The following is a 55454-nucleotide window of genomic DNA, read 5'->3' as shown; positions in this document are numbered from 1 at the left end:
TCGGGGACCAGCCCGTCCGCCGCCTCGCCGACCTCACGGCGGCCATGGCGGCGGCCGGCATCGATGCTACCGTAAACCTGACGGTGGTGCGGGACGGACGCACCCGTCGGGTCCGCGTGACCACGGCCGACGTCGCCGAGGTTCGGCGGTGAGCGGCCCGGACGGTCCCGGTTTCACCGATACGAAAGATCCACCGATGCGATCTGACCCGCGATCCCCGGCGATGCCCGTCGCCCCGCCGGACCGGCGCGGACGCGGCGCCCGCTCCGTTCCATGGGGGCGTGGACCGGCGCGTTTTCGCGGCGCATCCGGCCCGCGCCGGCGCATCGCGGACCGGGTGCGCGCCGGGTTTGGCGGCGCGCGATGACCCTGTTGCTGGCCGGTTTCGGGCTGCTGCTGCTGTGGTGGCTCGGCCGCAACGCCCTGCGCCGGTCGCCGGCCGGAGCGGCCCGGCTGCTGCGGCGGACCGGCGGTACCCTCGTCCTCGCGGCGGCCGGGCTGGTGCTGGTGCGGGGCCGCCCCGAGCTCGGGGTGATCCTGGTCCTCGCCGGCCTGTGGCTCCTCGAAGGCGAGGGCGGCCTGCGCCGCCGCTGGCGGGTCCTGTCGGACCGGGTCCGGGGGTGGACCCGCCTACAGGCGGATCTCCACCGCCGGAACCCCGGCGGGCGTGAACACGCTCAGGCTGATGCCGACCCGGGGACGCGCCGCCCGGCGGACCCAGGGGCGATGACGCAGGAGCAGGCTTATGAGATCCTGGGGCTTGAGCGCGGGGCGTCCCTGGTGGACGTCCGCCTCGCGCACCGAACGCTGATGAAGCGGCTCCACCCCGACCAGGGGGGGACGGCCGAGCAGGCGGCGCGCGTCAACGCGGCCCGGGACAGGCTGACGAACCGACATCGCTGAGACTCCACGCGCGTGCCAGGGGGATTTTTCGAGGGTTGTCCACCGGCAAGGGGCCGGTTTTGCGCACGCCGCTGTGATGCGCCGCACGGGGCGAGAACCGGTCCACGCGGGACCGGCCGTCCGAAGAAATCAGCTGCGGGTGGCGAAGCAGCTGAAGCCGCTGCGCTTCAGGGCGTTGCAGGCGTCCTGCGCCGTATCCTGCTCGGAGAAGCCGGAGAAGCGGGCGCGGTAGAGGGTGGCGCCGCCGTGCTCGACCTTCACCGTGTAGGGCGCGGCCCGCGACAGGGAGCCGCCGGCGCGGGTGCGGGCTTCGGCCAGCATGGACTTCGCCTTGTCCTCGTCGTCCATGGCGCCGAGCTGGATCACCCAGGCGGTGGGCGTCACCTTGGCGCCCGAGACCGTCTTGGGCGCGGATTCCGTGCGCGGCCCGTCGACGGAGGCGAGGCGGGCCGGGCTCTTGACGGCTGTGGGGAACGGGGAGGCGGGGGCGACCGGGGCATAGGCCTGCGCGGCGGCGGGCAGGCGCCCCCGGGCACCGGCGGAGCCGGGGGTCGTGGTCGCCCGGTTCGGAGAGATGTCGAGGGGCTCCCGGGCCGTGGACGCCGTGGTCTCGACGTCCTCGTCGTCGGCCGAGGCGACCTGGGTGCGGGTGCGGGACGCGCCGTCGGCGACCACGGCCGGCCGGGCGCGCTCGGCGACCTCGACGGTCGCGGGCGTCTGGCGGTTGCCGGCATAGGCCCGCGGCAGGTTGGCCCGCACGAGGTCGGCCATGATCTTGTCGCGGCTCGCCCCGGACTTGCCGCCGAGCACGATGGCGACGATCTGGCGGTCGTCGAGCTTGGCCGCGGTCATCAGGTTGAAGCCGGAATCGCGGGTGTAGCCGGTCTTGATCCCGTCGACGCCCTGGACGTTGCCGAGCAGGCGGTTGTGGTTGCCGATGACCCGGCCGCGGAACGCGAAGGAGCGGGTCTGGAAGTAGCGGTAGTAGCGCGGGAACCGGTCCTGGATGGCGCGGGCCAGCACCGTGAGGTCGCGGGCCGTGGTGATCTGATCGGAATCCGGCAGGCCCGACGCGTTGGCGTAGTTCGTCCGGCTCATGCCGAGGGCCTTCGCCTTCGCGGTCATCGCCTCGGCGAAGCGCGGCTCAGAGCCGGAGATGTTCTCGCCGATGGCGCAGGCGACGTCGTTGGCCGACTTCGTCACGATGGCCTTGATCGCATCCTCGACGGAGATGGTCGAACCCGGGCGCAGACCGAGCTTCGACGGCGATTGCGACGCGGCGAAGGAGGAGATGGTGAGGGGCGATTCGAGGGTGTAGCGGCCACGCTCGAGCTGCTCGAACAGCATGTAGAGCGTCATCACCTTGGTGATGGAGGCCGGGTGGCGCAGGGAGTCCTCGTTGACCGCGTGCAGAGTCTTGCCCGTCTTCACGTCGATGACCATCGCCGCGTAGGGCGGGCTGTAACCGCCGCCGCCGCGGCGGTGATGGCGCTTGGCCTCGGCGGGGGACGCCATGGCGGTGAGAACCACCGCCGCCGCGATCAGGGCCGGCAGGGAGCGCGTGGTCCCCGGGCGGGACAGTCGCGCGGGGCAGGCCATCGCAGGGTTGGGAACGCTACGCATCACGACTCACCGCCTCGGCAAGCACGGCGAAGGGCCGGCTTGCAACGCAACATCAGGACGGGGAGGCGTCAGCGCCGCCGTGACCCCGCAACATCTGTCAATCAGGCTAGGGGGGTGCAGTTACGGCGGGGTTAATGGGGTGCAGCGGATTTTGCCGATGATGTTGCGACGCATCATCGGACTTGACGTTCTATGTTGCATCGCACAAACGAGGGGGCCGGCGATCCGCGCACGGCGGGCCGCCCTCCGCGGCAGATCGATCTCGACGCCAGGGATGCCCGCAGGGGCAGAGCCGACGATGAACATGATGACGCAAGCCTTCGAGAAGACCTCCGCCCTCTACGAGGCGGGCACCCAGGGCCAGACCGGCCTCGGTACCGTGATGAAGGGCGTCACGGCCGTGGCGAAGACGAACCAGACCGCCGGGATCGAGTGGACGGATTTCGCCCGCCAGTCCTTCGCCGAGGGTACGGCTACCATGAAGAAGCTCGCCGCCGCGCGCACCCCGCAGGCGGCCTTCGAAATCCAGGCCGCCTATCTGAAGGGCTCCTACGAGCGCCTGGTCGCACAGACCCAGACCATGCGCGATCTCTACAGCGGCCTCGCCACCACGATGAAGCCCCAGGGCACCGGCGCGAAGCTGCCCGCCACCGTCTGATTCACCCGTCCCGACCCATCGGTTCGCAGCCCCGCGCGTCATCGACGTGCGGGGCTTCTTCGTTCGTGCGCGGCGGTCCGGCGGACAAGTGCGCGCAGCCGACTGGCGAAGTCGCCCCTCGCCCTATAGATTGCTCTCACGGCCCGCATGGTTCGCGACACAGGCCGTTTCGCGAGCACAGTGCCGCCTCATGGGGTCGATACGATTCAGATGTCCGACGTCCTGCTGAAGGGCACAGCCACGACACCCGCGCGGGACGCTTTCCGTGCCGCGAGCGGCGAACCGCATCGGGGGCCGCCCCGGGCGGCAGCGAACCCGGAGGATCCGGGTAACGGCGACGATGGCCGGTCCGGCACGGCGATCATCACCCGGACCAAGCCGAAGACCAAGCGCCCGAGCCTGTATCGCGTGCTGCTTCTCAATGACGACTACACGCCGATGGAATTCGTCGTTCACGTCGTGGAGAAGTTCTTCAACAAGTCCCAAGAAGACGCTTACCAGATCATGATGCACGTGCACCAGAACGGTGTCGGCGAATGCGGCATATTTACCTATGAAGTCGCCGAGACCAAGGTGACGCAGGTGATGGACTTCGCCCGCAAACACCAACATCCTCTCCAGTGCGTTATGGAAAAGAAATAGGCACCCCCACACAGAGGCCACGCTTTGCCCAGCTTCTCTCGCAGCCTAGAACAAGCTCTCCACCGCGCCCTGGCGCTCGCCGGTGAGCGGCGGCACGAATACGCGACGCTGGAGCATCTTCTCCTCGCCCTGGTGGACGATCAGGACGCCGCCGCGGTGATGCGGGCCTGCAACGTCGAGGTCGATACCCTCAAGCGCAGCCTCGTCGAGTACGTCGACACCGAACTCGCCAACCTCATCGGGGATGGCCGGCAGGATGCCAAGCCCACGGCCGGCTTCCAGCGGGTGATCCAGCGTGCGGTGATCCACGTGCAGTCCTCGGGCCGCGAGGAGGTGACGGGGGCGAACGTGCTCGTGGCGATCTTCGCCGAGCGCGAGAGCCACGCCGCCTACTTTCTGCAGGAGCAGGACATGACCCGCTACGACGCGGTCAATTACATCAGCCACGGCATCGCCAAACGGCCGGGTGCTTCGGAGCCGAAGCCCGTGCGCGGCGCCGAAGAGGAGTCCGCGGCCGAGCGGCCGAGCGGCGAGGACAACGACGCGCGGCCGAAGAAGAAGGGCGATGCCCTCGAGGCCTACTGCATCAACCTCAACAAGAAGGCCCGCGACGGCCGGATCGATCCGCTCATCGGCCGCGAGACCGAAGTGCAGCGCACGATCCAGATCCTGTGCCGGCGCCAGAAGAACAATCCCCTGCTGGTGGGCGATCCCGGCGTCGGCAAGACCGCCATCGCCGAGGGCCTGGCACGCAAGATCATCCACAAGGAGGTGCCGGAAGTCCTCATCGACGCCACGGTGTTCTCCCTCGACATGGGCACGCTGCTGGCCGGCACCCGCTATCGCGGCGACTTCGAGGAGCGCCTGAAGCAGGTGATGAAGGAGATCGAGGCGCACCCCAACGCGGTGCTGTTCATCGACGAGATCCACACGGTGATCGGCGCCGGCGCCACCTCGGGGGGAGCCATGGACGCCTCGAATCTGCTGAAGCCCGCGCTGGCCAACGGGTCGCTCCGCTGCATCGGCTCGACCACCTACAAGGAGTACCGGCAGTACTTCGAGAAGGACCGCGCCCTGGTGCGCCGGTTCCAGAAGATCGACGTCAACGAGCCGTCGATCCCCGATGCCATCGAGATCGTGAAGGGGCTCAAGCCCTACTTCGAGGAATTCCACAAGCTCAAGTACACCGTCGAGGCGGTGAAGGCGGCCGTCGAACTCTCGGCGCGCTACATCAACGACCGCAAGCTGCCCGACAAGGCCATCGACGTCATCGACGAGACCGGCGCTTCGCAGATGCTGGTGCCCGAGGCGCGCCGCAAGCGCACCATCGGCGTCAAGGAGATCGAGGCCACCATCGCGACCATGGCGCGCATTCCGCCGAAAACCGTCTCGAAGGACGACGCGGTGGTGTTGAGGAACCTCACCGACAGCCTCAAACGCGTCGTCTACGGCCAGCCCAACGCCATCGAGGCCCTGACGTCGGCGATCAAGCTCGCCCGCGCCGGTCTGCGCGATCCCGACAAGCCCATCGGCTCGTACCTGTTCGCCGGTCCGACCGGCGTCGGCAAGACCGAGGCGGCCAAGCAGCTCGCGGTTTCCCTCTGCGTCGAGATGCTGCGCTTCGACATGTCGGAATACATGGAGCGCCACACGGTGAGCCGCCTCATCGGCGCGCCTCCCGGCTATGTCGGCTTCGATCAGGGCGGCCTGCTGACCGACGGCATCGACCAGCATCCGCACTGCGTGCTGCTGCTGGACGAGATCGAGAAGGCCCACCCGGACCTGTTCAACATCCTGTTGCAGGTGATGGATCACGGCAAACTCACCGACCACAACGGCAAGCAGGTCGATTTCCGCAACGTGATCATCATCATGACGACGAATGCGGGCGCCTCCGATCTGGCGAAGTCGGCCTACGGTTTCACCCAGACCAAGCGCACGGGCGACGACGTCGAGGCGATCAACAAGCTGTTCGCGCCGGAATTCCGCAACCGGCTCGACGCGATCATCTCGTTCGGCCACCTGCCGAAAGAGGTCGTCGCCAAGGTGGTGGACAAGTTCGTCCTCCAGCTCGAGGCCCAGCTCGCCGATCGCAACGTCACCATCGAGCTCTCCGACGAGGCACGTGAATGGCTCGTGGAGCACGGCTACGACGATGCCATGGGCGCACGCCCGATGGCACGCCTGATCCAGTCCACCATCAAGACGCCGCTCGCCGACGAGGTGCTGTTCGGGCGCCTCAAGGACGGCGGCGCCGTGCGGGTGGTGGTGAAGGCTCCGGAGGAGGGCGAGAAGCAGGCCCTGGGGTTCGAGTTTCCGGCCGGGCCGGTGACGCCGAAGCCGGAGAAGGACGTGACCAACGCGGCGAAGAAGCACAAGCGCACCCGGGCCAAGGTGTCGCCGCGCAAGAAGGACGGCAAGGACGGTGGTTCGGGGAGCGGCGGATCGGGTGTCCGCACCGTGCCCAAGGTGCCCCTGGTGAAAGCCTGAGCCGAGGGTCGCCCGGTGGCGGGGTCGGCGCGCGAGGCGCCGATCCCGCCATTCGAAGGAAAGACATGAGGCCGAACCATCCGCCGACGCTCGACAGGCGGCCTCGCGATGGTTAGCAAGCGCCCCTTGGGGTTTCGGCCTCGCCGAAACGACGCACAGGTTGCGTCGGGCCAGTGACACGGGGGCATCCTGAATGAACGATCTGCATGAGGGCCCCCTCACGCCCGTCTCCCACCCGGTTCAACCAACCCCGACCCGTCGGGAGGAGCGACGGCTCCGCCGCCGTCGTCGCCACCGGGGAGAGGAACTCCTGGGCTGGGTCCTCGTGCCCATCATGGTGGTGGGTCTCTATTGGGGCATCAACGCCGGCTTCGAAGCCCTCGGCACCTCACCGGGCCTCGTCTGGGACCAGCTCATGCAGGTCAAGGCGATGATGGAGAAGCGCAGCTAGGACCCTCGGTTCGAAGCGATCTCGCCGGCGATCAGAAAGGCGGGCGGCCGGGCGTGCCTCAGGCGCGCGTCAGGGCGTGGATCGAGAACAGGCCGTCGGGATCGGTCCAGGCGGCCTTGGGCGTCCAGCCGGCTTCGCTCGACAGGGCCCGAAAACCGTCGAGGGTGTACTTGTAGCTGTTCTCGGTGTGGATGGTTTCGCCCTCGTTGAACGCGAAGGCGTGGCCCGCGAGGCGTATCGTCTGCGCGCGCAGGCTCACCAGGTGCATTTCGATGCGGGAGGCGTCCGCGTTGAAGAAAGCGCGATGTGCGAAACCGTCGACATCGAGGGCCGCGCCGAGTTCGCCCCTGATGCGGACCAGGAGATTAAGGTTGAACGCGGCTGTGACACCCGCCGCATCGTCGTAGGCGGCTTCCAGCACCGACCGGTCCTTCACGAGATCCACGCCGACGATGAGGCTGGCTCCGCGTCCGAGCACCCTGCCGAAATGCGCCAGCAGGTGCGTCGCCTGGGGCGGCTCGAAATTGCCGATGGTCGAGCCGGGAAAGAAGCCCGCGACGGCATCATGCGACAGGCCATCCGGCAGGGTGAAGGCGCGGGTGAAATCCGCCGCCACGGGGGCGATGGCGAGGTTGGGAAAGTCGGCGGCCAGGGCTTCGGCTTCGCTGTGCAGGAAGCTTTCCGAGACATCCACCGGGACATAGGCGGCGAGATCCGGCCGGTGCACGAGCAGACGACGCACTTTTACCGTCGAGCCGCTGCCGAGTTCGACTAGGTTGGCCCGTGCCGGCAGGTGGGCGGCGATCTCCGCACCCTTGGTATCGAGGATGCCGAGCTCCGTCCGGGTCGGGTAATATTCCGGCTGGCGGGTGATTCCCTCGAACAGGTCGGAGCCGGCCGCATCGTAGAAGTACTTCGCCGACAGGAATTTCTGCGGCGCCGACAGGCCCGCGACGACATCGTCCTCGAACTGCTGACGGGCATCCCGCGCGGCGAGGGGCTTCGCGTTGGTGAAGACGGGATTGATGGTCAACGCTGGAATCTCCGGGACGTCGGGTCTGGCTTAGGCGCGGGTGTCGGACAGGCGCAGGCCCGTGAACTGCCAACGCTGATGCGGATAGAAGAAGTTCCGGTAGCCGACGCGGGCATGGCCCTCGGGCGTCGCCACGGAGGAGCCGCGCAGGACGAACTGGTTCGACATGAACTTGCCGTTGTACTCGCCCAGCGCCCCGTCCACGGGCCGGTAGCCCGGATAGGCCGTGTAGGCGCTGCGGGTCCATTGCCAGACGGAGCCGAAGGCATCCGCCAGATGCCCGTCGCGGGCTGCGACCTCCCATTCGAATTCCGTCGGCAGATCGCGTCCCGCCCAACGCGCGTAGGCATCGGCCTCGTAGTAGCTCACGTGGGTAACGGGCAGGGACGGGTCGACGGTGCGGATGCCGGCGAGCGTCATCGTCGCCCAGTCACCGTCCTTCCGACACCAGTAGCCCGGTGCCTCCCAAGCCTCGGCTTGGGCGGCGAGCCAGCCGTCGGAGAGCCAGAGCTCGGGCCGGGTGTAGCCGCCGTCTGTCATGAAGGTCAGCCACTGGGCGTTGGTCACGAGGTCGCGGTCGAGGGTGCCGGCCTGGATCAGAACATCGTGGCGGGGTGATTCGTTGTCGAAGGAGAAGCCCTCGCCGCCATGCCCGATCTGGGTGATGGTCCGGGCGAGCTGCACCGTTCCGCTCGCGACCTGCGGTGACGGGAAGCGCCACCCTTCGTCGTAGGCCGGCCCGAGGGGGTTTTGCGCGAAGGCGTGCAGGATGTCGGTGATGAGCAATTCCTGATGCTGCTGCTCGTGGTAGAGCCCGATCTCGAGGATCGGCAGCAGCGTATCGAGGGACGTCGGCGAGGCCTGCGTTAAAAGCGCGTCGACGGCGCGATCGACATGCGCGCGGTAGCCGGCCACTTCCTCGGTCGTCGGTCGGGTGATGAGGCCGCGCAGGATGCGTGGTTGGCGCGGGCCGGCGGCGACGTAGTACGAATTGAACAGGTAGTGCAGGCGCTCGTCGTAGAGGGCGTAGCCCGGCAGATGCGCCCGCAGGAGAAACTGCTCGAAAAACCATGTCGTGTGGGCGCGGTGCCACTTCGTCGGGCTCGCATCCGCCATGGACTGAACCTGCTGATCCTCCGGCGACAGGGGGGCGGCCCGGCGCTCGGTCTCGTCGCGGACATGATGAAATGCCGCGATCCAGGCCGCGCGGTCGACCGGCCGGGCACCGAGGCTCGGCGGCGGGAAAGCCGGGCGCCTGGACAGCTCAGGGGCGGTGTCGCGAAACGCTGCGGTCGCTGCCATGCCGGCTTCTCCATGTGTTTGTGACGCTGGAAGATATGGCCGATGGGCCGTTCGGCAACGGGCACGCATCCGAACGGTTCGTCGCGCCCGCGGCGCCGATCCCCTCGGCGACGTTGCCCGGACCTCTCCCGATCCGGCCGCCTTTTTCGTGCCGCGGTCACACCCTCTTAACCGGCGCGACCCGACACTTGCTCCTCTCGCAGGGCGTCGGACCGGGTTGGGATGCGGAACAATCTCATGGCAGGCGCGGCCACGGTCGCTGCGGCGGCGGGTGTGAATCCGGCTCCGACGATCCTCGTCTTCGATTCCGGACTCGGCGGCCTCACGGTGCTGGAGCAGGTGCGCCGGGCCCGGCCGGACGCGGCCTACGTCTACGCAGCCGACGATGCCGCTTTCCCGTATGGCCGCCTTGCGGAAGCGACGCTCATCGACCGCGTGCTCGCCGTGATGGACCGCCTCGTCGCGGTCCACCGGCCGGACCTCGTGGTCATCGCCTGCAACACCGCCTCGACCCTGGTGCTGCCGGCCCTGCGCCAGCGCTTCGCGATTCCGTTCGTGGGTGTCGTGCCACCGATCAAGCCGGCGGCGGAGGCGACGCGCACGCGCCGGATCAGCCTGCTCGCCACGCCCGGCACCGTTGCGCGGGCCTACACGCACGAACTCATCGAGACCTATGCGGGTGCATGTGACGTGACCCTGGTGGGAGCGCCCAACCTCGCCGGCTTCGCCGAAGCGGAACTCGCCGGGGCGCCCGTGGACGATGCGCGCCTCGCCGCCGAGATCGCGCCGTGCTTCATCATTGGCGCGGAGGGGCGGCGGACGGATGTCGTCTGCCTCGCCTGCACGCATTATCCGCTGCTGCTGCCGCGCTTTCAGGCCCTCGCGCCGTGGCCGGTTCTCTGGATCGACCCCGCGCCCGCCATCGCCCGCCGGGTGACGCAGTTGCTCGGCACCGTCCAGCGCTCCGCCCAGGACGCGTCAGGCTCCGTGCTCGGCGCCTTCACCGGAGGCGCCGGCCTGACAAACGCCCTGCGGACCTCCCTTGCCGTGCGCGGCCTCACCGCAGTCGACGTCGAGGCGATGCCCCTCAGTGTCCAGTGAGGCCGCCTGCGGAGAGGTGAGCCGCCTCGGCATTGACGGGCGCGCCGCCCTGCTCTAGGGAAGCGCACGTGACGGGGCCCCGACGAGGGGCCCCGAAACGTTTTCAAGCGCACCCGTGAGTCGGCTTCGGCCGCTCTGTCGTTCCGGGTCAGGCCCTTGGGGCCGGTCCGGAAAGAGGAGGGCGCGTTCCTCGATAGATCTCCTTTGCGAGAGGAACCGCGATGTCAAAACGCATTCAGGCGAAGCACAAGCTCGATCGCCGCATGGGCCAGAACATCTGGGGCCGCCCGAAGAGCCCCGTCAATCGCCGCGAATACGGCCCCGGCCAGCACGGTCAGCGCCGCAAGGGCAAGATGTCCGACTTCGGCACGCAGCTGCGCGCCAAGCAGAAGCTCAAGGGCTACTACGCGAACATCACCGAGAAGCAGTTCCGCCGCTACTACGCCGAGGCGATCCGCCTCCGTGGCGATTCGGGCGAGAACCTGATCGGCCTGCTCGAGCGCCGCCTCGATGCCGTCGTCTACCGCGCCAAGTTCGTGCCGACCCCGTTCGCCGCGCGCCAGTTCGTCAACCACGGCCACGTCAAGGTCAACGGTCAGCGGGTCAACATCGCCAGCTACCTCGTGAAGACCGGCGACGTCATCGAGGTCAAGGATTCCTCCAAGCAGCTCGAGATCGTCGTCGTGGCGTCCCAGCTCGCCGAGCGTGACGTGCCGGACTACATTGAGGTGGATCACGCCAAGATGACGGCCCGCGTCACCCGCATTCCGAACCTCGGCGAGGTGCCCTACCCCGTCCAGATGGAACCGAACCTCGTGATCGAGTTCTACTCGCGCTGATCCCGATCGGATCGCTGTCGTGTCGAAAAGGGCCGCCCCATGGGGCGGCCCTTTTTGCTGATCGGGACGGGCCACCGCGGGTCACGCATCCCGCGGATCCGCCCCCGGTGTGTAACCGTTCTCTCTCATCGAAGAGGGGAGGGGCGGTCCCGCAGGTTCCGTGCCCGCAAAACCTCCGACGCCTGCCGCGCACTCGGGGGCATGTCGGACGTGCGGGGATCGTCCGGGGCGGGAAGGCCGAAGCCCGCTTTCGATTGGTCCTTGCCGGAAAAGCCATAGCCCGCATTCACGCCCGCATAGACACCGGTGAAGTCTTCGGGAAAGGCCGGACCGACGAAGGTCGCAAGCCAGATCAGGCTGAGCGATGCGAGCCGCATGGTTTCTCCGCACGGGATTCGAGGTCGAAACGCAAAACGGCGACCCCGGGAGGGCCGCCGTTCGCTCACCTTGAGTTCGAAACCGTGGCCGAAGGACGGCCAGAATTTCGAATCAATCGTCGACGTTGATGCTCTGGGCCTCGCGGCCCTTCTGGCCCTCGACGACGCCGAGAACGACCTGCTGACCCTCGGCGAGGGACTCGAGGCCGGCGCGCGACAGGGCGGAGCGATGCACGAACACGTCCTTGCCGCCGTCGTTGACGGAGACGAAGCCGAAGCCCTTGGCGGGATCGTACCACTTCACGGTGCCGCTCATCTCGGTCGAGGGGCCACTGGCGAAGCGTCCGCCGCCACGGTCGCCGCCGCCGGCGCTGCCGTAGCGATCGCCACCGCCGGCACCGGCGCCGTAGCCACCACGGTCGCCGCCGAAGCGGTCACCGCCAGCGAAACCGCCGGTGCGGGGCGGACGCGCATCGCGCATGGGGGCCGCCTCGGCCGTGGAAGTATCCACGCTGGTGACGTCCGTCACCTGCGGACCCTTCTGGCCCTGGGCCGTGTGAACCGTCAGGCGCGTGCCGGGCATGAGGTCGGCATGGCCAGCGGCTTCGACGGCGCGGATGTGGAGGAAGGCATCGCCCGAACCGTCAGCCAGCTCGACGAAACCGAAGCCCTTCTCCTTGTTGAACCACTTGACCGTCGCATCGCGCTCCGGTCCCGAGGGGGCTGCCGCCGCACGGGCCGGGGCACGGTCGAAGCCGCCGCCACCGCCGAAACCGCCGCCATAGCCACCGCCGCTCGGCGGAGCCTGATCGGGCCAACGCGGCTCGGCTCCACCCTCATCGAAGCCGCGCTTCTGCGGCCCCCTGAAATCACGACCACGTCCCATAGAAAGCTCGCAAAAACCGTCCGCCGACCATCATTTAAGAATACCGCGTGCGCGCCATCCCAGACAGCCCACGCTCCGCACTATCATTACCCCCGGCAGCGGTGACCAAGAATAACGCCTTAGTCCTGACTGAAACACAGCGCCATCGCAAGGTCCATTTCCGACCTTCGGCTCAGGTTCCATCATTTTTCTGCGACAAAATGCGTAGCCGGCATGGCGCCCTGCGGAAAGCTTCTCGCAAGGTTCGCTCCGGCGCGGGGCGGCGCCGGTCCGGAAACGCGGGATCGGCCCGCCCGTTAGGGAAACGAAAAGGCCGCCCCGTCTAGGGTTCGGGCTGGGCCGGTCCGAGCGAGCGGACCGGAGCCGAACGCCACCGCCATGATCGCCACCCCGACCTTTCCGGACCTGTCCGCCCTGGTGGTGGACGAAAGCCTGTATATCCGCCGCATCGTGCGTGACATGCTCATGCGCGTGGGCATTAAGCGCGTCCTCGAAGCGCCCGACGGCGCCGAGGCCCTCGGCGTCCTCGCCGAGAGCAAGCCGGACCTCACCATCATCGATTGGGACCTAGCGATCCTGTCCGGCGAAGAGTTCATCCGCCTCGCCCGCACGCCGACGACGTCCCCCTCACCGACGGTGCCGATCATCCTGATGCTGGCCCAGCCGCGCCGCAACGTCGTGGACCGGGCGATCTCCCTCGGCGTCAACGAGATCATCGCCAAGCCGTTCTCGCCAAAGACCCTGTGGTCGCGCCTCGACGAGGTCATCAACCGGCCCCGTCCGTTCTCCCAGGTGAAGAGTCTGCTTCGCCCGGTGCCGCGCCTCCTGGCCGCCGGCAAGGCGAACTGACCCGGTCAGCTGAACCGATCCGCCGAGCACCGTCCCGAACCCGTCCCCTCTCATGGCGCGGGACGATCCGCGTCAACGAATTCAGGGCTTTGCAGTTTGCCTGCGACACCTGTAGCTTGATGAGCGAATGATGGTCCGGCTCTCCGCCTGGGATCACGACGAGGGAATCCGGCGCAGCCGATGCGGGAAGAGAGTGCCGCGACCATGCCGGCCCGCCCCACGGCCGGCCCCGTTACGCCCACGGTGACGAACCCGGGGACGATGCCGGCACGATCCGAGACGCTGGCCGCCGCCCATCGGCCGGCGCGCCGGAACGCCTACGCCGCCCTCGATCTCGGCACCAACAATTGCCGCCTCCTCATCGCCGAGCCGGCCTCCCACGGTTTTCGCGTCATCGACGCGTTCTCGCGCATCGTCCGCCTCGGCGAGGGCCTCGGAAACGCCGATCGCCTGAGCGAACCCGCCATCGAACGCACCATCGATGCCCTGCGGGTGTGCCGGGCCAAGATGCAGACGCGCGGCGTGGTGCGCGCCAAGATCATCGCCACGGAAGCCTGCCGGCTGGCCGTCAACGGCGCGGCCTTCGTCGAGCGTGTCCGCGATGAGGTCGGCCTCGACCTCGAGATCGTCGATCGCCAGACCGAAGCCTACCTGGCGGTGACCGGGTGCGCCGCGCTCGCCGACCCCTATGCCGAATCGGTGGTCATCTTCGACATCGGCGGCGGCTCCACGGAGATCGCCTGGCTCGACGGCGCGGCCACCAATCCGTCGACGGACCCGACCCTGCGCATCCGCGCCTGGGATTCCCTGCCCGTGGGGGTCGTCACCCTGGCCGAGCGCCACGGCGGCGCCGATGTGACCCGCTTGACCTTCGAGGGCATGGTGGAGGAGGTGGCCGACATGCTGTCGCGCTTCGCCATCCGCGCCGCGCCGGCCGCCAACGCCCGTCATTTCCACTTGCTCGGCACATCGGGTACGGTGACGACGCTTGCCGCCATGCACCTGCGTCTCGCCCGCTACGAACGCCGCCGGGTCGACGGCCTATGGATGAGCGACGGCGAAGTCGGCGGGGCCATCGACGATCTTCTCGACACGCGCCTCGACCAGCGTGCGGACAATCCGTGCATCGGCCGGGACCGCGCCGACCTCGTGCTGGCGGGTTGCGCCATCCTGGAGGCGATCCGCCGGGCCTTCCCGTCCGATCGCTTGCGCATCGCCGATCGCGGCCTGCGCGAGGGCCTGCTGATGAACATGATGCGTGAGGACGGCGTCTGGCGCCGTGGGGGTTACCGGTGAGTGACAGGCGTGGTGCCGGCGCAGGGTTGCGCGGCGAACTCAAGCAACGGGTGAAGACGGGGCGCGGTCGCACGGCTTCGCAGAAGCGCTGGCTGGAGCGCCAGCTCAATGACCCCTACGTGGCCCGGGCCAAGCGCGAGGGCTATCGCTCCCGCGCGGCGTTCAAGCTCATCGAGATCGACGAGCGCTTCAAGCTCCTGAAGCCCGGTCAGCGCATCGTCGATCTCGGCGCCGCGCCCGGCGGCTGGTCGCAGGTCGCCGCCAAGATCGTCGGTGGCTCGGGACGGATCGTCGGCATCGACCTCCTGGAGATCGAGCCCATGGTCGGCGTCGAGTTCATCACCCTGGACTTCCTCGACCCGGAGGCGCCGGGGCTCCTCACCGGGCTGCTCGGCGGTCCGGCCGACCTCGTCCTGTCGGACATGGCGGCCAACACCACCGGCCACAAGCAGACCGACCACCTGCGGATTATTGGCCTCGCCGAGACCGCCGCCGAGTTCGCCCGCGAGATCCTGGCACCCGGCGGGTCCTACCTCGCCAAGGTGTTCCAGGGCGGCACCGAGGGCACCTTGCTCGCCGACCTGAAGCGCGACTTCGCCGCCGTGCGCCACGTCAAGCCGAACGCGAGCCGGGCGGATTCGAGCGAGCTCTACGTGCTGGCGACGGGATATCGCGGCGAACGTCCCTCCGAAGCGGCGGACGTCGACGCGGACTGACGGGTCGCCGGCGCCCGCCTATTCCCACTCGATGGTGCCGGGCGGCTTCGAGGTGATGTCGTAGGTCACCCGGTTGATGCCCTTGACCTCGTTGATGATGCGGGTCGCGACCCGGCCGAGGAAGGCCATGTCGAAGGGATAGAAATCCGCCGTCATGCCGTCGACGGAGGTGACGGCGCGCAGGGCACAGACGTGATCGTAGGTGCGCCCGTCGCCCATCACGCCCACGGTCTTCACCGGCAGGATCACCGCGAAGGCCTGCCAGATGGTGTCGTAGAGGCCCGCCTTGCGGATCTCGTCGAGGTAGATCGCGTCGGCTTTCCGCAGGGCGTCCAGCTTCTCGCCCGTGATGGTGCCGGGGCACCGGATGGCGAGGCCGGGGCCGGGGAAGGGGTGGCGCCCAACGAAGGCCTCGGGCAGGCCGAGCTCCTTGCCGAGAACCCGGACCTCGTCCTTGAACAATTCGCGTAAGGGCTCGACGAGCTGCATGTTCATGCGCTCGGGGAGACCGCCGACGTTGTGGTGGCTCTTGATGGTCACCGAGGGACCGCCGGTGAACGAGACGCTCTCGATCACGTCGGGGTAGAGGGTGCCCTGGGCCAGGAACTTGGCCCCGCCGATCTTCTTCGCCTCCGCATCGAACACGTCGATGAACAGGCGGCCGATGGTCTTGCGCTTGATCTCGGGGTCGCTGACGCCCTCGAGTTCGCCGAGGAAGAGTTCCTGCGCCTCAACGTGGACCAGCGGGATGTTGTAGTGGTCGCGGAACAGCCGCACGACCTCGTCGGCCTCGCCCATGCGCAGCAGGCCGTGGTCCACGAACACGCAGGTGAGCTGCTCGCCGATGGCCTCGTGGATGAGGACCGCCGCGACGGAGGAATCGACGCCGCCCGACAGGCCGCAGATCACCTTCTCGGGGCCGACCTGCTCGCGGATCTTGGCGATGGCCTCCTCGCGGTAGGCACCCATGGTCCAGTCGCCGGAGCAGCCGGCGATGTCGCGCACGAAGTTGCGGATCAGCAGCGCGCCGTGGGGCGTATGGGCCACCTCCGGATGGAACTGCACCGCGTAGTAGTTGCGCGATTCGTCGGCGACCGCCGCGAACGGGGCGTTCTTCGACATGGCGACGGTGGTGAAGCCGTCGGGGAGTTTCGTCACCCGGTCGCCGTGGCTCATCCAGACGGGATAGTGCTCGCCCACGTGCCAGACGCCCTTGAACAGGGGACAATCCGACAGGATCTCGATCTCGGCGCGGCCGAACTCGGCGTGGTGGCCGGCCTCGACCTCGCCGCCGAGCTGGGCCGCCATGGTCTGCTGGCCGTAGCAGATGCCGAAGACCGGCACGCCGGAGTCGAACACGACCTGCGGGGTCCGCGGCGAGGCATCCGTGGTCACCGATTCGGGGCCGCCCGACAGGATGACGCCCTTGGGCTTCGACTCGGCGAAGGCCTCGGCCGCCTTGGTGAAGGGCACGATCTCGCAATAGACGCCCTCCTCACGCACGCGCCGCGCGATGAGCTGCGTCACCTGGGAGCCGAAATCGACGATGAGGATCTTGTCGTGGTCGGTGTTCATGGAACCGGAGTTAGACGAGGCGTCGGCACGGTGCAACGGATGGGTCAGGGCGCGACCCGCATGGACCGCAACCGTCTGGGGATGCCGTCAGCCGGCAGGGCGACGTTCCAGGGTGGCGACGTAGAAGCCATCCGTCCCCGTGAGGGCCGGACTCATCTGCAGACCGTGCCCGGTGAAGCGCAGGAACGGCGCCAGATCGGGCTTCTGCACCGCCACCACGTCCTTCGCCGGCACGACGGCGAACGTCCCGCCCGTGCGGGCGAGGAAGCCGGCCACGGCGGCATCGTTTTCCTCCGGGAGTAGGGAGCAGGTGACGTAGGTGATACGCCCCCCGGACCGCACCAACCCGGCGGCCCGGTCTAGGACCGCCGCCTGCTCGTTGACGCGGGCGGCGAGCGCGCCGGGCCGCATCCGCCACTTCGCGTCGGGGTTGCGCCGCCAGGTGCCGGAGCCCGTGCAGGGCGCGTCGACGAGGACGCGGTCGGCGGTGCCGTCGAGGTCGCCGAGGACGTCGGTCCGAGCCCGGCCGCCGCGCGGGGTGCGGATCTCGGCCTTCGCCCCGGCCCGGCGCAGGCGCTCGTGGATGGGAGCGAGGCGGCGCGGATCGTCGTCGCTGGCCACCAGCCGGCCGTCGTTGTTCATCATCGCGGCGAGGCTCAGGGTCTTGCCGCCGCCGCCCGCGCAGAGGTCGACCACGGTCTCGCCCGGCCGCGCGCCGGAGAGCAGGCTCGCGAGCTGCGAGCCCTCGTCCTGGATCTCGTACCAGCCGTCGAGAAACTCCGGCTCGACATGGAGGGCGGGGCCGCGCCCGTCCTCGCCGATGGGGATGCGCAGGCCGTTGGGGGCGTGGGGTGTCGTCGCCGGGGCCAGATGCGTCAGGCCCGCCATCGCCGATTCACGATCGTGCTTCAGCGTGTTGATTCGGATGTCGAGGGGTGCACGCCGCCCCAGCGCCCGCAACTCTTCGAGCAGGGCACCACCGAAGGTCGCCGCCAGAGCGGGAAGCACCCATTCGGGCACGTCGCCGGCGACGTGGTCGGGGGCCTGCGCCAGGGTCGCGTCGGTGAGGCGGGCGCGCTCGTGGTCGGACAGGGGCTCCGGCGCGAAGCGCTCGCCCGAGAACAGGCCCGCGATGGTGGGGGCCGCAAGGCCGTGCTGAAGGCGCAGCATGCCGATGACGAGGGCGCGCGGGCTGTCGTCGTCCATGATCCAGGCGGCCGAGGCGCGCCGGCGCAGGGCGTCGTAGACGAGGCTGGCGATGGCCGCGCGGTCGCCCGAGCCGGCGAAGCGGTGGGCGAGGCCCCAGTCCTTCAGGGCGTCGGCGGCGGGGCGGCGGCGTCCGGCGATGTCGGCGAGGACTTCGATGGCGGCGGAAAGGCGTGCGGGGGGCGTCAGGGCAAAGGTCCTTCGAGTTGCGGCACGTGCCGCGATACGGCCACGCTTGAGGCGGGCCCGGTCACAATACGGTCGAGCTTCCGGCGCGATCGACGGGCATGTCGAGGGCGGGGCCGCAGCGATTGGTGCCCGGAGCTTTAGAGAACGCCATGCCCCCCGTCATCCATCTCGGCCTCGCCGGCCTCGTGATGCTTCTCGTCGCCGCTTGCGCGACCGCCCCGGCCGCCATCGATCCGACACCGCCGCCGCGCCGCCTCGACGCGAAGACGCAGCTCGAATACGGCAACCCGCCCCCGCCCCCGCCCCCGCCGCCCGGCCCGCGCTACTGAGCCTTCGCCGCCTCGCGGGCGCGCCGCGCTTCGTAGGCCTTCACGTGCGTCAGGACGCGGTCGAGCAGGGGATGCCCGGCCGCGTCGGGCGCCCGCGCGACGAGATCGCCGATGATCTGGTCGGCCTCGATCCGCGCGCCGTTCTCGATGTCGCGCAGCATCGAGGCGGTGAAGCCCGAGCCTTCCGCCGTCAGGGTCGCGCGGGTGCGCTCCACGAACTTTTCTCGGGGGGCGTGGCCGGCCTGCTCAGCGATGCTCCGGCATTCCTCCAGCAGAGCTTCGATGAAGGCCCGCCCGCCGGGGGCGGCGACGATGTCGCCGATGGTGGCCCGCATGAGGCAGGTCGAGCCGGCCAGCGTCGCGAGGAACGTCCACTTCTCCCACATTTCCAGGACCATCGACCGGCTGAGGCGCGGTTCGAAGGTGGCCCCCTGCATCAGGCCGTCGATGGCCTCGATGCGGGGCGACAGGCTGCCGTCGCGCTCGCCGTAGGTCAGGGTGTGCAGGTCGTTCATCTGATGGACGGTGCCGTCGGACCCCAGCGTCGCCGCGATGGCGCAGGTGCCGCCGAGGATGCGTTCCGAACCGAACCGGGCATCGAGGGCATCGAGGTGGCGCATGCCGTTGAGGACGGGCAGGATCGCCGTCTCCGGCCCGATGGCGGGGGCGACATCGGCCAGCGCTCCGTCGAGGTCGTAGGCCTTGCAGCTCAGGAACACGAGGTCGAAACCGCCCGCCGCGTCCAAACCGGCCGCCGTGACGGTCTTGGGCGCCGGGATCGTCAGGTCGCCGTGCGGGCTCTTCACGTTGAGCCCGTCGGCTGCGAGTTTGTCCGCGCGTGCCGGGCGCACGAGGAAAGTCACGTCCCGACCGATCTCGGCCAGCCGGGCACCGAAATAACCACCGGTGGCACCGGCGCCGACGACGAGTACGCGCATGGGACGATCCTTTTTCAGTTCGATTCTATCCGGGACGATCCCAACGCCGTCAGCTTGCCAGAAGGCGTACCGCGAACACCACCCACATCACGAGCAGCACCACGACGCCGGCGACGAAGGCGCGAAACCGATACGGGACATGGTTCGTGGTGATGAAGACCCCCGCATGGACGATCCGGGTCGCGACGAACATCCAGGCCAGCACTACGAAGAATAGGTCCGCCTTCCGGGTGGCGAACGCCAGGGGCACGAGGGCGTAGAACAGCACCGGCAGTTCGAATTGGTTCGCGTAGGCGTTGGCCGCCTGCTGGGCGCGGGCCGGCCACGCCTTCTGTCCGAGGGCGATGTCACCGACCTTGACGCCGCCGGCGCTCACGGCGGCGAACCGGACGCGCCCCATCCACACCCCGAGCGCGAAGGTGAGCAGAACCTGTACGAAGACCGGAGCGAGGATGGCTTGGACGGTCATGGTCGGGCGGTTCACGCGGAAGAAGAGTCCCGCGCCCCTTGGGGCGCGGGATGATGGCGGATCGGACCCGGTCTCAGGCCACGTTCAACCCCGGCCGGGGTAGTTCGGGCTCTCGCGGGTGATGGTCACGTCGTGGACGTGGCTCTCGCGCAGGCCCGCGTTGGTGATGCGGACGAACTGCGCCTTGTCCTGGAACTCGGGGATGGTCGGGGCGCCGACATAGCCCATGGCGGCGCGCAGGCCGCCGGCGAGCTGGTGCAGCACCGCCGCCACCGGTCCCTTGTACGGCACCTGCCCCTCGATGCCCTCGGGCACCAGCTTGTGGGTGTCGTTGACCTCGGCCTGGAAGTAGCGGTCGGCCGAACCGCGGGCCATGGCGCCCACCGAACCCATGCCCCGGTAGCTCTTATAAGAGCGGCCCTGGTGCAGGAACACCTCGCCGGGGGCCTCGTCGGTGCCGGCGAGGAGCGAGCCGAGCATGACCACCGACGCGCCGGCCGCGATGGCCTTGGCGAGGTCACCCGAATACTTGATGCCGCCATCGGCGATCACCGGCACGCCGGCGCGATCGGCGGCCTCCACGGCCTCCATCAGGGCGGTGAGCTGGGGCACGCCGACGCCGGCGACGATGCGGGTGGTGCAGATGGAGCCCGGGCCGATGCCGACCTTGATGGCATCCGCGCCCGCATCGATGAGGGCCTGGGCGCCGTCGCGGGTGGCGACGTTGCCGGCAACGATCTGCACGGTGTTGGAGAGCTGCTTCACCCGGCGCACGGCGTCGAGCACCTTGATCGAGTGGCCATGCGCCGTATCGACCACGACCACGTCGCAGCCGGCATCGATGAGGCGCTCGGCCCGCTCGAATCCGCTGTCGCCGGTGGTTGTGGCCGCCGCCACGCGCAGGCGGCCCTGCTCGTCCTTCACGGCGCCCGGATAGGCGACCTGCTTCTCGATGTCCTTGACGGTGATGAGGCCGATACAGCGGTAATGGTCGTCCACCACCAGCAGCTTCTCGATCCGGAACTGGTGCAGGAGACGCTTGGCCTCGTCCTGGTTTACGCCCTCGCGCACGGTGATGAGCCGATCGCGGGTCATGAGTTCGGCGACGGTCTCGGAAGAATTCGTCGCGAAGCGCACGTCGCGGTTGGTGAGGATGCCCACGAGCTTGCCGCGCGAGCCGTTCGGGCCGCGTTCCACCACCGGGATGCCGGAGATGCGGTTCTGCTTCATCAGCGCGAACGCGTCGGCGAGGGTCTCGTCGGGATGGATGGTGATGGGGTTGAGCACCATGCCCGACTCGTACTTCTTCACGAGGCGGACCTGCTCGGCCTGCTCGTCGGGCTCGAGGTTGCGATGGATCACGCCCATGCCGCCGTTCTGCGCCATGGCGATGGCCATGGGCGCTTCCGTGACGGTGTCCATGGCCGATGCCAGGATCGGCAAGTTGAGGTGGATGGTGCGGGTGAGCCGGGTCGCGACGCTGACCTGCGTGGGCATCACCGAGGACGCGGCGGGTCGCAGGAGGACGTCGTCGAAGGTCAGCCCCTCGATGATGGAATCTGCGGTGATGCGCGCCATGAGCCAACTCCCAAACGGGTCGAAACGCCGGGTCCAAGGACCGCTTCGGCGTCATCGAGTTGGCACGGGCCAGTATCATGCGGGCCCGACCCGCGCAAAGGCGGAATCCGCGTGCGGTGGGGGGATATCCCCCGGCCGCATGGCTTCCCGGCCGCGCGGGCCGGGCGTTTCGGTCAGTTGACGGGGGCGGCGGGACCCTTGTCGGTGTATTCCGGCGGCAGGCCGATATAGTCCGCCAGGATGCCGTCGATGCCCGGCGCGCGGCCGAAAGCCTCGCAATCCGGGTCGAGGGGTGCCTCGCCCAGGGTGGTGATGCGGATGCGGTCGTAGTTCGGGATGGCGAGGGGCGCCTTGAACGGATCGACGCCGGTGGCGAGGTAGCCGCCCCAGTCCTGGCCGAATTCGCCGGCGAGATCGTAGGCATCGCTGATGGGCGAGAACCGGGGCTGGCTCGTGAACGAGTTGGAGGCCCCGCCCCACACCATGGCGGCGCGCTGCTCGTGACGCCCGTCGAGGGCTTCGGCCTCGATGGTGATGCTGCCGAGACCGATGGGAATGCGCGGGATCGGCACGCGACCGACGGACGTCGCGAAGCCCACGCCGACCTGCGAGGCGATGCTGACACCGGCCGAGGTGGCGATGGTGGCGCCCGCCGCGGGCAAGCCGGTGAGTTCGACGCGGGTCACCGCGGCGCGCACGGTCAGATCCGCCTTGCGGCCCGAGACTACGTCGTAGCGCAGGGACAGTTCGTAGCAGAGCGCACGGTCGGCCGCGTTGGCCACGAGACGGCGCTCGACGGGCGTCAGGCCGGGGCCGGAAACGGCCTCGGAGAACGTCGTCGGGATGATCCGCACCGTGCGGGCTCCGGCCGTGGCCGTGCGGTCGATGTAGAGCTTTGCCCGGGTAGCAACCTCGTCGCTGCTCACGAGGCGGTCGTAGCGGGTGAGCGACCCGGAATCATTGAGAAGGACCGTGCCGCAGCCGGCCATGGCGAGCAGCAGGGCGAGGCCGGCAGTCATGCCCGGCACCCTGAGACGACGTTCGAAGCGCGAGGGCATCCAGGAACCTTGACGGAAGAACGGGAACGACGGGTCTGGCGTATCCGGGGCAGGCATGCCCACGAACGGCACCAGCCGGTCCGTGTTGGGAACAGCTTAGCGGCGGCGGCGACCCTGTGGAAAGGCACTCGCGCCGGCGCGGCCCGTCGTAACCGCCGCGTGTGGCGCAAGCGCCACGCTCTCGGGGCCGTGCCTTGGGCTCCGTCAACGCGAACTCCAGGGCGGAACCGCACATCGTCTGTTCAACCGCGGCTTTTTCTTTGAAGTGACGCAACCGAACCACGCTCAACGGACTTGTTGCCCTCCGATGCGTCCGTCCCAGATCGTCCCCCTCGTCGTCGCGACGGCCCTGTTCATGGAGAACACCGACGCGACGGTGATCGCCACGGCTCTGCCGGCGATCGCCAGAAGCCTCGGCGAGGACCCGATCGCCCTCAAGCTCGCGCTCACGGCCTATCTCGTCAGCCTCGCGATCTTCATTCCCATCAGCGGCTGGATGGCCGATCGTTACGGTGCCCGCACGGTGTTCCGAGTGGCGCTCGGCGTGTTCATGGCCGGCTCGCTCGCCTGCGCGGCTTCCGATTCGCTCATGGGCTTCGTCGCCGCCCGGTTCTTCCAGGGGCTGGGCGGCGCGATGATGGTGCCGGTGGGTCGTCTCGTCATCCTGCGCAGCGTGCCGAAGAGCGAACTCGTCAGTGCCCTCGCCTACCTCACGATCCCCGCCCTGATCGGTCCGATCATGGGACCGCCCCTGGGCGGCCTGATCACGACCTACCTCGACTGGCGCTGGATCTTCCTCATCAACATTCCCATCGGGCTCGCCGGCATCGCGCTCGCGAGCGTGTACTTCGAGAACGTGCGCGAGGCCGAGCGGCCGCCCCTCGACCTCGTCGGGTTCCTGCTCTCGGGCCTGGGGCTCGCGACCCTGATGCTCGGGCTCGCTTCGACGGGCCGCCACCTGCTGCCCGACGGCGTCTCGTGGGGGTGCCTCGCCGCCGGCCTCGTCCTGCTGACCCTCTATGTCGGGCATTCGCGCCGGGTGCCGCATCCGGTGATCCGCCTCGATCTCCTGCGCTATCCCACGTTTCGTGCTGCGGTCACGGGGGGAAGCCTGTTCCGCATCGGCACGGGGGCGATCCCGTTCCTGCTGCCGCTGATGCTGCAGATCGGGTTCGGCCTCGATCCGCTACAATCGGGCCTGCTCACCTTCGCCGCCGCCGCCGGTGCGCTCCTCATCAAGCTCATCGGACCGCGCATCCTGCGCGCCTACGGCTTTCGCCGGGTGATGCTCGTCAATGCGGTGGTCGCCTCGGGCTTCCTCGCGGTGAACGGCCTGTTCACGGCCGAGACCCCGCACGCGATCATCGTCTGCACCCTGCTGCTCGGGGGCTGCGTGCGCTCGCTCCAGTTCACCTGCGTCAACGCCATCGCGTATGCCGACCTCGAGCCACGGGACATGAGCGCCGGTACGAGCCTCGCCAGCGTCGCCCAGCAATTGTCGCTCAGCCTCGGCGTCTCCCTCGGGGCCCTCGCCCTGGAGGGGGCCGCGGGCTGGCACGGGCGCACGGCGATCCAGGCGGAGGATTTCGGCCCGGCCTTCTTCGCGGTGGCGGCGATCTCGGTCCTGTCGGTCTTCGCCTTCCGGCGCCTCGCCCCGGATGCCGGAGCGGAGGTGTCAGGTCAGCGCCGGGTCGCACCGGCGCCCTGATCTAGGCCGCCGCGCGGGTGGAAGCCCGGCCGGCCGGGCGCTTCGGCCGCGCGGCCGATTTCGGCGTGGTCGTCCGGGCGGAGGCCGGCTTTGCCTGGGCACGGGCGCCCTGCCGCCAGCCCTGCCACGACCAGGCGCCGGGGCCCGTCATCGCGACCATCAGAAAGCCCCCGGCGAGGCCGAGATCCGCGAGCATCAGGGTCCGTTCGGCCACCGCCGTCGGACCGGAAAACTGCCAGAACGGGTGCAGCAGCACGGCCATGACCACGGCGAACACCGCCAGCATGAGCCCGGTGATCCGCGGCAGGACTCCGAGGATGAGGGCCAGGGGTCCGAACACCTGCACCATTACGGCGGCCGTCGCCAAGAGGTTCGGCGCGGGCAGGCCGGTTCCGGCGAGGGTCAGGGCGAAGCCCGAGACGTTCAGGGCCCGGGCGATGCCCGTCGGCAGCAGGGCGGCGGCGAGGAGGAGGCGCGCAAGGAGAAGCGCTCCGTCTTGGGTACGGCCGGTCACGTCGGAGGCTCCATCTGGTCGCTGGGAGAACAAACCATGTCCCGAGGGCCTGAAGACCGGGTTAAGCCCGTCAGCCCGACACGCCGCCGCGGTACAGGCGCCCGTGCTCCGTCCAGGCGACGACGAGGAGGGCGAGGCCCCCGAGCCCGGCATAGCCGAGGCCGATGGGCAGCACCGTCCCGTCGAAGGCCTGGCCGATGAGGAAGCCGCACAGGGCGCCCAGAATCGTCGTGTAGAAGCCGAGGAAGGACGAGGCCGTCCCGGCGATCTCGCCGAGGGGCTGGAGCGCCAGGGCGTTGAAGTTCGGCATGGCGAAGCTGAGGAGGAACTGGTTGGCGGCGAGAACCCCGAGGAACAGCCCGAGGGGTGGGCGGCCGCCATAGGCGAGCGCCGCCATCACCTGGACCACTGCGACGACGACGAAGGCGGTCAGCCCGGCATGCGACAGCGGCCGCATGCCGAGGCGGCGCACGAGGCGGGCGTTGACCAGGGTCGCGGCTCCCATGGCGCCGGCCACGAGTCCGAAGGCGAGGGGGAACAGGGCGCCGAGGTGGTAGAGGCCCGTATCGAACACCTGCTGGGCCGAGCCGACATAGCCCATGATGCAGCCCGTCAGCAGACCGAGCGCCGTGGCGTAGCCGACCGCCACGCGGTTGCGGAAGGTCAAGGACACCGCCTGCCCCACGGCCGCGAGGGAGAACGGGCGCCGGTCCTGCGGATGCAGGGTCTCGGGCATCCGGGCGGAGAACCACGCCACGAGGAGGCCGGCGAGGACCAGCATCGACACGAAGACGTAGTGCCACGAGCCGAGCAGCAGCATCGCCCCGCCGATGGCCGGTGCGATCATCGGCACGATGAGGAACACCATCATCACGAGCGACATCACGCTCGCCATCTCGCGCCCGGCGAAGCGGTCGCGCACGATGGCCGTGGACAGCACCCGGCCGCCGGCGGCGCCGATGCCCTGGATGACGCGCGCCGCGAGCAGCCAGGCGAAGGAGGGGGCCACCATGGCGAGCACCGTGCCAGCGACGTAGATGGCGAGGCTCGCCAGCAGCACCGGACGCCGTCCGTAGCTGTCCGACAGGGGCCCATAGACGATCTGCGCCGCGCCGAAGCCCAGCATGTAGACGTAGATCAGCCATTGCAGCCGGTTGGGATCGGCCACCCCGAATTGTGCCTGGATCTCGGGAAAGGCCGGCAGCAGGTTGTCGATGGAGATGGCGGTCACCGCCATCATCAGGGCGACGATGCCGACGAACTCGCCGAAGCGCGGGCCGCTCCAGGCGGAGGGATCTGGGCGCGACGAAGGGGCCGGAGCAGACGGAGGCGTCACCGACAAAGCGATCCTTGCGACGATTGGCTTGAGCCCGGGTGGACGTGCGAGGTCCGGCTATGACCCGACCCGCTGGCGCCCCGAAGTTTCGAGCGGTGCAGATGGGGACGAAGTCGGAAGGCGCTGCCAGTCGCTTGGTTCCACGCCGGATGTCGGTGCGAAAACACGCACGACGATTCATGGGCTCGTCCGTCGATCACGGGATCGCCCGACCCTCCTGGAACCGGGTCGCCACACGCGTTGATCGGGTCTAGGTTCCGGAGCCCGCCCGGACGCCATCCGGTGCGCGGACGGACCGGTCACGAAGGGCGGCCTTGGCCGAAGGTACACCTTGCCTTGGGGCACCGTCTGGCCTTGTCTGCCGCACGCATAAAAACAAAATCGGAGGAATCGCCATGAACAAGCCAGAGTTCCTGAACGCCGGCACCAAGTCCCCGTTCTCGGCCCGGTACGACAATTTCATCGGGGGCCAATGGGTCGCCCCGAGCGCCGGCCGCTACTTCGAGAACACTTCGCCGATCACTGGCCGGGTGATCTGCGAAGTCGCCCGCTCCGATGCCGCCGATGTCGACAAGGCCCTCGATGCAGCGCACGCCGCCAAGGACGCCTGGGGCCGGACCTCGCCGGGCGAGCGCGCCCGCATCCTGAACAAGATCGCCGACCGGATGGAGGACAACCTCGATCTCATCGCCCTGGCCGAGACCTGGGACAACGGCAAGCCGATCCGCGAGACGACGCATGCCGACATCCCGCTGGCCATCGACCATTTCCGCTACTTCGCCGGCTGCGTCCGCGCCCAGGAGGGGTCGATCTCCGAGATCGACCACGACACCGTCGCCTACCATTTCCACGAGCCGCTGGGCGTCGTCGGCCAGATCATCCCGTGGAACTTCCCCATCCTGATGGCCGTGTGGAAGCTCGCGCCCGCGCTGGCGGCGGGCAACTGCGTCGTGCTGAAGCCCGCGGAGCAGACGCCCGCCTCGATCCTCGTCGTGGCCGAACTCATCGCCGACCTGCTGCCGCCCGGCACCCTCAACATCGTCAACGGCTTCGGCTTGGAATGCGGCAAGCCGCTGGCCTCCTCGCCCCGCATCGCCAAGATCGCCTTCACCGGCGAGACGACGACGGGCCGCCTGATCATGCAATACGCCTCGCAGAACCTGATCCCTGTGACGCTGGAGCTCGGCGGCAAGTCGCCGAACATCTTCTTTGCCGATGTCGCCAACGAGGATGACGACTTCTTCGACAAGGCGCTCGAGGGCTTCACCATGTTCGCCCTGAACCAGGGCGAGGTCTGCACCTGCCCGAGCCGCGCCCTCGTGCACGAGTCGATCTACGATCGCTTCATGGAGCGGGCGATCAAGCGCGTCGAGGCGATCACGCAGGGCTCGCCCCTCGACCCCGCCACGATGATCGGCGCCCAGGCTTCCTCCGAGCAGCTCGAGAAGATCCTGAGCTACGTCGATATCGGCAAGCAGGAAGGCGCCGAGTGCCTCACGGGCGGCGAGCGCAACGTCAAGGACGGCGAGTTCGCCGAAGGCTTCTACATGAAGCCGACGGTGTTCAAGGGCCACAACAAGATGCGCATCTTCCAGGAGGAAATCTTCGGGCCGGTGCTCTCGGTGACGACCTTCAAGGACGATGCCGACGCGCTCAGCATCGCCAACGACACCCTCTACGGCCTCGGCGCCGGCGTCTGGACCCGTGACGGCACCCGCGCCTATCGCTTCGGCCGCGCCATCCAGGCCGGCCGCGTCTGGACCAACTGCTACCACGCCTACCCGGCCCACGCGGCCTTCGGCGGCTACAAGCAGTCCGGCATCGGCCGCGAGAACCACAAGATGATGCTCGACCACTATCAGCAGACGAAGAACATGCTGGTGAGCTACTCGGCCAAGAAGCTCGGCTTCTTCTAACGTTCGGCCCCGAGACCACCTTGCCCCGGCCGGAAGGCCGGGGCTTTTTCGTTCCTCGCCCTATGTTTTCGGCAAGACTGCCCAGTGAAGATCGCCCCAGGGAGGACAAGCCGATGAGCGACATCGCCACGCCTGACCAGACGACGCCCGATCAGACCACCGCAGACCTGGCGGGCGTCGACGGCACGCCCCTGCGCGTCACCGCGACCCCGGCGGCCCTCGCCCTCATCGACGAGCTGCGCGCCGACCACGGGCCGGTGATGTTCCACCAGTCCGGCGGCTGCTGCGACGGTTCTTCGCCCATGTGCTACCCGCAGGGCGAGTTCCTGACGGGCGACAGCGACGTCCATCTCGGGACCGTGGCGGGCGCCGATTTCTGGATCAGCCGGCCGCAATTCGAGGTTTGGAAACACACCCACCTCATCCTCGACGTGGTGCCGGGGCGGGGCGGCATGTTCTCCCTCGAGAACGGGCGCGACAAGCGCTTCCTCATCCGTTCGCGGCTGTTCACGCAGGCCGAGAACATGGCGCTGTCCGGCGCCTGCAAGCTCTGATCGTAAACCTCAGGGCCAGACCTTGATGGCGAGGGGCCGGCGCAGGAGATCGCGGTCGGAGGTGATGGCGCAGCCCTCCGTGCGCAGGGTGACGTAGGTGAGGAGCGCCGTGTCGCCGGTGTCGTCGAAGTTGCGGCCCGTGGCGGCGGGGTCGAGGAGGGACGGGTAGGCGATGAGCCCGTCCCGCGCCCCGCACGGATCGTCGTACAGGGTGGTGCCGGCCAGCAGCAGCCGCGGCCGGTCCCAGGTGAGAAGATCGCGCGAGCTCGTCCAGTAGAAGCCGGATTCGGGGAAATCACCGGCCTTCTTCGCCATGAACACCGCGATCCAGGCGCCGCTGGCACGATGGCGCACGACGGCGCCGACGGGAGTCGGGAAGGGCGCCACCGGTTTGCAGGTCGCCGGATGCGCCACCTTTCCGGTGTAGGGATCGGGAAACGCGGCGGTGAAGCCGATGCCGGTCCAGGCGCGCCAGCGCGCCGGGTCGGCCGGATCGTCGGTGCGGAACAGGCAGACGCCGGCCGCCTGATCGCTGCCCTCGAGATCCCACCCCGTGGTCGAGGCGAACATGTAGCGCCAGCGCCCGTCGCCGAAGATGTTCGACGGGTTGAAGAACCCGCGATGGCGACCCTGGTCGACCTCCTGGCGGAACGGCGCCCCGGCCACCACCACGGGCGGCGTTGCGCGCACGAACCGGCGCCCGCCATCCGTCGAGGCGGCGGCCACCACCGTGTTGTACCAGCATTCCAGGTAGACCTTGGAGCGGCAGCGTCCGGGGTGCTCGTTGGCCTGATACTCGTGGTGGAGGAGGGCGGCGATGGTCTTGCCGTCCTGTGTCCAGGTGGCGGTGATCCACGAGCGGTCGTCGTAGAGGGCCGGGTCGGACTTCTCACCCGAATCGAGGACGACGGCGCAGTCGAGCTTGAGCGCGTCCAAGGACGGACCGCGCAGGGCACGACTCCGATAATGCATCCCGAACAGCGCGACGGCGCCCGACGCGTCCCGGTACGCCCGCGCCGACGCATCCGGCACGTCGGCCCCATCGCAGGCGTCGCGACCGGCCTTGAAGACGACGATGGGCGGTCCGACCAGGGTCAGGGCCGAGAGCGGTGGTTCGGACGCCGCGGTGGCGGCGCCCGTGAGGCTCGCGAGCGCGAGAAGAGTGCGGAGGAAGGGGCGCGTCATCGCGTATGCCTGGACATCACGGCGAGTTTGGGTTTTGAACCGTTACAGACTGATTGCCACGGCGCCGCCTCCGGCGGCCGCCCACATCCCGATCCGCGAAAGCCCACCATGCTGATCCTGATCCTCGGCCTCGTGCTGTTCCTCGGCATGCACGCCTTCTCCATGGCGCGGGCCAAGCGCGCGAGCGTCATCGGCGACGTCGGTGAGGGCCGGTACAAGCTCATCTACACCGGGGTCTCGTTGCTCGGCCTCGTGCTCATCGCCTACGGCTTCCACCTCTACCGCCAGTCCGGCTACATCGAAGTCTGGAACCCGCCGGTCTGGACGCGTCACCTCTCCCTCGTCCTGACCCTGCTGGCGTTCATCGTCCTCGCCTCGGCCTACCTGCCGGGCCATATCCGCGCCAAGGCCAAGCACCCGATGCTCCTGGCCGTGAAGATCTGGGCCACCGCCCACCTGCTCGCCAACGGCGATCTCGGCTCGATCCTGCTGTTCGGCAGCTTTCTCGCCTGGGCGGTAATCGCCCGCATCAGCGCCAAACGCCGGGCGTTGAGCCCCACCGCCGTGGCTGCCCAGCACGGCGTCGTCGCGGCCCCGGCCGGGTGGCGCAACGATGCCCTCGCGGTGGTCGTCGGCCTCGCCGTGTGGTTCGTGTTCGGCAAATACCTGCACCCGATCCTCATCGGCGTCGCTGCATGGCCGGGTCAGGCCTGAGGGAGACCGGATGCGGGCGGGACGGCCCTGCGGCCAAGACCGGTCGCCAACGGCCCGGGCCTGTGCTAGGCGCAGGCCTCGATCTCCCTAGACGTGGCCGGGCGTGTCTTCGGCCGGCATGAGACAGCATGGCCGAGAACAACGAGTTCATCCGCGAGGTCAACGAGGACTATCGCCGGGATCAGGTCGCCGAGATCTGGCGTCGCTACAGCGGCGCCATCATCGCCGTGGCGATCCTCGTGGTGGCCGCCGTCGGCGGCTTGCGCTACTGGCAGCACGACCAGCGCGTGCGCGCCGATGCGGCCTCCGAACAGTTCGACACCGCGAACCGCCTCGCCCGGGACGGCAAGAATGCGGAGGCCGACAAGGCGTTCGAGGCGATCCGCACCGACGCACCGGGCGGCTATCGCCTCCTCGCCCGCTTCCGCTCGGCCGCCGAGACGTCGAAGCGCGACGGGGCAGCCGCGGCCACCGAGTACGACGCCCTCGCGGCGGATACCGGCGTCAGCGACGCCCTGCGCGATCTCGCCCGTCTCCGCGCCGCCCTCCTGCGCCTCGACGGGCCGCAGCCGGACGCGGCTTTGGCCAGTCTCCAGGGCCTCGCCGCGCCTACGGGCGCCTTCCGCCACACCGCCCGCGAAATGCTCGGCCTCGTCGCCCTCAAGCGCGGCGAGTACGACGCCGCCGGGCGCTGGTTCGATCAGATCAACGCCGACCCGCAGGCGCCGCAGAACCTGCGCCAGCGCATCGAGGTCTACGCCGCCCTCGTGGCCGGTGGTCCGGTCACGGTGACAGCGGCCGCGCCCGAGCCGGCGGCCCCGCCGCCCGTGACGCGCTGACACTCTGTTTTCCCCCACCCCGTACGACTGAATCGAGCACACCATGGACATGCCGACCGTCGCGATCGTCGGACGGCCGAATGTCGGCAAGTCGACCCTCTTCAACCGCCTCGTGGGCAAGAAGCTCGCCCTGGTGGACGACCGCCCCGGCGTGACCCGCGACCGGCGCGAGGGCGACGTCAACTTCGGTGGCCTCGTCTTCCGCATCATCGACACCGCCGGCCTCGAACAGGCCGATGCAGATTCACTCCTCGGCCGCATGCGCGCCCAGACCGAGGCTGCGATCCTCGAAGCCGACATCGTGCTGTTCGTCATCGACGCCCGCGCCGGCATCCTGCCCGCCGATCAGCCCTTCGCCGAACTCGTGCGCCGGGCCGGCTGCCCCGTCATCCTCATCGCCAACAAGGCCGAGGGCGGCGCTGGCCTCGGCGGCGCCTACGAGGCGTTCTCCCTGGGCCTCGGCGACCCGATCCCGTTCTCGGCCGAGCACGGCGAGGGCATCGGCGAACTCCACGACGCCCTCATGGAGGCCCTGCCGGCGCAGGACGAGGACGACGCGGACGAGGACCCGTCCGACCGCTCCCTCAAGGTCGCCATCGTCGGCCGCCCCAACGCCGGCAAGTCGACCCTCATCAACCGTATGCTCGGCGAGGAGCGCCTCCTCGTCGGCCCCGAGGCCGGCATCACCCGCGATTCCATCTCCCTGGATTGGGAATGGCGCGGGCGCAGGATCAAGCTGCACGACACCGCCGGCATGCGCCGCAAGGCCCGCATCGACGACAAGCTGGAGAAACTCGCGGTGTCGGACGGCCTGCGCGCCGTGCGCTTCGCCGAGGTGGTGGTGGTGCTCCTCGATGCCACGATCCCGTTCGAGAAGCAGGATCTCACCATCGTCGATCTCATCGAGAGCGAAGGCCGTGCCCTCGTCATCGGCCTCAACAAGTGGGACCTCGTCGCCGACCAGAACGGCCTCCTGAAGAAGCTGCGCGAGGATTGCACCCGCCTGTTGCCGCAGGTGCGCGGCGTTCCGGTGGTGCCGCTCTCGGGGCTCGCCGGCGAGGGTATCGACAAGCTCATGCAGGCGGTCACCGGCGCGGAAGTGGTGTGGAACACCCGCGTCTCGACCTCGCGCATCAACGACTGGCTGAGTGCGGCGACCCAGCGCAACCCGCCCCCGGCCGTCTCGGGCCGGCGCATCAAGATCCGTTACGCGACCCAGGTGAAGAGCCGCCCGCCGCACTTCGCCCTGTTCGGCAACCAGCTCGATGGCCTGCCGAAATCCTACACCCGCTACCTCGTCAACGGCCTGCGCGAATCGTTCGAACTGCCGGGCGTGCCGATCCGGCTTTCGCTCCGGACGTCGAAGAACCCGTTCGACAAGGACAACAAGGGCTGAGCCGGGTTCTCCTCGTCGGCGACGTTCAATCGTCGCCGCGCGTGGTGGCGGCCAGCCAGTCCACCACTGCGACGAGGGGATTCCGACCTTCGGTTCGCGCCCCATCGTAGGCGGCGATCTGGCGTTTGGCGCTCGTGCCGTCGTGGACGATCCGCCGGGCGCCTTCGACATCGTCGACGCAGCCGAGGGCTTCGGCATCTTCTCGGATCAGCGCCAGGAGGTTGTCGAGTGCCACTGCGAACGGTACGGCCTCTTCGCTCGCCTCATCGATCATCTCCGCCTTCGTTCCCCCATGCTGCGCCCGCCACAGGTTCTCCTGCGCCAGCGCCCGCGAGACGCCGTCGAGGCCGGCATTCAGGTCCGGGCGGCGCACGGCGCAGTGGACGAGGCAGCGGTAGAGGGCCGCGATGGTGATCGCGTCGTCGACCCGCGTGCAGGAATCGGCGATGCGCAGTTCGAGGGTCGGAAACTTGATGGACGGGCGCAGCGACCACCACAGGAAGCTCGCATCCGCGATAGAGCCGGCCCTCGTCATGATCCGGACGTAGCGCTCGTAGGCGGCACGATCCGCGAACAGCTCGGGCAGGCCGGTGCGCGGGAGTTCGCCGAAGGCGCTGAGGCGATAGGCGGCGAGCCCCGTCGGCTGGCCCTGCCAGAATGGCGACGAGGCCGAGAGGGCGAGCAGGATCGGCTGGAACGGCAGCAGGCGGTTCATGAGGTCGACCCGCGTGTCCGGGTCCGGCACCTCGACATGAACGTGCATGCCGCAGATCAGGCTGCGCCGACCGGCCAGACCGACATCTTCGAGGATGCCGGTGTAGCGCTCACCCTGCGTGGCCACCTGCCTTGCCCAGGCCGCCACCGGATGGGTGCCGGCGGCGAAGGCGAGGACGCCGTGCTCGCGGCCGATCCGCGCCAGGGTGGCCCGGTGATGCGCAAGCGTCTCGCGGGCTTCCCCGAAGCTGCCCGAGGGCGGCGTGCAGGCCTCGATCTGGGATTCGAGGAGTTCGCGGCCGATCTCCGGCAGGGCCGCCCCGGCCGCGTCGTGGAAGGCTTTGAGCGACCGGTCCGGCGTGCCCCGGCTCTCCGCATCGGCCAGAAAGTACTCTTCCTCGATGCCGAAGCGATACGAATGCGGGCTCATCGTGGACCTTGGAGCTGGAGGGCTCTTCTCAACCCGCCAGCCCGGCCCTTTGTGCCGTCAGGTGCGTAAGGGGCCACCGACGAGCCAAGCTGGATCGAACCAGCGGTCGGCCTCGCCATCGTAGGGCAGGCGGGTGACGTCCCAGTGCTGGATGTACTTCGCGTAGACGTTCCACACCGCGATGCCGCCGCCGACGAAGATGCGCCGGCCGGGATAGCGCGCGAGCACCGCCTCCGGGTCCTCGTGGCTGCGGATCACGTCGATGGTGCGGTCCTTGAACGCGAACTCCGGCACCGAGGCCACGGTCTTCGGACCGGCGATGAGGACGTGGCCCATGGTGATGGCGAAGAACCGCGTTACGTCCTCGACGAAGAGCGGATCGGTGTTGCCTTCCCACGGGAGGTGCCCGTCGAGCCCGAGTTGTCCCCGCTGGCCGATGGCGCAGATGCAGCGAACGTCGATCATCGTTTCATGGCCCTGGGAGCGGAAGAGCGTCTGCGGATGCCCGCTCTGGATGGAAGCGTAAGCGGCAGCGGTGACCGCCGGGAAATTATCAGTCGGCCATCCGCGGGGTCAGCACGCGGTCGTTGGGAAAGTCGTAAATCTTGCCCGTTTGGTTCCAATCGGGACACGCCATCCGGACGATGTGCGGCGCCAGATCCTCCGGCGTCTTCAGGGTCTCGGGGTCCTCGCCCGGCATGGCGGCGCGGCGCATGTCCGTGCGCAGGGGGCCGGGGTTGAGGAGCATGGCGCGGACGGACGTGGTCTCGGTCTCGGCGGCGTAGGTCCGCACCAGGGCATCGAGGGCGGCCTTGGAAACCGAGTAGGGCCCCCAGTAGGCCTTGCATTTCTGGGCGGCACCCGAGGTCACGAAAATCGCCCGGCCGGCATCGGACATCCGCAGAAGCGGATCGAGCGAGCGGATCAGACGCCAGTTCGCCGTGACGTTGATGTCCATCACCTGCGTCCAGGTTTTGGGCGTGACGTGGCCGAGCGGGGTTAGATTACCGAGGATGCCGGCATTGCCCACGACGATGTCGAGGCGCTTCCAGCGCTCGTGCAGCCCGGCACCGAGGCGATCGATGGCGTCGTAATCGGTGAGATCAAGGGGGACCAGGGTAGCGCTCGATCCCGCCGCCCGAATGGCGTCGTCGAGTTCTTCCAGTGCGCCCTGCGTCCGGGCGACGGCGACGATGTGGGCGCCGGCCGCCGCCAGGGCCAGCGCGGCGGCCCGGCCGATACCCCGCGAGGCGCCGGTCACGACGGCGACGCGCCCGGCCAGGGGGTTTCGCGGGTTGGTCAAGTGCGTGTCGTCGGTCATGGCCCGGCGCTCAGTCGGCTTCCGCCAGCATCGCCAGCCGGCGCGGACCTGCGATGGCCATGTCGGTCAGGTTCGTTGGGTAGTCGCCAGTGAAGCAATGATCGGTGTATTGCGGGCAGGCCTCGTCGCGGCGGTCCTCGCCCATGGCCTTGTACAGGCCGTCGATGGATAGGAAGGCCAGGGAATCGGCGCCGATGTAGCGGCGCATGCCCTCGAGATCGTGGGTGGCGGCCAGGAGCTTCTCGCGCTCCGGCGTGTCGATGCCGTAGAAGTCCGGATAGGTGATGGGCGGCGAGGCGATGCGGAAATGCACCTCCTTGGCGCCGGCTTCCCGCATCATCCGGACGATCTTCACGGAGGTGGTGCCGCGTACCAGGCTGTCGTCGACCAGGACGATGCGCTTGCCCTCGACCACGGCGCGGTTGGCCGAATGCTTCATGCGTACGCCGAGCTCGCGCACGGACTGGGTCGGCTGGATGAAGGTGCGCCCGACATAGTGGTTGCGGATGATGCCCATCTCGAAGGGCAGGCCGGTCTCCTGGGCGAAGCCGAGGGCCGCGGGCACGCCGGAATCCGGCACCGGGATCACCACGTCGGCGGAGGCCGCCGATTCACGGGCGAGCTCGTGACCGATGTTCTTGCGGACCGCGTAGACGCTCTTGCCGTTCACCACGGAATCGGGGCGGGCGAAGTAGATGTACTCGAAGATGCACGGGCGCATGGGCCGGGCCGGCGCGAAGCGGATCGATTCGATGCCCTCTTCGGAGATCACCACGATCTCGCCGTTCTCGACATCGCGGATGAACTTTGCGCCGATGATGTCCAGCGCACAGGTCTCCGAGGCAAGGATGTAGCGGCCGTCGAGTTCGCCGAGCACCAGGGGGCGGATGCCCATGGGATCGCGGGCGCCGATGAGCTTCTTGTTGGTGAGCGCCACGATGGCGTAGGCGCCCTCGATCTGCTTGAGGGCCTCGGTGAAGCGCTCGACGATGCGCGGGGCGCGGCTCCGGGCGGCCAGATGCAGGATCACCTCCGTGTCGGAGGTCGACTGAGTGATGGCGCCGTCGCGCACGAGGTCGCGGCGGATCGACAGCGCGTTGGTGAGGTTGCCGTTATGCGCGACCGCCAAACCGCCGCTGGCGAGTTCGGCGAACAGCGGTTGGACGTTGCGCAGGATGGTGCCGCCGGTGGTCGAGTAACGCACGTGGCCGATGGCGGCCCGGCCCCGCAGGCGGGCGATGGTCTCGCCGTCCGAGAACGAATCGCCGACGAGGCCGGGGCGGCGCTCCGAATGGAACACTTCGCCGTCGAAGGAGACGATCCCAGCCGCTTCCTGGCCACGATGCTGGAGGGCGTGGAGGCCCAGCGCCACGATGGCGGAGGCGTCGGGGTGGCCGAAGATGCCGAAGACGCCGCATTCCTCACGCAGGGTATCGCCGTCGCGATCGAGGCCGTCGACGATCCCGGCAGCCGGACGGGCACTCGGTTTCACTGCCAACATGGTGCGGTCGATCCCTGGTTGCCCGGCACTGGGCACAGCCGGCGTCGTCACGAGGCCGTCATGCGAGAAGCCAGCATGTAAGCAAGGTTCGCCCGGGCACCAAGCGCGGGCACGCAGATCAGCGTCGCGAGGCGGGCGTGGCTGGGGACGGCCCCTCGCTGCGGCGCTGGGCGGGGACATCGCCTTCCGGCGGCTCCACGGGATCGGCCGGGGTCTCGACCTTGGGCTTCTTGAACTGCTTCAGGAGGCCTTCCGGATTCTCGGGCAACTGCGCCACCAAGGCCTCGCCGGATTTCTCCAGCATCGGCCGGCTGCGGGCCTGCGCCGCCCAATCGGGCATCTTGCCCTGGACGAGCCAAGCCAGGAACACCCATCCGATGACGCAGATGAGAAAGCCCCGCCCGGCGCCGAACAGGAAGCCGAGGGACCGATCGATGGCGCCGATGCGCGAATCGAGGATCATGTCGGACACCTTCACGGTGATGATCGAGACCACGATGAGCGTACCGAGAAAGATCGCCGCGATGGAGGCCACCAGGGCCACGGTGGCATTGGTGACGTGTTGGCTCACGGTGGGCAGAAGTAGGGGATAGAGTTTCCAGGCAACGGCGGCGGCGGCAACCCACGCGATGATCGCCAGCACTTCACGGGTGGCACCGCGAACGGCCGCAAGCAACGCGGACACCACGACGATGCCGAGCACGACGAGATCGAGAACGGAGAACGGCATCGTGGGAGATTGTCACTTCAAGGGAGTTGCGGCAGCGCAGCGTATCCTGCGGCTTCCCTCGGCCGCGCCCCTGTATATCGTGCCGAATCCTGGCCGTCACCCTCAAGCCGGCGGCCGTCCCGGCCCGGAAGGGGCTTCAGTCGTCGTCGTACTCCACCGCGCCGCGTCCCCGGTTCGAGCCGACCCGGCGCGGACCGTTGCTGGCGATGCCGGCGACGAGGTCGGCGATGTGGCGCAGGGCTTCGGTGGGAAACCCGTCGTTGCCGCCCTCGCCGCGCCCCTGGGGTGTCACCGCCTTGGCGAAACCGAGCTTGAGCGCCTCCTTCAAGCGGGCCGGCGCCTGGGCCACGGGCCGGATGGCACCGGATAGGCCGATCTCGCCGAAATACACCGTCTCGGGTGGCAGCGCAGAGCCCGACAGGGACGAGACCAGGGCGGCGGCCACGGCCAGATCCGCCGCCGGCTCGGTGATGCGCAGGCCGCCGGCAACGTTGAGGTAGACGTCGTGGGTGCCGAGGCGGATGCCGCCATGGGCCTCCAGGACGGCGAGCACCATGGACAGGCGGTTGGGGTCCCAGCCGACCACCGCGCGACGCGGCATCCCGAGCGACGAGGGCGCGACGAGGGCCTGGATCTCGACGAGGAGCGGCCGCGTGCCTTCCATGCCGGCGAACACCGCCGTGCCCGGTGCCGCGTGGTCGCGCCCGGCGAGGAACAGGGCGGAGGGATTCGGTACCTCGGCGAGCCCCATATCGGTCATCTCGAACACCCCGATCTCGTCGGTCGGCCCGAAGCGGTTCTTCACCGCGCGCAAGATACGAAAATGGTGGCCCTGATCGCCCTCGAACGAGGCCACGGCATCGACCATGTGCTCGACGACGCGCGGTCCCGCGATCTGACCGTCCTTGGTGACATGGCCGACCAGAATCACCGCGGTGCCGGTGGTCTTGGCGAAGCGGATCAGCGTCTGGGCCGAGCCGCGCACCTGGGTGACGGTGCCGGGTGCCGATTCGACGGTTTCGGTCCACATGGTCTGGATCGAATCGATGATGCAGAGGGCCGGTGGCGTGCCCTGCGACAGGGTCTCGACGATATCCTCGACGTTGGTCTCGGCCGCCAACTCCACCGGCATGTCGGCGAGGCCGAGGCGCTCGGCGCGCAGGCGCACCTGCGCCACCGCCTCCTCGCCGGAGATGTAGACGACCCGCTCCCCCGTGCGCGCCATGGCGGCCGTGGCCTGCATCAGCAGGGTGGACTTGCCGATGCCGGGGTCGCCGCCGAGCAGGATCACCGAGCCGCGGACGAAGCCGCCGCCCGTCACCCGGTCGAGCTCGTTGATCCCGGACGGGATGCGCGGGGCCTGCTTGACCTCGCCGGTGAGGCCCTCCAGCGGAAACACTCGGCCCTTGGCCCGGCTCGGCCGCGTCTTGACCGGGCCGGACTGGGGACCGCCGGCACCCGTCTCCTCGGCGATGCAGTTCCAGCCGTTGCAGGCTTCGCAGCGCCCGCGCCAGCGGTTGTAGACCGCCCCGCAGGACTGGCACACGAAGGTTTGGTTGATCTTGGCCATGCTGCGTCCGGAAGAGGCCCCTCAGGCCTCGGTTCCTGTCACATAATGGCGAACATAGCGAGAACCCAGCCCCGTCAGGATCTCGTAGCCGATGGTACCTGCGGCCTGTCCCACGGTGTCGATGTCGAGCGCGTCGCCGATGAGCGTCGCGGTTCCGCCGCGCGCCGCGCCGGGGGCGTCGGTGACGTCGAGGATGACGAGGTCCATGGAGATGTGGCCGACGATGGGACAGCGCACGCCGTCGACCAGGGCGGCGCCCCGCCCGCTCGCCGCGCGGGGATAGCCGTCGGCGTAGCCGATGGAGAGGGTCGCGAGGCGGCGCGGGCTATCGGCCGTCCAGCGGGCGTTGTAGCCGGCGGTCTCGCCGGCCGCGACGGTGCGAACCTGGGCAATGGTCGCCTCGAGTCGCACAACCGGGCGCATGGGGTTCGGCTTGCCGGGTGTGGGATTGCCACCGAACAGGGCGTAGCCGGGCCGCAGGAGGTCGTGGTGAGCTTCCCCGCCGAGGAAGACGCCCGACGAGTTGGCGAAGGAGGCGGGGATGCCCGGCAGGGCGGCGCGCAGGCGCGCGAAGTCTGCGGCCTGCCGGGTGTTGACGGCCTCCTCGGGCAACTCGGCGCTGACGAGATGGGTCATCAGGAGGCCGATGCCAGCGCGTGCCACGATGGGATCGCCAGCGAGCGCCAAGGCCTCGGACACCGAGAAGCCGAGGCGGTTCATCCCGGTATCGATGTGGAGCGCGGCGGGTTGCGGGGCGCCGGATCTCACGCACAAAGCTGCCCATTCCGTCAGCTCCTCGGGCGATCCGAGGACGGGACGCAGGGCGTGGGCCATGAGGGCGGAGCCAATGTCCGGCAGGAGCCCGTTGAGGACGTAGATGGTCGCCTCCGGCAGGAGCGCGCGCGCCGCGACGGCTTCGCTCAGGTGGGCGACGAAGTAGGTGCGGCACCCGGCCGCCCATAGGGCCGGCGCGACATGGGTCAGGCCGCAGCCATAGGCATCGGCCTTGACCACCGCCGCGCAGGCGAGGCCGGGCGCCTCGTCCGCGAGGCGGCGCCAGTTCGCCACGATGGCCCCGAGGTCGATGGTGAGGATGGCGCCGTGGCCTGGTTCGATCACGCTGTCCAGCTTCGCTCGGTTCTCGGATCGGCACGGGCCGCTCCCCTGCAAACTTTAGGCAACGGCGGATTTCCCACCCGCCGGATCGTTCGTCGTGTGAGATATCGGGTCGCGGACTATCCGATCACATATGCTGATCGGGAATCCGGTCCGACTGGGCGAGGTTCGAGAACCGGGTGATGTTGGCGTCGAACTGGAGTTCCACGGTGCCGGTGGGGCCGTGGCGCTGTTTCCCTAAGATCACCTCGGCCTTGCCGTGGACCCGGTTCATTTCCGCTTCCCAGGCGAAGAACTCCTCCGTGCCCTCGCGGGGCTTCTTGTTGTTCACATAGTATTCCTCGCGGAACACGAACATCACCACGTCGGCATCCTGCTCGATGGAGCCCGATTCGCGCAGGTCCGAAAGCTGCGGGCGCTTGTCCTCGCGGTTCTCGACCTGACGCGAGAGCTGCGACAGGCCGATGATCGGCACCGCGAGCTCCTTCGCCAGCGCCTTCATGCCCGTGGTGATCTCGGTCATCTCCTGCACGCGATTGTCCGAGCGCTTGCCCGAGCCCGACAGGAGCTGGAGGTAATCGACGATGAGCAGGTCGAGGCCCTTCTGGCGCTTGAGGCGCCGGGCACGCGCCGCGAGCTGGGCGATGGAGATGCCGCCGGTCTGGTCGATGTAGAACGGGATCGTCTGCATGTCCCGGGCGGCATCGGTGATCTTGTAGAAGTCCTCCGGGCGGATGTCGCCGCGGCGGATCTTGTAGGACGGCACGCCCGACTGCTCGGCGATGATACGGGTGGCGAGCTGCTCGGCCGACATCTCGAGGGAGAAGAACCCGACGATGCCGCCGTTCACCGTCTTCATGACGCCGTCGGCGCCCTTCTCGCCCTTGTAGGCCTTGGCGATGTTGAAGGCGATGTTGGTCACCAGCGAGGTCTTGCCCATGGCCGGGCGGCCCGCGAGGATGATGAGATCCGACGATTGCAGGCCGCCCATCTTGGCGTCGAGGTCGGACAGGCCCGTGGCGATGCCCGAGAGCTTGCCCTCGCGCTGGTAGGCCTTGGCCGCCATGTCGACGGCGGTGGTGAGCGCCTCGGAGAACTTCTGGAAGCCGCCGTCGTACTTACCCGACTCGGCGAGCTCGTAGAGGCGGCGCTCGGTGCCCTCGATCTGGTCGCGGGGCGAGGATTCCACCGGCGCCTCGTAGGCGCCGTTAACGAGGTCCTCGCCGATGGTGATGAGCCGGCGCCGGATGGCGAGGTCGTAGATGGTGCGGCCGTAATCGCCCGCGTTGATCACCGTGGTCGCCTCGGCCGCCAGGCGGGCGAGGTACTGCATCACGGTCTGGCCGCCGAGATCGGCGTCGCCCAGATAGGTCTTCAAGGTGATGGGGGTGGCGAGCTTGCCGCCCTTGATGAGCTGCGACGCCACCTCGAAGATCTTGCGGTGGACATCCTCCATGAAATGCTCGGCGAGGAGGAAGTCCGAGATGCGGTAATAGGCGTCGTTGTTGACCAGGATCGCGCCGAGCAGCGCCTGCTCCGCGTCGATGTTGTGCGGCGCGACGCGGAATTCCTGCGTCACCTGTTGAAGGTTGGCCACAAGGGCGTTGGGCAGGGCCATGGGCTGACTCGAGGCTCCGACTTTTTCCGAGCGCGTGGGGACGTGAACGCCCGACCCGCCTTCATTCAGAGGCCAACCATGATGCACCATGGTTAAGGGGCTCTGATCACGACCGACCGATCGGCCCGCGGATCCGACTGGCGCCGGACACGCGAACGCCCGCGACTCGGGCGAGGCGCGGGCGTCCATGCTGGAACAAATAAGGAACAAGTCAACCCGCGAGGGCCGTCGTTCCCCGTTCTCCACCGGCCCGAAGGGCCGTGAATCGGCTTACTCGCGGTCGTCACCGGCCTCGGCCAGTGCCGCGCCGACTTCCAGGCCGAGGTCGTCGAGGTTGAACGCCTCGCGCTCGGTGGTGGATTCGCCACGCGCCTGACGCTCGGCTTCCTCGGGGGAGCGAGCGACGTTGACGGTCACGGAGACCTCGACCTCGGGATGGAGCACGACGGGGACGACGTGCAGGCCCAGGGTCTTGATCGGCTGGTTGAGGGCGAACTGATCGCGGCCGACCGAGAAGCCCTCGGCGGTGACGACCTCGGCGAGATCGCGGGTGGAGACCGAGCCGTACAGCACGCCGGTCTCGCCCGACTGGCGGATCAGCACGAAGCTCTTGCCCTCGAGGGTCTCGGCGACGGTCTGGGCCTCGGACTTCTTCTCAAGGTTGCGGGCCTCGAGCTGGGCGCGCTGGGTCTCGAAGTGCTTCTTGTTGCCGGCGGTGGCGCGCAGGGCCTTGCCGCGGGCCAGCAGGAAGTTGCGGGCGTAACCCGGCTTGACGTTCACGGTCTCGCCCATCTGGCCGAGCTTGGCGACGCGCTCGAGGAGGATGACTTCCATGGGGTTGGTCCTTCGGTTGAGGTTGGGATGGAGGCCGCCGACGGTCGTCGGCTGCGGGGCTCAAGATCGCCCGGACGCGTCCTTGGGACGACGCCGGTCGAGGGCGGTGTCGGCGATGCCGAACAGGGTCAGGGCCACGAAGGCGATGCCCTGGGTGACGAACAGGATGAGGTAGAGGCCGAGCAGCAGGGCGAGGCGCCCGGGGCGGCCACGGCTGCGGTCGTGGAAGGCGGCGAGGCCCTGGATGGCGAAGGCCGCGCTGAGGGCGCCGGCCAGGGCCACGCCGAGGACGCCGGGATAGCCCGGCACGAAGGTCAGCACGAGGGCACCGGCGAGGATGCCGAGGACCCGGCGCGGCATCCGCGTGGACGGCAGATCCGGCCAAGGCCGCGGCAGACGGCCCGACACCTTCACGATTCTGGCGGCGGCCCAGAGGTAGAACACGAGGAGGACGGCCAACCCCTGTGCGGCGAGGCCCGGAGCGACGCGCGCTAGCGCGTCTGAGACATCATCCTTGAGGGTGTCGTCGGGCTTGCTCGGATCAGGCTTGCCCGTGTCGGATTGCGCCCCGTCCGCACCGGTCGCGTCGGGGGCGGCCTGGGGCGGGGCTGGCGCAGCCGTGCGTCCCTGCGTCTGGATCTTGACGATGGAGCGCGTCATGTCGCGCAGCTGCGTGTGGAAGGTCTCGTAGTTCGGCGCCGCGATGACCGCGATGGCGACGAAGGCGAGGCCGGCCGTGCCGGCGGTCCAAGCCAGAAGCCGGCCGGTCGGGTACCATTCCATGGTGCCGTCCGCGCCGGGTCGGCCCAGAAGCGCGAGGTAGGCGAGCCACCAGGCGGGGAGGGCGAGATAGGCGAGGAAGCCGAGACCCAGGAAGGGCTGCACCACGAGGGCCAGCGCCAGACTGCCGGTGATGGCCGCGACGAGGGCGGCCTTGTGGCTCCAGCCGAGCCCCACGATGAGAATCGGGAGGGGGGCGAGCAGGTAGAGGATGATGGCGAGCGCCGTCGCCTTCAGCAGCACGCCGAAGAGGAGGGCGGAGACGAGGCCCGCGCCGATACCGATTCCGAGAAACTGACCCATCGATCCCGCTGTCCCACTGTCCCGATACGGGCAGGGTTAGAGGCGAACCACATCGCCCCAACGACTCCCGGCCTTCCTCATCGAAGACCGGTACGAAAATGCCCCGTCGCGCTCGCGAGGGACGCCCCGGCCCGGCGGAGCCGGACCGGGGCAGCGTGAACTACTTGATCACGTAGGGGAGGAAGCCGAGGAAGCGCGCGCGCTTGATCGCCTGGGCGAGCTCGCGCTGCTTCTTGGCGGACACCGCCGTGATCCGCGACGGCACGATCTTACCGCGCTCGGAGACGTAGCGCGACAGGAGCTTGACGTCCTTGTAGTCGATCTTGGGCGCGTTCGCGCCCGAGAACGGGCAGGTCTTGCGACGACGGAAGAAGGGGCGACGTCCGCCGCCCGCACCGCCACCAGCGCCAGCGGCGGGAGCCGCTCCGGGTCCAGCACCAAATGCCATGGCTTAAGCCTCCCCGCCGAAGTTGCGCTCGGGACGGTCACCCCGATCCCCACGGTCGCCGCGATCACCCCGATCGCGGTCGCCACCGAATCCACCGCCGCCACCGAAGCCCTCGTCGTCACGACGACGGCCGCGTTCGCGATCCTTGCGGTCGTCGCGGTCGCGCTTCTGCATCATCGCCGACGGCTCGGACTCGAGCTCTTCGACGCGCACGGTCATGAAGCGCAGGACATCCTCGGAGATCTGCATCTGACGCTCCATCTCGGCCAGTGCGGCCGGGGGGGCATCGACATTGAGGAGCGTGAAATGCGCTTTGCGGTTCTTCTTGATGCGGTAGGCGAGGGACTTCACGCCCCACATCTCGATCTTCTCGACCTTGCCGCCATTGGCTTCAATGACGCCCTTGTAGGTCTCGACCATGGTCTCGACCTGCTGGGTCGTCACGTCCTGGCGCGCCAGGAAGACGTGTTCGTAGAGAGGCATTAACGGGCCCTTCATATCCAAAGGGACCCGACGGCACATCGGAGTGCGGGACAATAGCGTCGGGCCGGTTCGTACGCGGATCGCCCGGCGCCAAGCCCTTCGAGCCGTTTGAAGGCCCGAGCGGTTGATCGAAGGCGGAGACACGGGACGACGGGAAAAACCTTTTCAGGATTCAACCCTGTACCGGCGAAGCCGGTACCGTCCGTTCAGCCCCCAGCCGGAGCGAACGCGAGGGGTGGCGGATAAACCAGTTGTTCGGGATTGGCAAGTTGTTCTGGGGCCGCGAGCCGGACGTGCCGGCCGAGACAGAGCCTCAGACCGCAGCCTGCTTCTCCACCACGACCGTTTCGAGGATGTCCGCGGGCTCGTAGAACCAGCGGCCCAGCGCTCCGGCCGCCATCGCGCCGACGATCGGAGCGAGCCAGAACAGCCAGAGCTGCGCGAGGTACTCGCCGCCCGCGAACAGGGCGGGGCCGGTGCTCCGAGCCGGATTGACCGACGTATTGGTCACCGGGATCGAGATAAGGTGGATCAGCACCAGCGCGAAGCCGATCGGAATGCCGGCGAAACCCGTCGCGGCCCCTTTCGAGGTGGTGCCGACGATGATGAAGATGAAAAAGAAGGTCGTTAGAAACTCGACGATCAGACAGGCTCCGAGGCTGTACTTGCCGGGGCTCAGGTCGCCGTACCCGTTCGACGCGAATCCTCCCGGCACCCAGCCCGACTTGCCCGATGCGATGGCATAGAGCAGTCCGGCCGCCAGGACCGCGCCGACGAGCTGGGCGACGATGTAGGGCAGGACGTGGTGGTTCGCGCACCGTCGCGCCGACCAGAGGCCGAGCGTGACGGCCGGGTTGAAGTGGCCGCCGGAGATGTGGCCGACCGCATAGGCCATAGTGAGAACGGTCAGGCCGAAGGCGAAGGCGACACCGAGGAAGCCGATGCCGAGTTCCGGAAAAGCCGCGGACAGGACAGCCGCTCCACAACCGCCGAAGGTCAGCCAGAAGGTGCCGAAGAATTCGGCGGTGACCCTGCGCATCGTATCGTGGTCCATGCGGAGTCCTCCTGCTTTGCCGATGCGTTCGCGAAGCGAAGGCCGATCACGTTCGACTTGGCGCGACCCTGCGTCGTTGCCGGACGGAAACAATTTCGCCAGTACGCACGATGCGATCATTGCATGGCCGGAGGGGGTCAGCAATCATCGCAAGGGGTACATTTGAAACATTCGTTGCCCATTATTGCGGTGAGCGTCCGATCGGGTCTCTCAGTGAGAAAATGTTTGACGAAAACCGGGTTTGACCGGGATCAGGTCGGTTCACAGGCGCCGGACCGGGCTCCACCGGGAGCGATCATACGTCGGAATCGTGGTCGATCGTTTCGACGCTCAGCACCGATCCATGCTGGCGAAATCGTTCCATTAGGGAATCGAGGGCGCCGCGATCCACGTGCACGAGGCGGAGGGTGATCGCATCGCGATCGTCGGTCGCGTTCTGACGGATCACGATCTGGCGCAGCTTCGATGCGCAGGGACCGGCGAGGGTCCGGATCGTCGCCGTGGTGACGACACCATGGCGCGCAACGACGCGCAAGTCGTGACGCTGGCGCCGCTCGCGGTAGCGGTCTTCGATCGGCTTCATCCCGGCCAGGATGCCGAGCACGATGGCGGTGGTGGCGATGGCCGGAACGTAGAGACCTCCACCGGAGGCGAGGCCGATGGCGGCCACCGCCCACAGACTGGCGGCGGTGGTGAGGCCTTTCACGACTTCGCCGCGCAGGAGGATCGTGCCGGCGCCGAGGAAACCGATCCCGGACACCACTTGGGCGGCGACGCGGGAAGGATCGAGGGTCACGTTCGGCCGGCCGAGGACATCGGCGAATCCGAAAGCCGAGACGATCATCAGCAGGCAGGAGCCGACGCAGACCAGCATGTGCGTCCGCATGCCGGCCGCCCAGACCAGTCGCTCCCGCTCGAAACCGATGATGCTGCCGAGGAAGGCCGCCACGAGCAGGCGGCCGACCATGTCGAAATTGCTCAGCATTCCGGAGCGGTCGCCGTATCTTCCCCGTCGGTCGGACTACTTGTCCGGCTTCTCCGACAGCAGCGCTCCGGTCTTCGGATCGGCATGGAACTGCATCTTGACGCCGTTCTTCATGCCCTCACCCTCCCAATGCCCGTCGTCGGCCTCGAACTCGGTGATGCTGGTGTAGCCCGTCGCCATCAGCTTCTGCTTCACTTGATCGGCTGGCATCCAATCGGCTCCGGGTTGATCGGCAAGCGCGAGGATCGACGCGGTGCAGGAGAGGGCAAGCGCGAGCGCGAGGGGGAGAAAACGAGACATCGGGGACTCCATGAGCCGGCAAATAACTTCTCCGAAGTCAACCGCGACGCCGAAAGCCGGTTCCCCTGCGCCCTAACGGATCGAACTCGCGATCGCCTGCTGAATGCCCAGGATGTCGGCGCCGCGCTTGAGCGTCTTCGTGATCGGATCGGGCCGTCCAGAGACCCAGATCTTCAGTTCCGAATCGAGGTCGAAGCTGCTCGCTGTCTCGACGGAGAAGCAGGTGATCGCTCGGTAGGGCACCGTCATGTACTGGACCTTGCGGCCGGTGATTCCCTGCTTGTCCACGAGGATCAGGCGCCGGTCGGTGAAGACGATGAGGTCGCGGATGAGCCGGAAGGCGACCTGCACGACCTCGCCCTCCGTGAGGACGCCCGCGAGCTGTTCATGGACCTCCGCCGGCGAGAGGTCGCTGCCGTGGCCGAGCAGGCCGTCGAGAAATCCCATGATGTGCCGTATCCCCGTTCGCGCTCGCGACGCCTATGTAGGGGGCAGGCCCCCGAGGTGAAACGGCCGGGTCGCGACGATCCCGCATGGGATCGTGTTTGGAGCGCGGATCGACCATGTCCCTACGTCCCCTGCGTCTCGGCGTGAACATCGATCACGTCGCCACCGTGCGCAACGCGCGGGGCGGCGCCCATCCCGATCCGATCCGGGCGGCGCGGATGGCCGTCGAGGCGGGGGCCGACGGCATCACCGCGCACCTGCGCGAGGACCGCCGGCACATCCGCGACGCGGACATGGAGACCCTCGCCCGGGTGCTCACCGTGCCGCTGAACTTCGAGATGGCGGCCACCGACGCCATGATCGCCCTGGCGATCCGCCTCCGGCCCCACGCTGCCTGCCTCGTTCCGGAGAAGCGCGAAGAACGCACCACCGAGGGCGGCCTCGACATCGTCGGCGGGCACGATCACCTCGCTCCGCGTATCGCGGCCCTGCGGGAGGCGGGTCTGCGCGTCTCCCTGTTCGTCGAGCCCGATGCGGCGGTCATGGACGCGGCCCACCGCCTTGGAGCGCCCGTGGTCGAACTCCACACCGGAACCTATTGCGAGGCGGTGGCGGCCGGGGACACGGTCCGTGTCGCGGCGGAACTGGCCCGGATCGCCCATGCAGCGACCCATGGTGACAGCCTCGGCCTCGAGATCCATGCTGGCCATGGCCTGGCCCTCGACAGCGTCGGGCCGGTGGCGGCGTTGGCCGAGATCGCCGAACTCAACATCGGCCACGCCCTCATCGGCGAGGCGATTTTTTCGGGCTTGGACCGGGCCGTGCGCGACATGCGGTCCGCCATGGACGCCGCCCGCCGGGCAGGCGACGCATGATCGTCGGCATCGGCTCCGATCTGTGCGACATCCGCCGCATCGCGCGCTCCCTCGAACGCTACGGCGAGCGCTTCACCCACCGGGTCTTCACCGACGGGGAACGGGCGAAGTGCGACGCCCGTGCCGCCCGCGCGCCCTCCTACGCCCGGCGCTTCGCCGCCAAGGAGGCCTGCGCCAAGGCGCTGGGCACCGGCCTGAGCCAGGGCGTGTTCTGGCGCGACATGGAGGTGATCAACCTCCCCGGCGGCCGTCCGACCCTCCACCTCACCGGCGGGGCCGCGACTCACCTGGCTGGGCTGATCCCGGCGGGCCACGCCGCCAAGGTCCACATTACCCTCACGGACGATCCGCCCATGGCGCAGGCCTTCGTGATCATCGAGGCGGTGCCGCTTGGCACCCCCTGAGATTCGTCGGAAGCGGCCTCGCGTTGCGGGTCCTCCGCGCATGGTCTATGCCGCCGCTCGACCGTCGATGACGGACGGGGCCTGGATTCCGGCCTTCCGTGTCGGACCGGAGAGGCCAGCCAGATGGAACGTGCCCGCGTGGACCACCAGACGAAGCATGACCTGAAGGCCGCCGAGACCGGTACCTGGGCCAGCATCAAGGAAACCCTGAAGGTTGGCGGTCAGGCGCTGCTCATCGCCCTCGTGGTGCGCACGCTGCTGTTCCAGCCGTTCAACATCCCCTCGGGTTCGCTCGTCCCGACGCTCCTAATCGGCGATTACCTGTTCGTCTCGAAATATTCCTACGGCTACTCGAAATACTCGCTGCCGCTGAGCGAGTACCTGCCGTTCACGGCGGACGGCCGGGTCTGGGCGGCGACGCCGAAGCGCGGCGACATCGCGGTGTTCAAGTTGCCCAAGGACAACGCCACGGACTACATCAAGCGCGTGATCGGACTGCCCGGCGACAAGGTCCAGATGAAGGCCGGCCTGCTCTACATCAACGACGTGCCGGTCAAGCGCGAGAAGATCGCCCCGTTCGAGACCACCGGGCCCTACGGCGAGCAGGCGAAAGCCGAGCAGTACCTCGAGACCCTGCCGGGCGGGGTCACCCACAAGGTGATCGAGCGCGACGGCGACAACGGCTACTGGGACAACACCGAGCCCTACACCGTTCCCGAAGGGCGGTTCTTCATGATGGGCGACAACCGCGACAACTCCACGGATTCGCGCGATCTCGCCAATGTCGGATTCGTGCCGTTCGAGAACTTCGTCGGCCGGGCGGAGATGATTTTCTTCTCCATCGACGAAGGAACGCCGGCGTGGCAGATCTGGAACTGGCCGGCGAAGGTCCGCTGGGGCCGCCTGTTCACCACCATTCATTAGGGCGATTGCGAACCGTGGACGAAGAGGCGCGTCCCTCCAGCCGGGCGCGGCGCGCGCCCCGTCCGAAGCCCGGCCTCGCCGTGCTCGAAGCCGCAATCGGCCACGCCTTCGCCGACCCGAATCTGCTGGTTCTGGCGCTGACCCACGTGAGCAAGGCCGGCGGCAACGGCCGGCTCGGCAGCTACCAGCGCCTGGAATTCCTCGGGGACCGCGTCCTCGGTCTGGCCGTCGGCGATCTCCTGTACGCGGCCTTTCCGGGGGCCGACGAGGGCGACCTGTCCCGGCGCCTCGCCGGCCTCGTCCGGCGCGAGACCTGCGCGGCCGTGGCCACGGCCTGGGATGTCGGACCGCATCTCCTGCTCGGCCCCGGCGAGGTCCAGAGCGGCGGGCGCCGCAACCAGACCATCCTGGCCGATGCCTGCGAATCGATCCTCGGCGCCGTCTTCCTCGATGCCGGCTACGCAAAGGCCAAGGCCATCGTCGAAGCCGCCTTCACGCCGGGGGTCGATACGGCGGCTCCGCGCGGGCGAGATGCCAAGTCCTCCCTGCAGGAATGGGCCATGGGCCGCGGCCTGCCGATCCCCGCCTACGAGGTGGTGGAGCGCTCCGGTCCCGATCACGCCCCTGTCTTCCGCATTGCCGCCCGGGTCGAGGGCTTCACGCCCGGCATCGGCACTGGCCCATCGAAGCGTCTCGCCGAGCAGGAGGCCGCCCGCCTCGTGCTGGAGCGCGAGGTCCTCGGTCAGATCCCCAGCCCAATCATGGAGACGTCGGCGGACGTCCGCGAAGGAAATTCTCCCGATGTCTGACGACGATTTCGACACCGATCATGACGACGATCTGCCGCCCCTGGTACCGCTTCCGTCCGCTCCCATGCCGGAGAACACCACTGCCGGCTTCGTCGCGCTCATCGGCATCCCGAACGCCGGCAAGTCGACCCTGCTCAACAGCCTCGTCGGCACCAAGGTCTCCATCGTCTCCCGCAAGGTGCAGACGACGCGGGCCCTGGTGCGCGGCATCGTCATGGAGGGGACGGCGCAGATCATCCTGGTCGATACCCCCGGCATCTTCGCGCCGAAGCGTCGGCTCGACCGCGCCATGGTCCATTCCGCCTGGAGCGGCGCGTCGGATGCCGACGCCGTCTGTCTGCTCATCGATGCGCGCAAGGGCGTCTCGGACGAAGTCGAGGCGATCCTCGCCAAGCTCCCCGACGTGAAGCGCCCCAAGGTGCTGATCCTCAACAAGATCGATCTCATCCCCCGCGACCGCTTGCTGGCCCTTTCCGCATCGCTCAACGAGCGCATCGCCTTCACCCACACCTTCATGATCTCGGCGCTGAACGGCGACGGCATCGATGTGCTGAAGGCAACCCTGGCCGGGATGATGCCCAAGAGCCCGTGGCTCTACCCCGAAGATCAGGTCTCCGACGCCCCCATCCGCATGCTGGCCGCCGAGATCACCCGCGAAAAGCTCTACGACCGCCTGCACGAGGAACTGCCCTACCGCTCCACCGTGGAGACCGATCAGTGGCAGATGCGGACGGATGGCTCCGTGCGCATCGAGCAGACCATCTTCGTCGAGCGCGAGAGCCAGCGCTCCATCGTGCTCGGCAAGGGCGGCCAGACCATCAAGGCCATCGGCCAGGCGGCGCGGCGCGAGATCGCCGAGGCCGCCGAGCAGACGGTCCACCTGTTCCTGCACGTGAAGGTCCGCGAGAACTGGGCAGATGATCCGGCGCGCTACCGCGAGATGGGCCTGGAGTTCCCGCGCGGTTAGGCATCGGCTATCACCGGCCGCTCAGGTCATCCGTCACGCTCTCAGCCGTCGAGGCGCGCGCGCCGTCGCGCCGGATCGTATCATCATGTCCATCACATCGTTCTCGGAAGCCCTGTACGGCTTCCCGCCCGCCGAACTCATCGAGGGTCCGGAAGGAGCTGTCCAGGTCTCGCCGCTGATCCCGGGCTCGCCCCGGATCGAGGATGTCGCGTCGGGCAGCCTTGAGCGGATCGACGTGCTGGCACCGGCTGGCACAATCGAGCGCCGCTACGTCCTTGCTCAGGCCCTGCGTGCCCTGCGTCCGGGCGGACGCCTGACCGCCCTGGCCCTGAAGGACCGGGGCGGCTCGCGCCTGGCCAAGGAACTCGCCGGATTCGGGGCTCCGGCGACGGAGAGCGCCCGGCGCCACCACCGCATCTGCGTCGTCGACCGGCCCGAGACCCTTGGCGACCTGAGGGTGGCCCTGGAGGAAGGCGGTCCGCGCCACATTGACAACCTCGCCCTGTGCTCGCAGGCCGGCATCTTCTCCTACGATCGCCTCGATCCGGGCTCGGCCCTTCTCCTGTCGCTCCTGCCGCCGCTGGCGGGCAGCGGTGCCGATTTCGGCTGCGGCCTCGGTGTCCTCGCCCGCTCCGTCTTGCATTCGCCGAAGGTGACGACGCTCACGCTCATCGACATCGACCGGCGCGCCGTCGAGATGGCGACCCGCAATGTCGCCGACCCGCGCGTCACCATCCGCTGGGCCGACATCCGCGCGGGCGGCCTCGGCCTCAGCCGCCTGGACTTCGTCGTGATGAACCCGCCCTTCCACGATGGCGGCTCGGAGGATCAGGCCCTCGGCCAGGGCTTCATCGCCCGCGCGGCCGAGGCCCTGCGTCCGGGCGGTACCCTGTGGGTCACGGCCAACATGCACCTTCCCTACGAGAAGCCCCTGAACGCCGCTTTCAAGACCGTGGAGCTCAAGGCCTCGTCCGGTGGCTACAAGATCTTCGAGGCCCGGAAATGAGCAAGGCGGGGAAAGCCAAGACCCCGACCCTGCGCCTCGACCGCCTGCTCGCCAACATGGGCTACGGCTCGCGCCGGGAGATCGGGCTCCTCACCGGCGCCGGCCTCGTCGTCCTCGATGGCGCGCCGCTGCGCGATTCGGACCAGCGTATCCCGGTCACCCCCGACCTGGCGCAGCGCATGGTGGTGGACGGCGTTCCCCTCGATCCGCCGCCGGGCGTGACCCTCATGCTGCACAAGCCGCTCGGCGTCACCTGCTCGCACAAGGAGGCGGGACCCCTCGTCTACGGGCTCCTGCCCGAGCGCTGGCGCCGACGCGACCCGGCCCTGTCCACGGTGGGCCGCCTCGACAAGGAGACCTCCGGTCTCCTGCTGCTGACCGACGACGGTGCCCTGCTGCACCGGATCATCGCGCCGAAATCCAACGTCGCCAAACGCTACCAGGTGACCCTCGACCGTCCGCTCAACGGCAACGAGGTGGCCATCTTCGCCTCCGGCACCCTGATGCTGGAGGGAGAGGAGAAGCCGCTCCTGCCCGTCGAGACCGAGATTCACGACACGACCCACGCGGCCGTGACCCTGCACGAGGGCCGTTACCATCAGGTCCGGCGGATGTTCGCGGCCATCGGCAACCACGTCGTCGCCCTCCACCGTGACCGAATCGGAGGGCTCGACCTGCCGGCCGGTCTGGAGGCGGGGTGCTATCGGGTCATGCACGAGGCCGACATCGCCGCCGTTTTCAGTGGCCCCCAGGTCTGACGGGATCGCGCCGACTCCAAAACCTTGCCATCGCAAAAACCGTCTGGTAAGGCCCCGCCCATTCCACACGCGGAGTTGGCCTCATGCCTGAATGAGGCGTTTCCGGTGATCGGGGTTCTTTTGGACCCGATCGCTTCCTCCGCGGCGGCATAACCGGAGAGACCAAAGATCATGGCCGTTGATTTCAGCATGCGTCAGCTTCTCGAGGCCGGCGCCCACTTCGGACACCAGGCCCACCGCTGGAACCCGAAGATGCAGTCCTACATCTTCGGGACGCGCAACAACATCCACATCATCGACCTGGCCCAGACCGTGCCGGCCCTCCACCAGGCCCTGCAGGCCGTGAGCGACACCGTCGCCAAGGGTGGCCGGGTGCTGTTCGTCGGCACCAAGCGCCAGGCCGCCGACACCATTGCCGAGGCTGCCAAGCGTTCGGCCCAGTACTACGTCAACTCCCGCTGGCTCGGCGGTATGCTGACCAACTGGAAGACCATTTCGGGCTCGATCTCGCGGCTGCGCAAGGTCGACGAGATCCTCGACGGCGGGGCCCAGGGCCTCACCAAGAAGGAGCGTCTCATGCTCGGCCGCGAGAAGGACAAGCTCGAGAAGGCGCTCGGCGGCATCAAGGACATGGGCGGCGTGCCCGACCTGCTGTTCGTGATCGACACCAACAAGGAGCAGCTCGCGATCAAGGAGGCCCAGCGCCTCGGCATCCCGGTCGCCGCCATCGTCGACACCAACTGCAACCCGGACGGCATCACCTACGTGGTCCCGGCCAACGACGACGCCGGCCGCGCCATCGCCCTGTACTGCGACCTCATCGCCCGTGCGGCCATCGATGGCATCTCGCGCGGCCAGGGTTCGAGCGGCATCGATCTCGGCGCTTCCGAGGAGCCCACCGCCGAGGAGCTGCCCGCCAACGACGAGGGCGCGGCTTCCATCGAGTCCGGCTCGGTCACCCAGGCCGATGTGGCCGCCCTCGTGGAGTCCACCGAGCACTTCGAACTGCTCTCGGCTCCGCGTGGCGCCCCCGACGACCTGTCGAAGCTCCACGGCGCCGGTCCCCAGATCGTGCAGAAGCTCAACGAAGCCGGCATCTACCATTACTGGCAGCTCGTCGCCATGAGCGAGGCCGATGTCGCCAAGGTCGATGCCGATCTCAAGCTCAACGGCCGCATCGGCCGCGACGGCTGGATCGAGCAGGCCCGCGGCTTCGCCGAGGCCGCTGCCGCCGCCTGAGCCCGCAGGGCGGCCCGGATCCGGGCCGCCACCGACGGATCGACATCATCATCCTGAAGCCCGGTGCTTTTCATAGAGCGCCGGGCTCCTTCACTTCAGAAGTCCCCACTTCAAGAGTCCCGGAAAGGACAGGCCATGGCCAACATCACCGCCGCACTGGTGAAAGAGCTCCGCGAAAAGACCGGCGCGGGCATGATGGACTGCAAGGGCGCGCTCAACGAGACGGACGGCGACATCGAAGCCGCCGTGGACTGGCTCCGCAAGAAGGGCCTCGCCAAGGCGGCCAAGAAGGCCGGCCGCGTCGCCGCCGAGGGCCTCGTCGCCGTGGAATCCTCGGGTCATCACGCGGCCCTCGTCGAGGTGAACTCCGAGACCGACTTCGTCGCCCGCAACGACAGCTTCCAGGGCTTCGCCCGCGAGGCCGCCAAGCTCGCCCTCGACACCGACGGCACCCTGGAAGGCCTCGAAGCCGCACACTTCCCCGGCTCCGAGACCACCGTCAAGGAAACGCTGTCCAACCTCATCGCCACCATCGGCGAGAACATGACCCTGCGTCGCGTGGCCAAGCTCGACGTGACCAAGGGCGTCATCGCCTCCTACGTTCACGGTCAGATCGTCGACGGTCTCGGCAAGATCGGCGTGCTCGTCGCACTCGAGTCGGAGGGCGATGTCGAGGTGCTCTCCACCCTCGGCCGCCAGATCGCCATGCATGTCGCCGCCACCAACCCGGTGGCGCTGGATGCCGCCGGCGTCGATCAGGCGACCCTCGATCGCGAGATCAACATCCTGCGTGAGAAGAACGCCGGCAAGCCCGAGAACGTGCTCGCCAAGATCGTCGAGAGCGGCCTGAAGAGCTATTACAAGGAGGTCACCCTCCTGGAGCAGCCCTTCGTACACGATGGCTCGAAGACGATCTCCCAGGTTCTCAAGGAGGCCGAGGGCAAGGCTGGCTCGCCCGTCAAGCTCACCGCGTTCGTGCGCTACGCGCTCGGCGAGGGCATCGAGAAGGAAGAGGCGCCTGACTTCGCCACCGAGGTGGCCGCCGCAGCTCGGGGCTGAACTCGAGGCCGATGCCATGACGGAAACGTGAAAGGGGCGGTGGCTGCGAGGCCGCCGCCCCTCGACGTTCCGGCCTGCCGTGCGCTAGACACCCCTCCGCTTCCGATTG

The 55454-nt window shown here is 68.6% G+C and carries 57 protein-coding genes (1 of these 57 only partly in view); 27 read left to right on the top strand and 30 right to left on the bottom strand.

Features of this window, described 5'->3' with window-relative positions; translation table 11 throughout:
• Together ASF28_RS01585 and ASF28_RS21315 are read left to right on the top strand one after the other, a co-directional pair.
• Positions 1-152, top strand: partial view of a S1C family serine protease gene (locus ASF28_RS01585; protein WP_056091031.1) — the final stretch only. It extends 985 nt beyond the left edge of the window; 152 of the gene's 1137 nt are visible here — the last part of the coding sequence; its start codon lies beyond the left edge, outside the window; the stop codon is at positions 150-152.
• A gap of 211 nt (positions 153-363) precedes the next feature.
• Positions 364-903, top strand: a complete 540-nt coding sequence (locus ASF28_RS21315) for a J domain-containing protein (protein WP_157085266.1) — start codon at positions 364-366, stop codon at positions 901-903.
• 129 nt (positions 904-1032) lie between these two features.
• Here the strand turns inward: ASF28_RS21315 and ASF28_RS01575 are convergent, their stop codons facing one another.
• A complete protein-coding gene (locus tag ASF28_RS01575) occupies positions 1033-2526 on the bottom strand; it encodes a D-alanyl-D-alanine carboxypeptidase (protein ID WP_056086763.1) in 1494 nt (497 codons plus the stop codon).
• A 304-nt stretch (positions 2527-2830) separates the two neighbouring features.
• Between ASF28_RS01575 and ASF28_RS01570 the strand changes: the two genes are divergently transcribed.
• The 4 genes from ASF28_RS01570 to ASF28_RS01555 all read left to right on the top strand — a co-directional run bounded on the left by ASF28_RS01570 (position 2831) and on the right by ASF28_RS01555 (position 6767).
• Entirely contained in the window at positions 2831-3184 is a 354-nt protein-coding gene (locus ASF28_RS01570) for a phasin family protein (protein WP_056091028.1), read from the top strand.
• Between the two features lie 210 nt (positions 3185-3394).
• Positions 3395-3826, top strand: coding sequence for an ATP-dependent Clp protease adapter ClpS (gene clpS, locus ASF28_RS01565; protein ID WP_147711002.1), 432 nt, complete (start codon positions 3395-3397; stop codon positions 3824-3826).
• A 24-nt stretch (positions 3827-3850) separates the two neighbouring features.
• Positions 3851-6316 carry an ATP-dependent Clp protease ATP-binding subunit ClpA gene (gene clpA / locus ASF28_RS01560; protein ID WP_056086760.1) on the top strand — a complete coding sequence of 822 codons (2466 nt, stop codon included), beginning with the start codon at positions 3851-3853 and terminating at the stop codon, positions 6314-6316.
• Positions 6317-6509: 193 nt separating this feature from the next.
• On the top strand, positions 6510-6767 hold the full coding sequence (locus ASF28_RS01555; RefSeq protein WP_056086757.1) for a hypothetical protein: 258 nt from the start codon (positions 6510-6512) through the stop codon (positions 6765-6767).
• A gap of 58 nt (positions 6768-6825) precedes the next feature.
• On the opposite strand, the gene egtD is transcribed toward ASF28_RS01555, so the two are convergent.
• Positions 6826-7800 (bottom strand): L-histidine N(alpha)-methyltransferase, encoded by a 975-nt coding sequence (egtD, locus tag ASF28_RS01550; protein WP_056086754.1) that lies wholly within the window; start codon positions 7798-7800, stop codon positions 6826-6828.
• 30 nt (positions 7801-7830) lie between these two features.
• Entirely contained in the window at positions 7831-9102 is a 1272-nt protein-coding gene (egtB, locus tag ASF28_RS01545) for an ergothioneine biosynthesis protein EgtB (RefSeq protein WP_056086750.1), read from the bottom strand.
• A gap of 222 nt (positions 9103-9324) precedes the next feature.
• On the opposite strand from egtB, the gene murI reads away from it, so the two are divergent.
• A complete protein-coding gene (murI, locus tag ASF28_RS01540) occupies positions 9325-10203 on the top strand; it encodes a glutamate racemase (protein ID WP_056086747.1) in 879 nt (292 codons plus the stop codon).
• Positions 10204-10424: 221 nt separating this feature from the next.
• Positions 10425-11042, top strand: coding sequence for a 30S ribosomal protein S4 (gene rpsD, locus ASF28_RS01535; protein WP_056086744.1), 618 nt, complete (start codon positions 10425-10427; stop codon positions 11040-11042).
• 125 nt (positions 11043-11167) lie between these two features.
• On the opposite strand, the gene ASF28_RS01530 is transcribed toward rpsD, so the two are convergent.
• Together ASF28_RS01530 and ASF28_RS23520 are read right to left on the bottom strand one after the other, a co-directional pair.
• Positions 11168-11419 (bottom strand): hypothetical protein, encoded by a 252-nt coding sequence (locus tag ASF28_RS01530; protein WP_056086740.1) that lies wholly within the window; start codon positions 11417-11419, stop codon positions 11168-11170.
• 112 nt (positions 11420-11531) lie between these two features.
• Positions 11532-12305, bottom strand: a complete 774-nt coding sequence (locus ASF28_RS23520) for a cold-shock protein (protein WP_056086738.1) — start codon at positions 12303-12305, stop codon at positions 11532-11534.
• Positions 12306-12683: 378 nt separating this feature from the next.
• Between ASF28_RS23520 and ASF28_RS01520 the strand changes: the two genes are divergently transcribed.
• The 3 genes from ASF28_RS01520 (at position 12684) to ASF28_RS01510 (ending at position 15166) form a co-directional block, all read left to right on the top strand.
• Positions 12684-13154 carry a response regulator gene (locus ASF28_RS01520; RefSeq protein ID WP_056086736.1) on the top strand — a complete coding sequence of 157 codons (471 nt, stop codon included), beginning with the start codon at positions 12684-12686 and terminating at the stop codon, positions 13152-13154.
• Positions 13155-13334: 180 nt separating this feature from the next.
• Positions 13335-14450 (top strand): Ppx/GppA phosphatase family protein, encoded by a 1116-nt coding sequence (locus tag ASF28_RS01515; RefSeq protein ID WP_056086733.1) that lies wholly within the window; start codon positions 13335-13337, stop codon positions 14448-14450.
• Positions 14447-15166, top strand: coding sequence for an RlmE family RNA methyltransferase (locus ASF28_RS01510; protein ID WP_056086730.1), 720 nt, complete (start codon positions 14447-14449; stop codon positions 15164-15166). The genes ASF28_RS01515 and ASF28_RS01510 overlap by 4 nt, the downstream gene beginning before the upstream one ends.
• An 18-nt stretch (positions 15167-15184) precedes the next feature.
• Here ASF28_RS01510 and guaA read toward each other — a convergent pair whose 3' ends face one another.
• Positions 15185-16741, bottom strand: a complete 1557-nt coding sequence (gene guaA, locus ASF28_RS01505) for a glutamine-hydrolyzing GMP synthase (protein WP_056086727.1) — start codon at positions 16739-16741, stop codon at positions 15185-15187.
• An 87-nt stretch (positions 16742-16828) separates the two neighbouring features.
• A complete protein-coding gene (locus tag ASF28_RS01500; protein ID WP_056086723.1) occupies positions 16829-18136 on the bottom strand; it encodes an RsmB/NOP family class I SAM-dependent RNA methyltransferase in 1308 nt (435 codons plus the stop codon).
• Between the two features lie 149 nt (positions 18137-18285).
• On the opposite strand from ASF28_RS01500, the gene ASF28_RS01495 reads away from it, so the two are divergent.
• Positions 18286-18465: a hypothetical protein gene (locus ASF28_RS01495; RefSeq protein ID WP_056086720.1), complete on the top strand. Its 180-nt coding sequence runs from the start codon at positions 18286-18288 to the stop codon at positions 18463-18465.
• Here the strand turns inward: ASF28_RS01495 and panE are convergent.
• The 4 genes from panE to ASF28_RS01475 form a co-directional block, all read right to left on the bottom strand.
• Positions 18459-19403: a 2-dehydropantoate 2-reductase gene (gene panE, locus ASF28_RS01490; RefSeq protein WP_056086717.1), complete on the bottom strand. Its 945-nt coding sequence runs from the start codon at positions 19401-19403 to the stop codon at positions 18459-18461. The genes ASF28_RS01495 and panE overlap by 7 nt on opposite strands.
• Before the next feature lie 49 nt (positions 19404-19452).
• Positions 19453-19872 carry an MAPEG family protein gene (locus tag ASF28_RS01485; RefSeq protein WP_056086714.1) on the bottom strand — a complete coding sequence of 140 codons (420 nt, stop codon included), beginning with the start codon at positions 19870-19872 and terminating at the stop codon, positions 19453-19455.
• An 84-nt stretch (positions 19873-19956) separates the two neighbouring features.
• The gene (guaB, locus tag ASF28_RS01480) at positions 19957-21450 is read right to left on the bottom strand and encodes an IMP dehydrogenase (RefSeq protein ID WP_056086712.1); all 1494 of its coding nucleotides are present in this window, start codon (positions 21448-21450) and stop codon (positions 19957-19959) included.
• Positions 21451-21623: 173 nt separating this feature from the next.
• Positions 21624-22508, bottom strand: a complete 885-nt coding sequence (locus ASF28_RS01475) for a DUF3313 domain-containing protein (RefSeq protein ID WP_056086710.1) — start codon at positions 22506-22508, stop codon at positions 21624-21626.
• Between the two features lie 307 nt (positions 22509-22815).
• Here ASF28_RS01475 and ASF28_RS01470 point away from each other — a divergent pair, with 307 nt between their 5' ends.
• On the top strand, positions 22816-24216 hold the full coding sequence (locus tag ASF28_RS01470) for an MFS transporter (protein ID WP_056086708.1): 1401 nt from the start codon (positions 22816-22818) through the stop codon (positions 24214-24216).
• 1 nt (position 24217) lies between these two features.
• Here ASF28_RS01470 and ASF28_RS01465 read toward each other — a convergent pair whose 3' ends face one another.
• Both ASF28_RS01465 and ASF28_RS01460 read right to left on the bottom strand, forming a co-directional pair.
• Positions 24218-24730 (bottom strand): DoxX family protein, encoded by a 513-nt coding sequence (locus tag ASF28_RS01465; RefSeq protein ID WP_056086704.1) that lies wholly within the window; start codon positions 24728-24730, stop codon positions 24218-24220.
• Between the two features lie 70 nt (positions 24731-24800).
• Entirely contained in the window at positions 24801-25970 is a 1170-nt protein-coding gene (locus tag ASF28_RS01460) for a multidrug effflux MFS transporter (protein ID WP_274533116.1), read from the bottom strand.
• A gap of 491 nt (positions 25971-26461) precedes the next feature.
• Between ASF28_RS01460 and adh the strand changes: the two genes are divergently transcribed.
• Both adh and ASF28_RS01450 read left to right on the top strand, forming a co-directional pair.
• On the top strand, positions 26462-27982 hold the full coding sequence (gene adh, locus ASF28_RS01455) for an aldehyde dehydrogenase (RefSeq protein WP_056086701.1): 1521 nt from the start codon (positions 26462-26464) through the stop codon (positions 27980-27982).
• 113 nt (positions 27983-28095) lie between these two features.
• Positions 28096-28536: a DUF779 domain-containing protein gene (locus ASF28_RS01450; protein ID WP_056086698.1), complete on the top strand. Its 441-nt coding sequence runs from the start codon at positions 28096-28098 to the stop codon at positions 28534-28536.
• Positions 28537-28545: 9 nt separating this feature from the next.
• On the opposite strand, the gene ASF28_RS01445 is transcribed toward ASF28_RS01450, so the two are convergent.
• Positions 28546-29721 (bottom strand): hypothetical protein, encoded by a 1176-nt coding sequence (locus tag ASF28_RS01445; RefSeq protein WP_056086692.1) that lies wholly within the window; start codon positions 29719-29721, stop codon positions 28546-28548.
• A 108-nt stretch (positions 29722-29829) separates the two neighbouring features.
• On the opposite strand from ASF28_RS01445, the gene ASF28_RS01440 reads away from it, so the two are divergent.
• The 3 genes from ASF28_RS01440 (at position 29830) to der (ending at position 32670) form a co-directional block, all read left to right on the top strand.
• A complete protein-coding gene (locus tag ASF28_RS01440) occupies positions 29830-30435 on the top strand; it encodes an NnrU family protein (protein WP_056086690.1) in 606 nt (201 codons plus the stop codon).
• A gap of 128 nt (positions 30436-30563) precedes the next feature.
• Positions 30564-31274 carry a tetratricopeptide repeat protein gene (locus ASF28_RS01435; RefSeq protein ID WP_056086687.1) on the top strand — a complete coding sequence of 237 codons (711 nt, stop codon included), beginning with the start codon at positions 30564-30566 and terminating at the stop codon, positions 31272-31274.
• A 43-nt stretch (positions 31275-31317) separates the two neighbouring features.
• Positions 31318-32670 (top strand): ribosome biogenesis GTPase Der, encoded by a 1353-nt coding sequence (gene der, locus ASF28_RS01430; RefSeq protein WP_056086684.1) that lies wholly within the window; start codon positions 31318-31320, stop codon positions 32668-32670.
• A 25-nt stretch (positions 32671-32695) separates the two neighbouring features.
• Here the strand turns inward: der and ASF28_RS01425 are convergent, their stop codons facing one another.
• From ASF28_RS01425 to ASF28_RS01350, 16 genes are all read right to left on the bottom strand, one after another.
• Entirely contained in the window at positions 32696-33814 is a 1119-nt protein-coding gene (locus ASF28_RS01425; RefSeq protein WP_056086681.1) for a carboxylate-amine ligase, read from the bottom strand.
• Between the two features lie 57 nt (positions 33815-33871).
• Positions 33872-34279, bottom strand: a complete 408-nt coding sequence (locus ASF28_RS01420; RefSeq protein WP_056086678.1) for a dihydrofolate reductase — start codon at positions 34277-34279, stop codon at positions 33872-33874.
• 88 nt (positions 34280-34367) lie between these two features.
• Positions 34368-35135, bottom strand: coding sequence for an SDR family NAD(P)-dependent oxidoreductase (locus tag ASF28_RS01415; protein ID WP_056086675.1), 768 nt, complete (start codon positions 35133-35135; stop codon positions 34368-34370).
• 10 nt (positions 35136-35145) lie between these two features.
• Positions 35146-36636 (bottom strand): amidophosphoribosyltransferase, encoded by a 1491-nt coding sequence (gene purF / locus ASF28_RS01410; protein ID WP_056086672.1) that lies wholly within the window; start codon positions 36634-36636, stop codon positions 35146-35148.
• A 118-nt stretch (positions 36637-36754) separates the two neighbouring features.
• Positions 36755-37366 carry a CvpA family protein gene (locus ASF28_RS01405; RefSeq protein ID WP_056086670.1) on the bottom strand — a complete coding sequence of 204 codons (612 nt, stop codon included), beginning with the start codon at positions 37364-37366 and terminating at the stop codon, positions 36755-36757.
• A gap of 136 nt (positions 37367-37502) precedes the next feature.
• On the bottom strand, positions 37503-38936 hold the full coding sequence (radA, locus tag ASF28_RS01400; protein ID WP_056086667.1) for a DNA repair protein RadA: 1434 nt from the start codon (positions 38934-38936) through the stop codon (positions 37503-37505).
• Positions 38937-38957: 21 nt separating this feature from the next.
• On the bottom strand, positions 38958-40055 hold the full coding sequence (gene alr / locus ASF28_RS01395; protein ID WP_157085264.1) for an alanine racemase: 1098 nt from the start codon (positions 40053-40055) through the stop codon (positions 38958-38960).
• A gap of 124 nt (positions 40056-40179) precedes the next feature.
• Positions 40180-41670: a replicative DNA helicase gene (locus tag ASF28_RS01390; RefSeq protein WP_056086665.1), complete on the bottom strand. Its 1491-nt coding sequence runs from the start codon at positions 41668-41670 to the stop codon at positions 40180-40182.
• A 270-nt stretch (positions 41671-41940) separates the two neighbouring features.
• On the bottom strand, positions 41941-42504 hold the full coding sequence (gene rplI / locus ASF28_RS01385) for a 50S ribosomal protein L9 (protein ID WP_056086662.1): 564 nt from the start codon (positions 42502-42504) through the stop codon (positions 41941-41943).
• 60 nt (positions 42505-42564) lie between these two features.
• Positions 42565-43587 (bottom strand): DUF2232 domain-containing protein, encoded by a 1023-nt coding sequence (locus tag ASF28_RS01380; RefSeq protein WP_056086655.1) that lies wholly within the window; start codon positions 43585-43587, stop codon positions 42565-42567.
• Positions 43588-43747: 160 nt separating this feature from the next.
• Positions 43748-44035 carry a 30S ribosomal protein S18 gene (gene rpsR, locus ASF28_RS01375; RefSeq protein WP_056086652.1) on the bottom strand — a complete coding sequence of 96 codons (288 nt, stop codon included), beginning with the start codon at positions 44033-44035 and terminating at the stop codon, positions 43748-43750.
• Positions 44036-44038: 3 nt separating this feature from the next.
• A complete protein-coding gene (gene rpsF, locus ASF28_RS01370) occupies positions 44039-44518 on the bottom strand; it encodes a 30S ribosomal protein S6 (RefSeq protein WP_056086650.1) in 480 nt (159 codons plus the stop codon).
• A 313-nt stretch (positions 44519-44831) separates the two neighbouring features.
• Positions 44832-45572, bottom strand: a complete 741-nt coding sequence (aqpZ, locus tag ASF28_RS01365) for an aquaporin Z (protein WP_056086647.1) — start codon at positions 45570-45572, stop codon at positions 44832-44834.
• Positions 45573-45867: 295 nt separating this feature from the next.
• Complete coding sequence (locus tag ASF28_RS01360; protein ID WP_056086644.1) at positions 45868-46557, bottom strand: MgtC/SapB family protein; 690 nt, start codon at positions 46555-46557, stop codon at positions 45868-45870.
• A 36-nt stretch (positions 46558-46593) separates the two neighbouring features.
• Positions 46594-46857 (bottom strand): PepSY domain-containing protein, encoded by a 264-nt coding sequence (locus ASF28_RS01355; protein ID WP_157085262.1) that lies wholly within the window; start codon positions 46855-46857, stop codon positions 46594-46596.
• 72 nt (positions 46858-46929) lie between these two features.
• Positions 46930-47304 (bottom strand): PH domain-containing protein, encoded by a 375-nt coding sequence (locus ASF28_RS01350; RefSeq protein WP_056086638.1) that lies wholly within the window; start codon positions 47302-47304, stop codon positions 46930-46932.
• A gap of 116 nt (positions 47305-47420) precedes the next feature.
• On the opposite strand from ASF28_RS01350, the gene ASF28_RS01345 reads away from it, so the two are divergent.
• From ASF28_RS01345 to tsf, 9 genes are all read left to right on the top strand, one after another.
• Positions 47421-48179 (top strand): pyridoxine 5'-phosphate synthase, encoded by a 759-nt coding sequence (locus ASF28_RS01345; protein WP_056086635.1) that lies wholly within the window; start codon positions 47421-47423, stop codon positions 48177-48179.
• Positions 48176-48583 carry a holo-ACP synthase gene (acpS, locus tag ASF28_RS01340; protein ID WP_056086630.1) on the top strand — a complete coding sequence of 136 codons (408 nt, stop codon included), beginning with the start codon at positions 48176-48178 and terminating at the stop codon, positions 48581-48583. The genes ASF28_RS01345 and acpS overlap by 4 nt, the downstream gene beginning before the upstream one ends.
• A gap of 123 nt (positions 48584-48706) precedes the next feature.
• The gene (lepB, locus tag ASF28_RS01335) at positions 48707-49507 is read left to right on the top strand and encodes a signal peptidase I (RefSeq protein ID WP_056086627.1); all 801 of its coding nucleotides are present in this window, start codon (positions 48707-48709) and stop codon (positions 49505-49507) included.
• A 14-nt stretch (positions 49508-49521) separates the two neighbouring features.
• Positions 49522-50316: a ribonuclease III gene (gene rnc / locus ASF28_RS01330; RefSeq protein WP_056086624.1), complete on the top strand. Its 795-nt coding sequence runs from the start codon at positions 49522-49524 to the stop codon at positions 50314-50316.
• Positions 50309-51283, top strand: coding sequence for a GTPase Era (gene era, locus ASF28_RS01325; protein ID WP_056086621.1), 975 nt, complete (start codon positions 50309-50311; stop codon positions 51281-51283). Before rnc ends, era begins: the two co-directional genes overlap by 8 nt.
• Positions 51284-51368: 85 nt before the next feature.
• Positions 51369-52289 carry a class I SAM-dependent methyltransferase gene (locus tag ASF28_RS01320; protein WP_056086618.1) on the top strand — a complete coding sequence of 307 codons (921 nt, stop codon included), beginning with the start codon at positions 51369-51371 and terminating at the stop codon, positions 52287-52289.
• Positions 52286-53047, top strand: coding sequence for a pseudouridine synthase (locus ASF28_RS01315; RefSeq protein WP_056086615.1), 762 nt, complete (start codon positions 52286-52288; stop codon positions 53045-53047). Before ASF28_RS01320 ends, ASF28_RS01315 begins: the two co-directional genes overlap by 4 nt.
• A gap of 171 nt (positions 53048-53218) precedes the next feature.
• The gene (locus tag ASF28_RS01310; protein ID WP_056086612.1) at positions 53219-54286 is read left to right on the top strand and encodes a 30S ribosomal protein S2; all 1068 of its coding nucleotides are present in this window, start codon (positions 53219-53221) and stop codon (positions 54284-54286) included.
• A 135-nt stretch (positions 54287-54421) separates the two neighbouring features.
• Positions 54422-55345 carry a translation elongation factor Ts gene (gene tsf, locus ASF28_RS01305; protein WP_056086609.1) on the top strand — a complete coding sequence of 308 codons (924 nt, stop codon included), beginning with the start codon at positions 54422-54424 and terminating at the stop codon, positions 55343-55345.
• Positions 55346-55454 lie beyond the last annotated feature (109 nt).

The sequence above is a fragment of the Methylobacterium sp. Leaf99 genome, assembly GCF_001422375.1.
In the GTDB taxonomy this organism is placed as follows: Bacteria; Pseudomonadota; Alphaproteobacteria; order Rhizobiales; family Beijerinckiaceae; genus Methylobacterium.
The sequence above is the reverse complement of the archived record's forward strand: the minus strand, read 5'-3'. Positions and strand labels throughout refer to the sequence as shown.

Excerpts from the sequence above, each read along its gene's own strand:
- ASF28_RS21315 (WP_157085266.1), top strand. The coding sequence starts at position 364 with ATGACCCTGTTGCTGGCCGGTTTCGGGCTGCTGCTGCTGTGGTGGCTC.
- ASF28_RS01575 (WP_056086763.1), bottom strand. The coding sequence starts at position 2,526 with ATGCGTAGCGTTCCCAACCCTGCGATGGCCTGCCCCGCGCGACTGTCC.
- ASF28_RS01570 (WP_056091028.1), top strand. The coding sequence starts at position 2,831 with ATGATGACGCAAGCCTTCGAGAAGACCTCCGCCCTCTACGAGGCGGGC.
- clpS (WP_147711002.1), top strand. The coding sequence starts at position 3,395 with ATGTCCGACGTCCTGCTGAAGGGCACAGCCACGACACCCGCGCGGGAC.
- ASF28_RS01555 (WP_056086757.1), top strand. The coding sequence starts at position 6,510 with ATGAACGATCTGCATGAGGGCCCCCTCACGCCCGTCTCCCACCCGGTT.
- egtB (WP_056086750.1), bottom strand. The coding sequence starts at position 9,102 with ATGGCAGCGACCGCAGCGTTTCGCGACACCGCCCCTGAGCTGTCCAGG.
- murI (WP_056086747.1), top strand. The coding sequence starts at position 9,325 with ATGCGGAACAATCTCATGGCAGGCGCGGCCACGGTCGCTGCGGCGGCG.
- rpsD (WP_056086744.1), top strand. The coding sequence starts at position 10,425 with ATGTCAAAACGCATTCAGGCGAAGCACAAGCTCGATCGCCGCATGGGC.
- ASF28_RS01530 (WP_056086740.1), bottom strand. The coding sequence starts at position 11,419 with ATGCGGCTCGCATCGCTCAGCCTGATCTGGCTTGCGACCTTCGTCGGT.
- ASF28_RS23520 (WP_056086738.1), bottom strand. The coding sequence starts at position 12,305 with ATGGGACGTGGTCGTGATTTCAGGGGGCCGCAGAAGCGCGGCTTCGAT.
- ASF28_RS01520 (WP_056086736.1), top strand. The coding sequence starts at position 12,684 with ATGATCGCCACCCCGACCTTTCCGGACCTGTCCGCCCTGGTGGTGGAC.
- ASF28_RS01515 (WP_056086733.1), top strand. The coding sequence starts at position 13,335 with ATGCGGGAAGAGAGTGCCGCGACCATGCCGGCCCGCCCCACGGCCGGC.
- guaA (WP_056086727.1), bottom strand. The coding sequence starts at position 16,741 with ATGAACACCGACCACGACAAGATCCTCATCGTCGATTTCGGCTCCCAG.
- ASF28_RS01495 (WP_056086720.1), top strand. The coding sequence starts at position 18,286 with ATGCCCCCCGTCATCCATCTCGGCCTCGCCGGCCTCGTGATGCTTCTC.
- panE (WP_056086717.1), bottom strand. The coding sequence starts at position 19,403 with ATGCGCGTACTCGTCGTCGGCGCCGGTGCCACCGGTGGTTATTTCGGT.
- ASF28_RS01485 (WP_056086714.1), bottom strand. The coding sequence starts at position 19,872 with ATGACCGTCCAAGCCATCCTCGCTCCGGTCTTCGTACAGGTTCTGCTC.
- guaB (WP_056086712.1), bottom strand. The coding sequence starts at position 21,450 with ATGGCGCGCATCACCGCAGATTCCATCATCGAGGGGCTGACCTTCGAC.
- ASF28_RS01475 (WP_056086710.1), bottom strand. The coding sequence starts at position 22,508 with ATGCCCTCGCGCTTCGAACGTCGTCTCAGGGTGCCGGGCATGACTGCC.
- ASF28_RS01470 (WP_056086708.1), top strand. The coding sequence starts at position 22,816 with ATGCGTCCGTCCCAGATCGTCCCCCTCGTCGTCGCGACGGCCCTGTTC.
- ASF28_RS01460 (WP_274533116.1), bottom strand. The coding sequence starts at position 25,970 with ATGATGGCGGTGACCGCCATCTCCATCGACAACCTGCTGCCGGCCTTT.
- adh (WP_056086701.1), top strand. The coding sequence starts at position 26,462 with ATGAACAAGCCAGAGTTCCTGAACGCCGGCACCAAGTCCCCGTTCTCG.
- ASF28_RS01450 (WP_056086698.1), top strand. The coding sequence starts at position 28,096 with ATGAGCGACATCGCCACGCCTGACCAGACGACGCCCGATCAGACCACC.
- ASF28_RS01445 (WP_056086692.1), bottom strand. The coding sequence starts at position 29,721 with ATGACGCGCCCCTTCCTCCGCACTCTTCTCGCGCTCGCGAGCCTCACG.
- ASF28_RS01440 (WP_056086690.1), top strand. The coding sequence starts at position 29,830 with ATGCTGATCCTGATCCTCGGCCTCGTGCTGTTCCTCGGCATGCACGCC.
- ASF28_RS01435 (WP_056086687.1), top strand. The coding sequence starts at position 30,564 with ATGGCCGAGAACAACGAGTTCATCCGCGAGGTCAACGAGGACTATCGC.
- der (WP_056086684.1), top strand. The coding sequence starts at position 31,318 with ATGGACATGCCGACCGTCGCGATCGTCGGACGGCCGAATGTCGGCAAG.
- ASF28_RS01425 (WP_056086681.1), bottom strand. The coding sequence starts at position 33,814 with ATGAGCCCGCATTCGTATCGCTTCGGCATCGAGGAAGAGTACTTTCTG.
- ASF28_RS01420 (WP_056086678.1), bottom strand. The coding sequence starts at position 34,279 with ATGATCGACGTTCGCTGCATCTGCGCCATCGGCCAGCGGGGACAACTC.
- ASF28_RS01415 (WP_056086675.1), bottom strand. The coding sequence starts at position 35,135 with ATGACCGACGACACGCACTTGACCAACCCGCGAAACCCCCTGGCCGGG.
- purF (WP_056086672.1), bottom strand. The coding sequence starts at position 36,636 with ATGTTGGCAGTGAAACCGAGTGCCCGTCCGGCTGCCGGGATCGTCGAC.
- ASF28_RS01405 (WP_056086670.1), bottom strand. The coding sequence starts at position 37,366 with ATGCCGTTCTCCGTTCTCGATCTCGTCGTGCTCGGCATCGTCGTGGTG.
- radA (WP_056086667.1), bottom strand. The coding sequence starts at position 38,936 with ATGGCCAAGATCAACCAAACCTTCGTGTGCCAGTCCTGCGGGGCGGTC.
- ASF28_RS01390 (WP_056086665.1), bottom strand. The coding sequence starts at position 41,670 with ATGGCCCTGCCCAACGCCCTTGTGGCCAACCTTCAACAGGTGACGCAG.
- rplI (WP_056086662.1), bottom strand. The coding sequence starts at position 42,504 with ATGGAAGTCATCCTCCTCGAGCGCGTCGCCAAGCTCGGCCAGATGGGC.
- ASF28_RS01380 (WP_056086655.1), bottom strand. The coding sequence starts at position 43,587 with ATGGGTCAGTTTCTCGGAATCGGTATCGGCGCGGGCCTCGTCTCCGCC.
- rpsR (WP_056086652.1), bottom strand. The coding sequence starts at position 44,035 with ATGGCATTTGGTGCTGGACCCGGAGCGGCTCCCGCCGCTGGCGCTGGT.
- rpsF (WP_056086650.1), bottom strand. The coding sequence starts at position 44,518 with ATGCCTCTCTACGAACACGTCTTCCTGGCGCGCCAGGACGTGACGACC.
- aqpZ (WP_056086647.1), bottom strand. The coding sequence starts at position 45,572 with ATGGACCACGATACGATGCGCAGGGTCACCGCCGAATTCTTCGGCACC.
- ASF28_RS01360 (WP_056086644.1), bottom strand. The coding sequence starts at position 46,557 with ATGCTGAGCAATTTCGACATGGTCGGCCGCCTGCTCGTGGCGGCCTTC.
- ASF28_RS01355 (WP_157085262.1), bottom strand. The coding sequence starts at position 46,857 with ATGTCTCGTTTTCTCCCCCTCGCGCTCGCGCTTGCCCTCTCCTGCACC.
- ASF28_RS01350 (WP_056086638.1), bottom strand. The coding sequence starts at position 47,304 with ATGGGATTTCTCGACGGCCTGCTCGGCCACGGCAGCGACCTCTCGCCG.
- ASF28_RS01345 (WP_056086635.1), top strand. The coding sequence starts at position 47,421 with ATGTCCCTACGTCCCCTGCGTCTCGGCGTGAACATCGATCACGTCGCC.
- acpS (WP_056086630.1), top strand. The coding sequence starts at position 48,176 with ATGATCGTCGGCATCGGCTCCGATCTGTGCGACATCCGCCGCATCGCG.
- lepB (WP_056086627.1), top strand. The coding sequence starts at position 48,707 with ATGGAACGTGCCCGCGTGGACCACCAGACGAAGCATGACCTGAAGGCC.
- era (WP_056086621.1), top strand. The coding sequence starts at position 50,309 with ATGTCTGACGACGATTTCGACACCGATCATGACGACGATCTGCCGCCC.
- ASF28_RS01320 (WP_056086618.1), top strand. The coding sequence starts at position 51,369 with ATGTCCATCACATCGTTCTCGGAAGCCCTGTACGGCTTCCCGCCCGCC.
- ASF28_RS01315 (WP_056086615.1), top strand. The coding sequence starts at position 52,286 with ATGAGCAAGGCGGGGAAAGCCAAGACCCCGACCCTGCGCCTCGACCGC.
- ASF28_RS01310 (WP_056086612.1), top strand. The coding sequence starts at position 53,219 with ATGGCCGTTGATTTCAGCATGCGTCAGCTTCTCGAGGCCGGCGCCCAC.
- tsf (WP_056086609.1), top strand. The coding sequence starts at position 54,422 with ATGGCCAACATCACCGCCGCACTGGTGAAAGAGCTCCGCGAAAAGACC.